The sequence below is a fragment of the Actinacidiphila acididurans genome, from assembly GCF_016918855.1.
Lineage (GTDB): Bacteria > Actinomycetota > Actinomycetes > Streptomycetales > Streptomycetaceae > Actinacidiphila > Actinacidiphila acididurans.
In genome coordinates this window covers 1-57,671 of the sequence record NZ_JADKYB010000014.1, presented here as the reverse complement: position 1 = coordinate 57,671, position 57,671 = coordinate 1, and the positions used below count along the sequence as shown (strand labels likewise).

45 protein-coding genes and 2 pseudogenes (1 of these 47 running past the window's edge) are annotated in these 57,671 nt (G+C 74.1%); 30 read left to right on the top strand and 17 right to left on the bottom strand.

Annotated features, from left to right (window positions below):
* Window positions 1-250, top strand: partial view of a hypothetical protein gene (locus tag ITX44_RS24755; RefSeq protein ID WP_205359751.1) — the end only. It extends 440 nt beyond the left edge of the window; 250 of the gene's 690 nt are visible here — the last part of the coding sequence; the start codon falls outside the window, past its left edge; it ends in the stop codon at window positions 248-250.
* Between the two features lie 3 nt (window positions 251-253).
* Here the strand turns inward: ITX44_RS24755 and ITX44_RS24750 are convergent, their stop codons facing one another.
* Both ITX44_RS24750 and ITX44_RS24745 read right to left on the bottom strand, forming a co-directional pair.
* Window positions 254-754 carry a hypothetical protein gene (locus ITX44_RS24750; protein WP_307795470.1) on the bottom strand — a complete coding sequence of 167 codons (501 nt, stop codon included), beginning with the start codon at window positions 752-754 and terminating at the stop codon, window positions 254-256.
* 71 nt (window positions 755-825) lie between these two features.
* Entirely contained in the window at window positions 826-1,422 is a 597-nt protein-coding gene (locus ITX44_RS24745) for a suppressor of fused domain protein (RefSeq protein ID WP_205359570.1), read from the bottom strand.
* A gap of 358 nt (window positions 1,423-1,780) precedes the next feature.
* Between ITX44_RS24745 and ITX44_RS24740 the strand changes: the two genes are divergently transcribed.
* Window positions 1,781-2,914, top strand: a complete 1,134-nt coding sequence (locus ITX44_RS24740) for a magnesium and cobalt transport protein CorA (protein WP_205359569.1) — start codon at window positions 1,781-1,783, stop codon at window positions 2,912-2,914.
* Window positions 2,915-2,940: 26 nt separating this feature from the next.
* Here ITX44_RS24740 and ITX44_RS24735 read toward each other — a convergent pair whose 3' ends face one another.
* Window positions 2,941-3,906: a DMT family transporter gene (locus ITX44_RS24735; protein WP_205359568.1), complete on the bottom strand. Its 966-nt coding sequence runs from the start codon at window positions 3,904-3,906 to the stop codon at window positions 2,941-2,943.
* A 430-nt stretch (window positions 3,907-4,336) separates the two neighbouring features.
* On the opposite strand from ITX44_RS24735, the gene ITX44_RS24730 reads away from it, so the two are divergent.
* From ITX44_RS24730 to ITX44_RS24720, 3 genes are all read left to right on the top strand, one after another.
* The gene (locus ITX44_RS24730; protein ID WP_205359567.1) at window positions 4,337-4,975 is read left to right on the top strand and encodes a DUF6758 family protein; all 639 of its coding nucleotides are present in this window, start codon (window positions 4,337-4,339) and stop codon (window positions 4,973-4,975) included.
* Between the two features lie 202 nt (window positions 4,976-5,177).
* Window positions 5,178-6,035, top strand: coding sequence for a PHP domain-containing protein (locus ITX44_RS24725; RefSeq protein WP_205359566.1), 858 nt, complete (start codon window positions 5,178-5,180; stop codon window positions 6,033-6,035).
* 227 nt (window positions 6,036-6,262) lie between these two features.
* A complete protein-coding gene (locus tag ITX44_RS24720) occupies window positions 6,263-6,871 on the top strand; it encodes a MarC family protein (protein ID WP_205359565.1) in 609 nt (202 codons plus the stop codon).
* Between the two features lie 115 nt (window positions 6,872-6,986).
* Here the strand turns inward: ITX44_RS24720 and ITX44_RS24715 are convergent, their stop codons facing one another.
* The 3 genes and pseudogenes from ITX44_RS24715 to ITX44_RS24705 all read right to left on the bottom strand — a co-directional run.
* Window positions 6,987-7,127: a DUF8834 family protein gene (locus tag ITX44_RS24715; RefSeq protein WP_205359564.1), complete on the bottom strand. Its 141-nt coding sequence runs from the start codon at window positions 7,125-7,127 to the stop codon at window positions 6,987-6,989.
* 95 nt (window positions 7,128-7,222) lie between these two features.
* Window positions 7,223-8,110, bottom strand: coding sequence for an alpha/beta fold hydrolase (locus tag ITX44_RS24710; RefSeq protein WP_205359563.1), 888 nt, complete (start codon window positions 8,108-8,110; stop codon window positions 7,223-7,225).
* Window positions 8,111-8,156: 46 nt separating this feature from the next.
* Window positions 8,157-10,398 (bottom strand): annotated as a pseudogene (locus tag ITX44_RS24705) (DEAD/DEAH box helicase); the annotation flags it as partial.
* Window positions 10,399-10,947: 549 nt separating this feature from the next.
* Here ITX44_RS24705 and ITX44_RS24700 point away from each other — a divergent pair.
* Window positions 10,948-11,739, top strand: coding sequence for a ferritin-like fold-containing protein (locus ITX44_RS24700; RefSeq protein ID WP_236061508.1), 792 nt, complete (start codon window positions 10,948-10,950; stop codon window positions 11,737-11,739).
* Between the two features lie 40 nt (window positions 11,740-11,779).
* On the opposite strand, the gene ITX44_RS24695 is transcribed toward ITX44_RS24700, so the two are convergent.
* The 5 genes from ITX44_RS24695 to ITX44_RS24675 all read right to left on the bottom strand — a co-directional run bounded on the left by ITX44_RS24695 (window position 11,780) and on the right by ITX44_RS24675 (window position 16,234).
* Complete coding sequence (locus ITX44_RS24695; protein ID WP_205359561.1) at window positions 11,780-13,918, bottom strand: SpoIIE family protein phosphatase; 2,139 nt, start codon at window positions 13,916-13,918, stop codon at window positions 11,780-11,782.
* A 181-nt stretch (window positions 13,919-14,099) separates the two neighbouring features.
* The gene (locus ITX44_RS24690) at window positions 14,100-14,378 is read right to left on the bottom strand and encodes a hypothetical protein (protein WP_205359560.1); all 279 of its coding nucleotides are present in this window, start codon (window positions 14,376-14,378) and stop codon (window positions 14,100-14,102) included.
* Window positions 14,379-14,635: 257 nt separating this feature from the next.
* Window positions 14,636-14,866: a DUF3107 domain-containing protein gene (locus ITX44_RS24685; protein WP_205359559.1), complete on the bottom strand. Its 231-nt coding sequence runs from the start codon at window positions 14,864-14,866 to the stop codon at window positions 14,636-14,638.
* Between the two features lie 223 nt (window positions 14,867-15,089).
* Window positions 15,090-15,731, bottom strand: coding sequence for a TetR/AcrR family transcriptional regulator (locus ITX44_RS24680; protein WP_205359558.1), 642 nt, complete (start codon window positions 15,729-15,731; stop codon window positions 15,090-15,092).
* A gap of 254 nt (window positions 15,732-15,985) precedes the next feature.
* Window positions 15,986-16,234, bottom strand: a complete 249-nt coding sequence (locus ITX44_RS24675; protein WP_205359557.1) for a hypothetical protein — start codon at window positions 16,232-16,234, stop codon at window positions 15,986-15,988.
* A gap of 117 nt (window positions 16,235-16,351) precedes the next feature.
* Between ITX44_RS24675 and ITX44_RS24670 the strand changes: the two genes are divergently transcribed.
* The 12 genes from ITX44_RS24670 (at window position 16,352) to moeZ (ending at window position 31,685) form a co-directional block, all read left to right on the top strand.
* Entirely contained in the window at window positions 16,352-17,359 is a 1,008-nt protein-coding gene (locus ITX44_RS24670; RefSeq protein ID WP_205359556.1) for an alpha/beta hydrolase, read from the top strand.
* Window positions 17,360-17,367: 8 nt separating this feature from the next.
* Complete coding sequence (locus ITX44_RS24665) at window positions 17,368-19,047, top strand: DUF3152 domain-containing protein (protein ID WP_307795469.1); 1,680 nt, start codon at window positions 17,368-17,370, stop codon at window positions 19,045-19,047.
* Between the two features lie 118 nt (window positions 19,048-19,165).
* Window positions 19,166-19,264 carry an Ms4533A family Cys-rich leader peptide gene (locus tag ITX44_RS43080; RefSeq protein WP_372440984.1) on the top strand — a complete coding sequence of 33 codons (99 nt, stop codon included), beginning with the start codon at window positions 19,166-19,168 and terminating at the stop codon, window positions 19,262-19,264.
* Between the two features lie 194 nt (window positions 19,265-19,458).
* Window positions 19,459-21,186, top strand: coding sequence for an ABC transporter substrate-binding protein (locus ITX44_RS24660; protein WP_205359555.1), 1,728 nt, complete (start codon window positions 19,459-19,461; stop codon window positions 21,184-21,186).
* 19 nt (window positions 21,187-21,205) lie between these two features.
* Window positions 21,206-22,342 carry an ABC transporter permease gene (locus tag ITX44_RS24655; protein WP_205359748.1) on the top strand — a complete coding sequence of 379 codons (1,137 nt, stop codon included), beginning with the start codon at window positions 21,206-21,208 and terminating at the stop codon, window positions 22,340-22,342.
* Window positions 22,339-23,328 carry an ABC transporter permease gene (locus ITX44_RS24650; protein WP_205359554.1) on the top strand — a complete coding sequence of 330 codons (990 nt, stop codon included), beginning with the start codon at window positions 22,339-22,341 and terminating at the stop codon, window positions 23,326-23,328. The genes ITX44_RS24655 and ITX44_RS24650 overlap by 4 nt, the downstream gene beginning before the upstream one ends.
* Window positions 23,325-25,115, top strand: coding sequence for an ABC transporter ATP-binding protein (locus ITX44_RS24645; protein WP_205359553.1), 1,791 nt, complete (start codon window positions 23,325-23,327; stop codon window positions 25,113-25,115). The genes ITX44_RS24650 and ITX44_RS24645 overlap by 4 nt, the downstream gene beginning before the upstream one ends.
* Window positions 25,116-25,482: 367 nt before the next feature.
* Entirely contained in the window at window positions 25,483-27,486 is a 2,004-nt protein-coding gene (locus ITX44_RS24640) for a DUF3492 domain-containing protein (RefSeq protein ID WP_205359552.1), read from the top strand.
* Window positions 27,487-27,518: 32 nt separating this feature from the next.
* The gene (locus ITX44_RS24635; RefSeq protein ID WP_205359551.1) at window positions 27,519-28,508 is read left to right on the top strand and encodes a hypothetical protein; all 990 of its coding nucleotides are present in this window, start codon (window positions 27,519-27,521) and stop codon (window positions 28,506-28,508) included.
* 163 nt (window positions 28,509-28,671) lie between these two features.
* Window positions 28,672-29,589: an NAD-dependent epimerase/dehydratase family protein gene (locus ITX44_RS24630; RefSeq protein WP_205359550.1), complete on the top strand. Its 918-nt coding sequence runs from the start codon at window positions 28,672-28,674 to the stop codon at window positions 29,587-29,589.
* Window positions 29,577-30,359, top strand: a complete 783-nt coding sequence (locus ITX44_RS24625; protein WP_205359549.1) for a spherulation-specific family 4 protein — start codon at window positions 29,577-29,579, stop codon at window positions 30,357-30,359. The genes ITX44_RS24630 and ITX44_RS24625 overlap by 13 nt, the downstream gene beginning before the upstream one ends.
* Before the next feature lie 147 nt (window positions 30,360-30,506).
* Entirely contained in the window at window positions 30,507-31,685 is a 1,179-nt protein-coding gene (gene moeZ, locus ITX44_RS24620) for an adenylyltransferase/sulfurtransferase MoeZ (RefSeq protein ID WP_205359548.1), read from the top strand.
* A gap of 70 nt (window positions 31,686-31,755) precedes the next feature.
* Here moeZ and ITX44_RS24615 read toward each other — a convergent pair whose 3' ends face one another.
* Together ITX44_RS24615 and ITX44_RS24610 are read right to left on the bottom strand one after the other, a co-directional pair.
* A complete protein-coding gene (locus ITX44_RS24615) occupies window positions 31,756-34,347 on the bottom strand; it encodes a beta propeller repeat protein (RefSeq protein ID WP_205359547.1) in 2,592 nt (863 codons plus the stop codon).
* A 191-nt stretch (window positions 34,348-34,538) separates the two neighbouring features.
* Entirely contained in the window at window positions 34,539-37,409 is a 2,871-nt protein-coding gene (locus tag ITX44_RS24610) for a flippase-like domain-containing protein (RefSeq protein WP_205359747.1), read from the bottom strand.
* Between the two features lie 311 nt (window positions 37,410-37,720).
* On the opposite strand from ITX44_RS24610, the pseudogene ITX44_RS42740 reads away from it, so the two are divergent.
* The 3 genes and pseudogenes from ITX44_RS42740 to ITX44_RS24595 form a co-directional block, all read left to right on the top strand.
* A pseudogene (locus tag ITX44_RS42740) lies at window positions 37,721-38,074 on the top strand (MGMT family protein); the annotation flags it as partial.
* A 304-nt stretch (window positions 38,075-38,378) separates the two neighbouring features.
* Window positions 38,379-41,708 carry an ATP-dependent helicase gene (locus ITX44_RS24600; protein ID WP_372440983.1) on the top strand — a complete coding sequence of 1,110 codons (3,330 nt, stop codon included), beginning with the start codon at window positions 38,379-38,381 and terminating at the stop codon, window positions 41,706-41,708.
* Between the two features lie 385 nt (window positions 41,709-42,093).
* On the top strand, window positions 42,094-45,480 hold the full coding sequence (locus ITX44_RS24595) for an ATP-dependent helicase (protein ID WP_205359545.1): 3,387 nt from the start codon (window positions 42,094-42,096) through the stop codon (window positions 45,478-45,480).
* A gap of 21 nt (window positions 45,481-45,501) precedes the next feature.
* On the opposite strand, the gene ITX44_RS24590 is transcribed toward ITX44_RS24595, so the two are convergent.
* Window positions 45,502-46,056, bottom strand: a complete 555-nt coding sequence (locus tag ITX44_RS24590; RefSeq protein WP_205359544.1) for a hypothetical protein — start codon at window positions 46,054-46,056, stop codon at window positions 45,502-45,504.
* A gap of 155 nt (window positions 46,057-46,211) precedes the next feature.
* Here ITX44_RS24590 and ITX44_RS24585 point away from each other — a divergent pair, with 155 nt between their 5' ends.
* Together ITX44_RS24585 and nudC are read left to right on the top strand one after the other, a co-directional pair.
* Window positions 46,212-47,633 (top strand): M20/M25/M40 family metallo-hydrolase, encoded by a 1,422-nt coding sequence (locus ITX44_RS24585; protein WP_205359543.1) that lies wholly within the window; start codon window positions 46,212-46,214, stop codon window positions 47,631-47,633.
* A gap of 148 nt (window positions 47,634-47,781) precedes the next feature.
* The gene (gene nudC, locus ITX44_RS24580; protein WP_205359542.1) at window positions 47,782-48,732 is read left to right on the top strand and encodes an NAD(+) diphosphatase; all 951 of its coding nucleotides are present in this window, start codon (window positions 47,782-47,784) and stop codon (window positions 48,730-48,732) included.
* Between the two features lie 124 nt (window positions 48,733-48,856).
* On the opposite strand, the gene ITX44_RS24575 is transcribed toward nudC, so the two are convergent.
* On the bottom strand, window positions 48,857-49,099 hold the full coding sequence (locus ITX44_RS24575; protein WP_205359541.1) for a mycoredoxin: 243 nt from the start codon (window positions 49,097-49,099) through the stop codon (window positions 48,857-48,859).
* Between the two features lie 197 nt (window positions 49,100-49,296).
* Here ITX44_RS24575 and ITX44_RS24570 point away from each other — a divergent pair, with 197 nt between their 5' ends.
* The 5 genes from ITX44_RS24570 (at window position 49,297) to ITX44_RS24550 (ending at window position 53,168) form a co-directional block, all read left to right on the top strand.
* Entirely contained in the window at window positions 49,297-51,519 is a 2,223-nt protein-coding gene (locus tag ITX44_RS24570) for an ATP-dependent DNA helicase UvrD2 (RefSeq protein ID WP_205359540.1), read from the top strand.
* 137 nt (window positions 51,520-51,656) lie between these two features.
* The gene (locus ITX44_RS24565; RefSeq protein ID WP_205359539.1) at window positions 51,657-51,995 is read left to right on the top strand and encodes a hypothetical protein; all 339 of its coding nucleotides are present in this window, start codon (window positions 51,657-51,659) and stop codon (window positions 51,993-51,995) included.
* 136 nt (window positions 51,996-52,131) lie between these two features.
* Window positions 52,132-52,533 carry a WhiB family transcriptional regulator gene (locus ITX44_RS24560; protein ID WP_205359538.1) on the top strand — a complete coding sequence of 134 codons (402 nt, stop codon included), beginning with the start codon at window positions 52,132-52,134 and terminating at the stop codon, window positions 52,531-52,533.
* The gene (locus ITX44_RS24555) at window positions 52,530-52,850 is read left to right on the top strand and encodes a putative WhiB-interacting protein (protein ID WP_205359537.1); all 321 of its coding nucleotides are present in this window, start codon (window positions 52,530-52,532) and stop codon (window positions 52,848-52,850) included. Before ITX44_RS24560 ends, ITX44_RS24555 begins: the two co-directional genes overlap by 4 nt.
* Before the next feature lie 132 nt (window positions 52,851-52,982).
* On the top strand, window positions 52,983-53,168 hold the full coding sequence (locus ITX44_RS24550; protein WP_205359536.1) for a hypothetical protein: 186 nt from the start codon (window positions 52,983-52,985) through the stop codon (window positions 53,166-53,168).
* A 72-nt stretch (window positions 53,169-53,240) separates the two neighbouring features.
* On the opposite strand, the gene ITX44_RS24545 is transcribed toward ITX44_RS24550, so the two are convergent.
* Both ITX44_RS24545 and ITX44_RS24540 read right to left on the bottom strand, forming a co-directional pair.
* Window positions 53,241-54,590, bottom strand: a complete 1,350-nt coding sequence (locus tag ITX44_RS24545; RefSeq protein ID WP_205359535.1) for an ABC1 kinase family protein — start codon at window positions 54,588-54,590, stop codon at window positions 53,241-53,243.
* A gap of 21 nt (window positions 54,591-54,611) precedes the next feature.
* On the bottom strand, window positions 54,612-55,928 hold the full coding sequence (locus tag ITX44_RS24540; RefSeq protein WP_443609512.1) for a TOMM precursor leader peptide-binding protein: 1,317 nt from the start codon (window positions 55,926-55,928) through the stop codon (window positions 54,612-54,614).
* A 302-nt stretch (window positions 55,929-56,230) separates the two neighbouring features.
* Here ITX44_RS24540 and ITX44_RS24535 point away from each other — a divergent pair, with 302 nt between their 5' ends.
* Together ITX44_RS24535 and ITX44_RS24530 are read left to right on the top strand one after the other, a co-directional pair.
* A complete protein-coding gene (locus tag ITX44_RS24535; RefSeq protein ID WP_372440982.1) occupies window positions 56,231-56,905 on the top strand; it encodes a M48 metallopeptidase family protein in 675 nt (224 codons plus the stop codon).
* A gap of 91 nt (window positions 56,906-56,996) precedes the next feature.
* Window positions 56,997-57,671: TerD family protein (locus ITX44_RS24530; RefSeq protein ID WP_205359533.1), on the top strand; the 675-nt coding region annotated here is incomplete at its 3' end.

Below are 57,671 nucleotides of genomic sequence, written 5' to 3'. Positions count from 1 at the left end.
GTTCGTGCTGAGCGGCTCGCTCACCCGCGGCGACCACCGCCAGGTGGCCGGCACCAAGACGATCGCCCTGAACGGCAGTGCCGGCGGCTCCCTGGACGTCTCCCTCAAGGGCGCCCCCTACCCGCTGCGCTACCAGCGCGCCGGTGGCGCCGGCACCCTCACCCTCTCCGACTGGGGCGACGACTTCTCCCTGGTCGCGCCCGGCAAGTCCGACGTGGTCGACTACGGCAAGTCGCTCGGCCAGAAGTAGCGGCTAGGCCCGTTTCCGGCGGCGGGCCAGCAGGCGCGGCAGCGCGGCCGGAACCTCGCCACGGGTGGTCGCCGGGGTCGCCACGGGCACGGCGGCCCCCGAACCCGCGGGCATCGTGCCCGGCGCCTCCAGCAGTTCGCCCTCCGGCACCACCCGGAACACCTCGCACTCCCGGGCCCACCGCTCCACCATGTGCTCGCCGTCGGGCGCGTTCAGCCGCCGCCCCTTCAGCTCCGCGACCGCCGCGTCCCATTTCTCGCTCCGGGGCGCCAGCAGCTCCGCTTTTCCGGTCCACGTCACCAGGCGGCCGCCCTTGTCCTTGGACCGTACGGTCACGGTCGCCGCCCCGCCGTCCACCAGCCCCGGCAACGGCTGTTCCCCGGGCCCCCCGACCACACACAGCCCGCCCCCGGCCCACCCATGCCAGAGGGCTCTGCCGTTCACCCACACCAGGCCGGACTTTTTCGTGGCCTCCTCGACCAAGGCGGCTTCTTCTGTCTTCACGCCCACCACCCTAGGCCCCGCCTGGCGGCGGCCCGGTTCGCCGGGAGCGCCCCTTGAGGTGCCGCCCTCCGTCAGGAGAGGGGCACCGCCCTCCGCAGAGGATCACGCAGATCCGTGGAGTGGGTGAGCCACCGCTCATGAAGGGCGGGGGCGCCGTGGACCCGTTTCCAGGCGGCCTCGGTGGGGGTCATCGGGAGGAGGGGGAGGAAGCGGACCGGGTCCAGGGGGTCGTCGAGGGGGAGATCGGGGACGAGGCCACCGTTCTCGGCGACGAGGACCGCGGAGAAGGGGGCGCGGGGCCACAGGGGCTCGCCGGTGTCGAGGGAGTTGCCCGGGGCGATGACAACCCCTTCGACCTGGGGGGAGGCGGCGAGGACGGCGAGCGGCCGGAGGACCTGGTCGGTGTCTGCGGCGCCGGCCCGCAGCGAGAGGATCAGCTCGGCGCGCGGCCCGCGGAGGGGATCGGGGGCGGTGTCCAGGGGGTCGGTCATGGGCCGGGCGGACATGCCGAGGGTGACGTAGCGCACGAGGGGCCGGCCGTCCGCGGAAGAAGCGAAGCGAAGCACTTCGATCCGCTCGGCGCCGAGGAAGGTGACGGCGGCCCGGGCGTCCGGCTCACCGAAGGATTCGCGCAGCTGAGCCTCGACCAGCGCCAGAACATCTGCCATACGGGGAGCATAGAACGCGTATCGAACGCGCAAAGGTCGACCGGGGGACTTCCGGCGCTTGGTAAGGTGGAGCGTTCGCGTACGCCGTCCCTTACGTGGGGACCGGCCGGAGGAGGTGGGGCTGACATGGATCCCAGTCGACCGTGCAGTACCAACAGCTCTTCCGTGCGCCGTCGCGTGCGCTGAGCCCTCGCGTTCCATACCCGGCTCCCCGGCCCTGAAACGCGCGAACTCACGACTTGTCCGCGGGCTGCGGCCCGCGCGGAAGAGCGCCCTGAACTGCCTGGTGATCACCTGAGTCCTGATCAGCATTTCAGTACGGCGCCCCGCCGTCGGCCAGTCCGTGAAGGAGCTTGCCATGTCGATGATCCGTGATCTGCGCGCTGTCGTCCGTCCCGCGCTGCGCAAGAACTCCGTGTCGTACGACTACGGTCCGGCCGCCCCCGTCACGAACTCCAGTGCGGTGGTGGACTGCGCGGTGTACCGCAACGGCGTGCGCTGCTCGGACACCATGGACGTGCGCGAGGCGCTGGCCATGGTCCGGGCCGGCCGCACCCCCGAGCAGTGCGACGGCAGCAACGGCTTCGTGTGGATCGGCCTGCACGAGCCGACCGAGCAGGAATTCGCCGGCATCGCCCAGGAGTTCAGCCTGCACCCGCTCGCCGTGGAGGACGCGATCCACGCCCACCAGCGGCCCAAGCTGGAGCGGTACGACAACTCGCTGTTCACCGTCTTCAAGACCATCAGGTACGTCGAGCACGCCGAACTCACCGCGACCAGCGAGGTGGTGGAGTCCGGCGAGGTGATGGTCTTCACCGGCCAGTACTTCGTGATCACCGTACGGCACGGCGGGCACGGCTCGCTGCGGGCACTGCGGCACCGGCTGGAGGACGACCCGGAGCTGCTGGCCAAGGGCCCCTCGGCGGTGCTGCACGCGATCGCCGACCAGGTGGTGGACGACTACCTCGCGGTCACCGAAGCGGTGCAGGACGACATCGACGAGGTCGAGATCGACGTCTTCTCGGCGGTGAACGGCAAGCCGTCGCGTGGCGGCGACGCCGGCCGGATCTACCAGCTCAAGCGCGAGGTGCTGGAGTTCAAGCGGGCCGTCTCCCCGCTGCTGCGCCCGATGCAGCTGCTCGGCGAGCGGCCGATGCGGCTGGTCGACCCGGAGATCCAGAAGTACTTCCGGGACGTGGCCGACCACGTGGCCCGGGTGCACGAGCAGGTCACCGGCTTCGACGACCTGCTCAACTCGATCCTCCAGGCCAACCTCGCGCAGGCCACGGTGGTGCAGAACGAGGACATGCGCAAGATCACCGCCTGGGCGGCGATCCTGGCCGTCCCCACCATGATCACCGGCGTGTACGGGATGAACTTCGACCACATGCCCGAGCTGCACTGGACCTTCGGCTATCCGGCGACCCTGGTCGGCATCCTGGCCATCTGCTACGCGATCCACCGCGGCTTCCGCCGCAACGGCTGGCTGTAGGTCCCGGGAACCCCCCCGGGCAGCGCCTAGGAAGCCTTGCGCCGGTCGGCGAGCACCACCAGGGCGAGACCGGCCAGGATCACCGCCAGCGCCGGATAGGCGGCGACCGGCGGCCGCTGGCCCAGCCACACCGCGGCCACCAGCGCGGCGCCCGGCGTCTCCAGCAGGATCGCGGTCGACGTGGTGGACGGGCCCAGCCCCCGGACCACCCGGTTGATCAGGGAGTGGCCGAGCAGTTGCGCGGCCACGGTCAGCGCGGCGATCTTCAGCCACGTCCTGCCGTCCCAGCCGCCCAGCGCCGACCCGGACACCAGGCAGACGGCCAGCAGCGCGACCGCCGTCGTGCCGTAACAGACGTACGTATACGCGGTGGTGCTCGCGGTCCTGCGCACCTCGGCGCCCAGCAGCACGTAACCGGCCGCCGCCATGCCCGCCCCGAGCGCGAGCGCGTCACCGGCCAGCGCCCGGGTGTCCGTGGACAGGTCGATGCCGGTGAGCAGCACCACGCCGACCACGGCCAGCGCCGTGCCCGCCCACACCATGCCCGGCGGACGGTGCCCGCGCGCCCGCAGGATCAGCGTGGTCCAGATCGGCGTCGTCGTCACCAGCGCGGTCGACGTCGCCACCGACGTCATGTTCAGGCTGGGCAGCCACAGCCCGAAATGCAGCGCCAGCACCAGCCCGGCCAGCACGGACATCGCCAGCGCCCGGCGCCCTATGCTGCGCAGCTCGCTCCGGTGCCGCCACAGCGCGACCGGGGTCAGCACGCCCACGGCCATGGCGTTGCGCCAGAACGCGATCGCCAACGCGGGGGCGGCCGTCGACGCGATCAGGGGTGCCGACAGCGACACCCCTGAGACGGCTATCGCCAGCAGTACGAGGTCCAGCGAACGTCCTGCGGTTGCCGTCTGCCCGTGCGGCTGCCCCCCTTGCCGTGCGGGGCCGGCCCCGCCGCTCGTGCCTGCGGCTGCAGTTCGCTGGGGGGCGGTCACGGATCTCCTCGGGCTCTTCACCGCAACGGCTTGCGGGTACGCCGCTCAGCGTAAGGCCCGTGTGTAGGGCAAGCACCTGTCGAGGGTCGAGCCCGGGGTACCCAGGGGCGCGGGGAACTGCGCGAGCAACCGGCCACCGGCCGGTGGTCCGGATGCGACAGCAACTGCCCCTTTGGGCCGGTGGCGACCCGCGCCACGGAGGTGGGCTGGTCGCGCAGTTCCCCGCGCCCCTTCGGGGCACTCCCGGCGAACCGCCCGCCGACAGGTGAGCCCCGCGGCGCAGCCGCGGCCCCGGGTACCCCCGGCGAGCCCCCCGCCGCCAGGCGGGCCCCGACCGGAGGGGTATCCCGGCGAACCCCGTCCGGGTCGGCAGACCCGGACGGGTGATCGTCCTTGACGTGGGCACAGCCCTGGAGGACCGTGGATCGGTATGAGGGGCGAACCCAGTTGCCCGAAGTGCGGTCGCAGGGTCAGGGCGCCCGGCCTCTTCTCCGACTCCTGGCAGTGCGAGGCGCATGGGCCGGTGCACCCGTTGCAGCCCGTGGTACCGCCCAGCGTGGAGGCCCTCGGCGTCGTGGTGAACCACGCCAAGGTGCCCGTGTGGATGCCGTGGCCGCTGCCGGTGGGCTGGCTGTATTCCGGGGTGGCCGCGGCAGGCGACGACCGGACCGGCGGCCGGGCCACCGCGGTGGCCTGCTCGGGACCGGGGCCGCTCGGCGGGCCCGGCGAGCTCATCCTGGTCGCCGAGGAGCTGGGCGTGGGGCTCGGCGCCCGGTTCGCGGGGATCGAGGGACTCGACCCGGGCTCGGCCATGTCCGTCGACAAGCCCCCGGCCGCCAAGGTGCTCGCGGCGGGCCGGCCCACCCCGCTCTGGCACGTGGACGGCTCCCCCGGGGACCGGGTGGTCTTCGCCGGTGAGGCGCTCGGCATGTGGCTGTGGGCCGTCGTGTGGCCCGAGGAGACCGGGCTGCTCATGTACGACGAACTGGTCCTGACCGACCTGCGCGACGCGGGCCTGGAGGCCGATCTCGTCCCCTGCGGCGCCCTCTCCCCGCGCCTGCTCGGCTGACGCCTTCCGGGCCGGGATCCCGGCACCCCGGCGATCGCCGGTCCGTACCTACTCGCGAGACCGAACCGTAAGGCACTCGGGTGACCGTACCTGTGAATCACAGGTACGACGGGACGCTATCCTTGTCTTCGTCCCCCTTCTGTGGTTGCCCTGTCCATGACGGGCCGCCCGTGGCCGCGAGTGTCCCGAGGAGTCCGAGTCCGTGCGCATCGACCTGCACACCCACTCCACGGCCTCCGACGGTACGGACAGCCCCGCGGACGTGGTGCGCGCCGCCGCCGCGGCCGGGCTGGACGTGATCGCGCTCACCGACCACGACACCGTGGCCGGGCACGCGGAGGCGGCCGGCGCCCTGGCCGGGCTGGACCGGCCGTTCACGCTGGTCACCGGGGCCGAGCTGTCCTGCCGGGTGGGCGGGATCAGCATGCACATGCTGGCGTACCTGTTCGACCCCGCCGAGCCCGAGCTGTACCGCGAACGCGAGCTCGTCCGCGACGACCGGGTGCCGCGGGCACAGGCCATGGTCGGCAAGCTCCAGGCCCTCGGCGTGCCCGTGACCTGGGAGCAGGTGCAGCGGATCGCGGGCGACGGCTCGGTCGGCCGCCCGCACATCGCCACCGCGATGGTGGACCTCGGTGTGGTGCCCACCGTCTCCGACGCCTTCACCGCCGAATGGCTCGCCAACGACGGACGCGCGTACGCCCCCAAGCACGAACTCGACCCCTTCGACGCGATCCGGCTGGTCAAGGCGGCCGGCGGGGTCACCGTCTTCGCCCACCCCGGCGCCCACAAGCGCGGCGAGACCGTGCCCGATCCGGTGATCGCGGAACTGGCCGCGGCCGGCCTCGACGGGCTGGAGGTGGACCACGTCGACCACGACGAGCCCACCCGGGCCCGGCTGCGCGGCCTGGCCGCCGACCTCGGCCTGCTGACCACCGGGTCCTCCGACTACCACGGCTCCCGCAAGCCCGTCCCGCTCGGCGCGTGCACCACCGACCCTGAGGTCTACCGGGAGATCGCCCGGCGCGCGACCGGCGCCCAGCCCATCACCCAGGTCTAGCCGCACTCGCGCCCCTCGCCGGCCCGGAACGCCGTCCGCCGGCCCCGGGAACGCCCACGCGCCCGGTGCCGCCGTCCCACGGCCGTACGCAGGCACGTCCGCGCGCGGCCGGCCGTCCGCCGCACGACACGCGGCGACCCGCCCGTACACACCTCACGGATGACACCTCCCGGGCACCCACCCGGCACACGGACATCCGCACGCACAGAAAGCCGTGTCCCCCTGCCATGTTCGACCTCACCCTGTTCGGGTCCGTCTTCTTCACGCTGTTCGTGATCATGGACCCGCCCGGGATCACGCCGATCTTCCTCGCGCTGACCTCCGGGCGGGCGGCGAAGGTGCAGCGCCGGATGGCGTGGCAGGCCGCGGGCGTGGCGTTCGGCGTGATCACCGTGTTCGGCGTGTGCGGCCAGCAGATCCTGGACTACCTGCACGTCTCGGTGCCGGCGCTGCGCGTGGCCGGCGGGCTGCTGTTGCTGCTGATCGCGCTCGACCTGCTGACCGGCAAGGCCGACGAGCCCACCCAGACCAAGGACGTCAACGTCGCCCTGGTGCCGCTGGGCATGCCGCTGCTGGCCGGACCGGGGGCGATCGTGACGGTGATCCTCGCGGTGCAGCACGCGAACGGCTTCGGCGCGCAGGCGGCGGTGTGGCTGGCCATCCTCGCCATGCACGCGGTCCTGTGGCTGACCATGCGCTACTCGCTGGCGATCATCCGGGTGATCAAGGAGGGCGGGGTGGTCCTGGTGACCCGCCTGTCCGGCATGCTGCTGTCGGCCATCGCCGTGCAGTCGGTGGCGAACGGGATCTTCGGCTTCGTGCACGGGCAGGGGTGACGCCACGATCGGCCGCCGTAGCCGCCCCGGAACGCCAAAGCGCCCCGTACCTCGGTGTACGGGGCGCTGTCGCGTACGGGCGCGGCGGGCCGTGGGCCCGACGTGCTTGCGGGTGTTACTCGGCGGGACGGATGTAGATGCGCTGCCCGAGGGCAGCGGCCTGCTGGACGATCTTGCTGACGGCAGAGGCATCCACGACGGTGCTGTCCACGGCATTGCCGTTCTGGTCGTCGAGCCGCACGATCTCGAAACGCACTGGGTTTCTCCCTTCGTCGCGCGTTACATGTGTCGTCAACGAACACCCCCTTCGAACTATTCCCTACCCTAAAGAAAATTGTGCGCGCGCATCTACTAGCGGGAAAGGGACTGGTCACCCGACCAGAAGGCGATCAGCGCGGCGGCGGTCTCGGCCGGCCGCTCCGCGTTGGGGGAGTGCCCGGCTCCCTTGATCACCACGCGCGGCGCACCGAGCCGCTCGGCCATCTCGTCCAGCAGCGGCACCGGCCAGGCGTAGTCCTCCTCGCCGGACAGTACGAGGGTGCGCAGCGGCACCGCGGCAAGTTCTGCCACCCGGTCGGGCTCGGTCATCAGTTGCCGGGCCGTGGCGATCAACTGCTCGGGAACGGTCGTCACCCAGCGCCGGTGCAGGAATTCGGTCAGCCAGGCGGGCTCGCCGTCCCGCCCCTCACCGTCCATCGAGCGCATCACCTGCCACGCCGTCTCCATGTCGGTCGTGGGCAGGAAGTCCACCAGGAGCTGGGTCCGCTGCTGCTGGTCCGCGGAGATCGCGGCCGGGCCCGAGCTCATCAGGGTGAGCGAGGTGTACGGCGCCGGGCCGTCGGCCAGCACCGAGGCCCGTACGACATGGCCGCCCAGCGAGTGCCCCAGCAGGTGCAGCGGCGTGTCCGGGCCGGACGCCGCCACGAGCGCCGCCGCCTGCGCCGTCACGTCGGCGCCCAGCTCTCCTTGCGCGTACGCCTGCTCCGACCGCGGACCGCCGGACTCGTGCTGCCCGCGGCCGTCCACCGCGACGACCCGGAACCCGGCGCCCGACAGCGGCGCCAGCAGGTCCAGGAAGTCCTCCTTGCTCCCGGTGAACCCGGGGATCAGCAAGGCGGTGCCCCGGGCGGGAGCCGTCCCGTCCGGTGCGGCGTCCAGCACCGCGAAGGAGCCGCGAGACGTCTCCAGCCGACGGGCCGTCACGTTCTCCGGCAATTCCAGGGCAGTGGGTCGACTCATGGCGGAAGACTACGTGTTCCTTATGTCCGACAGGTTGCCTCCCGGTATTTCCGCGCGGGCCCGTGGCCTGCGCCGTCGTGCACGAAAGCGGAGCCGTGCGCACGGCGGCACGAATTGCCGGTTCCCGGTCGCGGAATTGCCGCCTGCGGGGTTCGGCCCCGGATACGGCGTCGCGGCAGGCGACAGCATGTGCGGGGCTCGCCCTCCGCCAGGAGAGGGCGAGCCCTCGACGTACAAGACGGGCGTCAGGCCGTCGGGGTTTCCTCCGGGGCGACCGCGGCCTTGCGGGTGCGGCGGCGCGGGGCCTTGGGAGCCTCGCTCTCCTCGGCGGGCGCCGCCGCCGGGGCCGGGACCTCGGCCGTCGCCGCCGCCTTGCGCGTGGTGCGGCGGCGCGGGGTCTTCGGGGCCTCCTCCGCGGCAGCCGGGGCCGGGTCGGCCGGAGCGGCCGGTGCCGGCACCTCGGCGGCGACCGCGGCGGCCTTGCGGGTCCGGCGACGCGGAGCCTTGGGGGCCTCGGTCTCCTCGGCGGGCGGGGCCGCGGGGGCCGGGACCTCCGGAGCGATCGCCGCGGCCTTGCGGGTGCGGCGGCGCGGGGTCTTCGGCGCGGACTCGTCCGTCACCGGCTCGAGCACGGGAGCCGGCGCGGCCGCCACGACGGGCTCGGCGACCACGGCGACCGCCGCGGCTTCGGTGCCCGCCGCGCCCGACGCGCCCGCCCGGGTACGGCGACGGCGCCGCGGGGTCCTGGGCGCTGCCTCCTGCTCCTGCGGGGCGGAGGGGGCCAGGGCGTCCTCGACGGCCGGCGCAGGCGCCTGCGCGCCCGTGGTGAGGGTCCCGACGGCGGCCTGTGCGGCCGTCTCCGCCGCGGAGGCGGGTTCCCCGGCCCGGGTGCGGCGGCGGCGCCGCGGAGTGCGGGCCGGCCGCTCCGTACGGGGCGCGTCGCCGTCACGGGAGTCGCGGCCCCCGCGGCCGCGCGGCCCGCGGCTTCCGTGACCACCGGTCTCGCCGAGGTCCTCGACCTCCTCCGCCTCGAGCCCGGCCCGGGTGCGCTCGGCGCGCGGCAGGATCCCCTTGGTGCCCTCGGGGATGCCCAGCAGCTCGAACAGGTGCGGGGAGGTGGAGTACGTCTCCTCGGGGTCGTTGAACGGCAGGTCCAGCGCCTTGTTGATCAGCTGCCAGCGCGGGATGTCGTCCCAGTCCACGAGGGTGATCGCGGTGCCGGAGGCGCCGGCCCGGCCGGTGCGGCCGATCCGGTGCAGATAGGTCTTCTCGTCCTCGGGCGTCTGGTAGTTGATCACATGGGTGACGCCCTCGACGTCGATGCCGCGGGCCGCGACGTCGGTGCACACCAGCACGTCCACCTTGCCGTTGCGGAACGCGCGCAGCGCCTGCTCGCGCGCGCCCTGGCCGAGGTCGCCGTGCACCGCGCCGGAGGCGAATCCGCGCTTGGCGAGCTGCTCGGCCACGTCCGCCGCGGTCCGCTTGGTGCGGCAGAAGATCATCGCCAGGCCGCGGTCCGACGCCTGGAGCACGCGCGCGACCAGCTCGGGCTTGTCGAGGGAGTGGGCGCGGAAGATGTGCTGGGTGATGTTGGCCACCGTCGCGCCCTCGTCGTCCGGCGCGGTGGCGCGGATGTGCGTGGGCTGCGACATGTAGCGGCGGGCCAGGCCGATGACGGCGCCCGGCATGGTGGCGGAGAACAGCATGGTCTGCCGCTTGGCCGGCAGCATGGCGATGATCTTCTCGACATCGGGCAGGAAGCCCAGGTCGAGCATCTCGTCGGCCTCGTCGAGCACCAGGGCGCGCACGTGCTTGAGGCTGAGCTTCTTCTGCCCGGCCAGGTCCAGCAGGCGCCCGGGGGTGCCGACGACCACGTCGACGCCCTTCTTCAGCGCGTCCACCTGTGGTTCGTACGCCCGGCCGCCGTAGATCGCGAGCACCCGTACGTTGCGCACCTTGCCGGCGGTCAGCAGGTCGTTGGTGACCTGCTGGCACAGCTCGCGGGTGGGGACGACGACCAGCGCCTGGGGGCTGTCGGCGAGCGCTTCGGGCGCCGCGCGGCCGGCCTCGACGTCGGCGGCGACGGTGACCCGCTCCAGCAGCGGCAGCCCGAAGCCCAGGGTCTTGCCGGTGCCGGTCTTGGCCTGTCCGATGACGTCGTTGCCGGCGAGGGCGACGGGGAGCGTCATCTCCTGGATGGGGAACGGAGTGGTGATGCCGACGGCCTCGAGGGCCTCGGCGGTCTCGGGGAGGATCCCGAGGCTGCGGAAAGTGGTCGTGGTCAGGATGTTGCCTCTTCTGTGAGACGCGGCACTGTCCGGCGAGGGGGGTCGAGCGGCCGGGGCGCCTGGCTGAGGCGCCGGTCACTGACCGCGCGTGGGTTGTCGTAGCAGCCGGGGCGGCTGCGCGCGCGGGACCGCTGCCCTCGCTGATGCCGCGAGTGGGCCCTTCCCGTTCGGCGGGGAAGGCGGTCGGTTCGGAGCCGATCGGGCCACCGACCGGGCATCCAGGTACTGCACACGTCGCCCGTCACACGGACAATGGGTACGTACGCCGTGCACGTACAGCCACCAGCCGGCGACGGGTGCAATACCACTCTACCCCGGAAACGCGTAGCTGCACCCTTGCAAATGTTTCGTTCGGGACTGCATGTGTCGCGGACCGTGTCGCGCGGTGTGTCGCCGCAGGCGTTGCGGGCCGCGTCGCCGGCCGTTTCACCAGCGGCTTCGGGGGCTGCCTCTGGTGCCGCGCCGGCGGCTGTGCCGGTCGCCGCGGCGAGGGGCTTCGAGGCCGCCTGCGCGACGGTCCGGACGGCGGCCTTCGCTATTGTGCGCAGCATGGAGACGCCTGAAACGCCCGACCCGACGTCCGTGCCGGAATCCGCCGGGGACCGCGCCCCGAAGCCCGGCAAGGCGGCCGACGAAGCGCCCGTCACCGGGATCGCCGCACAGGACTGGGCCACGGCGTCCGCGGACCCGCACTACCGGGCGGCCGTCGTGGACCTGCTGGGCGCCCTGGCGTACGGCGAACTGGCCGCCTTCGAGCGGCTGGCCGAGGACGCCAAGCTCGCGCCGACCCTGGAGGACAAGGCGGAACTCGCCGCCATGGCCGCGGCCGAGTTCCACCACTTCGAGCGGCTGCGCGACCGGCTGGCGGAGATCGGCGAGGCGCCCAACAAGGCGATGCTGCCCTTCAAGGCGGCCCTGGACGACTTCCACCGCCAGACCGCGCCCTCGGACTGGTTGGAGGGTCTGGTCAAGGCGTATGTGGGCGACTCCATTGCGTCGGACTTCTACCGCGAGGTGGCGGCCCGGCTCGACACCGACACCCGCACCCTGGTGCTGGCCGTGCTGGACGACACCGGGCACGCCAGTTTCGCGGTGGAGAAGGTACGGGCCGCGATCGCCGCCGAGCCGCGGGTCGGCGGCCGGCTCGCGCTGTGGGCCCGGCGGCTGATGGGCGAAGCGCTGTCCCAGGCCCAGCGGGTGGTGGCCGACCGGGACGCGCTGTCCACGATGCTGGTCGGCGGGGTCGCCGACGGATTCGACCTGGCCGAGGTCGGCCGGATGTTCTCCCGGATCACCGAGGCGCACACCAAGCGCATGGCCGCGCTGGGTCTGGCCGCGTAACCGCGTCGGCCGGCGGTGGGGGCCGCGTCGGCGCGGCCGGTCACGGCCGCAGCAGGAGCAGCGCGGTGTCGTCGGTGCGTTCGCCGTGCGGCTGGGCGCGGGCGATCATTTCCTCGGCGAGCCGGTCCAGCGGCCCGCCGGCCCGGTCCAGCACCCGGGTCAGCACGGCGACCACCGCGTCGTCGTCCCGGCCGCCGGCCTCGACCAGGCCGTCGGTGTAGAGGGTGAGCACCGCGCCCGGCGGCAGCGGCACCGCCGTCGTCGGGTACGTGGCCGCCGGGTCGATGCCCAGCAGGATCCCCGGCGGCACCGCCAGCACCCCGGCCCGGCCGTCCGGCGCCCGCAGCAAAGGCGGCCGGTGCCCGGCCGAGGCCAGCAGCGCCCGGTGCCGGGCCAGGTCCACGTGGACGTACAGACAGCTGGTGAGCAGCTCGGCGCCCAGGTCGGTGAGCAGCCGGTTGGTGCGGGCCAGGATCTCGCCCGGCGGGGCGCCCGCGGCGGCGTACGCGTGCACGGTGGTGCGTACCTGCCCCATGTGCGCCGCGGCCGTCACGCTGTGGCCCTGCACGTCGCCGATCACCGCCGCGACCTCGGTGGGGCCGATCCGGATCAGGTCGTAGAAGTCGCCGCCGATGTCCATGCCGTGGCTGGCCGGCAGGTAGCGGGCGGCCACCTCCAGGCCCGGCACGACGGGGAGCCGGTGCGGCAGCAGTCCGGCCTGCAGGCCGTGGGCCAGGCGCGCCTGCGCGTCGTACAGCCGGGCCCGCTCCAGCGCCTGGCCGACCAGGTTGCCGATCGAGGCGAGCACCGCTCGTTCCTCACGGGTGAAGCGGTGCGGGCGGGCGAAACCGAGCACACAGGTGCCGGTGTGCCGCCCGGAGACGACCAGCGGCAGGAACGCCCAGGCCGCCGTGGACGGCGACCAGTCGATGCTGTCCGGGCACGAGCGGCACAGCTCCTCGCGGGAGGCGTAGAAGGCCGGGACGCGGGCGGCCGGACCGAGCACCTCGGGCACGCCGTCGGTCAGCACCGTGCCGTCCACCCGGTCGATGAAGTCCGCGTCGAAACCGCTGTGCCCGATCACCCGGGCCCGGCCCGCGTCCGGTGCGAGCAGGGCCAGGTCCTGGGCGCCGAAGGCGCCGAGGAACCGGTCCGTGGCCAGTTCCACCACGTCCCGCAGCCGCACCGTCTCACCCAGCGAAGCGGCCAGGTACAGCAGGTGATGGGCGGTGCCCAGCCGCTGGCCGGAACCGGTGGACGCCGGCCGGCCCGGGACGGAGCGCCGGGTCCGCGCCGGGGTGATCCGTACGCTCACCCCCGAGGAGTCCGGGTACAGCTCGAACAGCAGTGGCCGGTCCGGCGGGCGCACCGCGGTGAACGACGTCGGCTGCTGGCTGAACAGGGCCTCCCGGAACTGGTACTCGAACAGTGGGTTGTCCAGCCACGGGACGGTCTCCCACAGCAGCCGGCCGGTCAGCTCGGTGGCGTCCGGGCCGAGCAGGCCGGCCGCGGTCCGGTCGGCGAAGGTGACCCTGCCGTCGGCGTCCAGGGCGTAGTCGCCCTCCGGCAGCCGCTCCAGAAAGGCGGACGCCGGGGGTTCGGCGGGGGCCTGATCCGCGGGGCCGCCCGGGTCGATCCGGCGGGGCTCGGCCGAGGGCTCCAGCCGGGTCCCGCCCGCTTGTGCCTGCGCGAGCACCCAGGCGATGGTCGCGCACGCGGCCTCGATGCGCTTGCGCTCGGCGGCGCCCAGCCGCGCCGGGCGCGAGGGTGGCCACAACAGGACCAGCGCGCCCCGGGGCGGCGCGCCGGGCGCCTCGGTGAGCGGGGCGACGGCCATGGCGAAGCGGTGCGGGAAGACCAGCGCGGCCTTGGGGTACTCGCGGGACAGGGCGCGGTCGGTGCCGAGCCACACCAGGCGCCGGTCGCGTACCGCGTCGATCACCGGGTCGCCGGAGGGTTCCGTCGCGCCGGGCGGCGGCAGCTTCAGCCGGGCCACCGGCTCCGCGAACCGGGGGGACACCCCGCTGCCGGCCTCCAGGCACAGCACCTCGCCGCCCGGCTCCAGCAGGTACAGCGCGCCGGAGTGGGCGCCGGTCCGCCGGACGGCATCGAGCACCAGGGCATCGAGTGCCGCGCGTACGGTCTCGCCGGTCGCCGTACCGGCCGTGTTGCCTCGCATCTGGCGACCACCCGCCGACGAAGTGGTGGCTGTTTGCTTCCGCTTCCGGTGTTGTGTCCGGAATGCCCCGCTTCATCAGCATTACAGTGCGGGGCGGCCGGTTCAAGGCGAGGCTTCCGGGGACGGCCTTCGATGCCGGGCCCCTGAGATGCCGTGGCCGGGGGAGCGGCCTGCGAGGACGTTACGCCGCCGAGCGCATCCTCGCGTGGCGGCCCTTGCGCGGCGGGCGGGCCAGCACGCTGGTGAGGGCCACCGCGGTGAGGAAGGCGGCGAGCAGGGTGTACGGCGCGTGGCCGCCGCCGAGGACCGTGTACGTCACCAGGCCGCCGAGCAGGCCGGCCGCAGGGCCGGTGGCCAGCAGCAGCGCGGTGAACGGGAAGCGCAGCGGGAACAGACGGGCGGCGGCGCTGGCGGCGAGCAGGCCGAGCGCGGCGAAAGCGATCGCTTCCCACACGAGCATCGTCGTCCCTCCGGATTGTCGGCGCCTACCGGTCGGTCAGGTCCTACCCACCGGTACTACCCACCCTGTGAGGGGGACAAAACGGAGTGCGGGCCGGGCGGGGCGCCGGCGGTCCGGCACGGCCGGGACACAGCGGAGGGAGCCGGCACGAAGCGGGGGCGGCAGCCGGGTACGGGCCGCCGCCCCCGCGGGGACGTGCGTGGAACCGGAAGGCCGGTCCCGGTGCCGCCGGGCAGGCGGCGGACGCGCTTCTCGCGTCAGAGCGCGGCGCCGAAACCGACCCGGCGCACCGCCGGCTCGCCGATCTCGACGTAGGCGAGGCGGTCGGCCGGGATCAGCACCTTGCGGCCGTGCTCGTCCTCCAGGGTCAGCAGCTTGGCCGTCCCACTGAGCGCGTCGGCGACGGCCTTCTCCACCTCGGCCGCCGACTGGTTGCTTTCCAGGCTGATCTCGCGCGGCGCGTGCTGGACGCCGATCTTGACCTCCACGGCTTTGGATACCTCCGAGTCTCTGCGGGGTGCGCGGGTCGAGCGATTCGCGCCGTACGCAGCACAGCGTAGCCCCGCCGGTCCGGCAGCAATCCGTGGAAGGGAAACGCCGTGAGCGAACACGCCGCCGCACACCGTGGGCCCCGCGCGCCCCCGTACGGCCGCCACCGTGGCCGTCGCCCCGGGCGCGCCCCGGCGGGATCAGCGAGCGCTCAGCGGGCGCTCAGTGGTGTCCCTCGGCCCCGTGCAGCGGGAAGCCGGCGATGCCGCGCCAGGCCAGGGAGGTCAGCAGGTGCAGCGCGGTGTCCCGGGACACCTGGCTGTCGCTGGCCAGCCAGTTCCGGGCCACGATCTGCGAGAGCCCGCCCAGGCCCACCGCCAGCAGCATCGCCTGGTCGCGCGGCAGCCCGGTGTCCTCGGCGATCACCTCGCTGATCGCCTCCGCGCACTGGAGCGAGACCTTGTCCACCCGCTCGCGCACGGCCGGCTCGTTGGTCAGGTCCGACTCGAAGACCAGCCGGAACGCGCCGCCCTCGTCCTCGACGTAGGCGAAGTACGCGTCCATCGTCGCCTCGACGCGCTTCTTGTTGTCGGTGGTGGACGCCAGCGCGCCGCGCACGGACTGCAGCAGCGCCTCGCAGTGCTGGTCCAGCAGTGCCAGGTACAGCTCCAGCTTCCCGGGGAAGTGCTGGTAGAGCACCGGCTTGCTGACGCCGGCCCGTTCGGCGATGTCGTCCATGGCAGCGGCGTGGTAGCCCTGCGCGACGAAAACCTCCTGGGCCGCGCCGAGCAGTTGCTCCCGTCGGGCCCGGCGGGGCAGGCGGGTGCCGCGCGGCCGTGCCTGGGTCTGCTCGATGGCTGTCACGCCGCCTCCCAAATCGTGGTCGAGGATTCTCGACAGAGGTCGATGAGTGTCGGGGTTGTCGGGGGTCTCGGGGTGTCGGGGTCACGTGAGGACGTCGGGGACGTCGGTGAACGTCCGGGAACACTGTCGGAACGCTGCCGGAACCCCTCCGGTCACGCCGAATGGCGCAACGAGGTGTGCCGCGGTGGCCATCGTACGTTTGGGTAACGTCACCGCGCGCCGCGCGAGCGGACATTCTCACTTCCTGGGACCCCTCAGCGGTAGTCCTCCTCGTCCAGGTCCACCACCCGCCGCTGCTCGGCGGAGTCCGCCGGGTCCGCCTCCTCGACCCGGTCGCCGGGCCGCTGGGTGATCGGCTCGTCGCGCTGCTGGAGCAGATCGATGTGCTGCTCGGCGGCGTCGGCCTCGGGTGCCTCCAGATCCAGATCGGCGTTGTCCGAGGTCTGCGCTGCGTCGTCGAACTCGTCCGCTTCCCGCTCGAAGCTCGCGATGTCGTCGGACATGGCGCCTCCTTTTCTGCCGTGACCTACGATCCTCCTTCTGCCTCCCCTGCGCTCCTTCTGACCGGTTGTGGCCGCAACCACACAAGCACCCGCGTGATCGTCTCGTAACATCGGAGCATGCGCTCGACCGAGACAGCCGAAGCGGCCGCCGTGGCCGCGACCGTGCCCCCCGCCGGACCGGTGCTCGCGGACGGCGAATCGGCCCGGACCGTGCGACTGGCGGGGCTCAGCCTGGTGGTGCGCTCCCGCGCGTTGCCGGCCGGCGCCGAGCCCGCGCTGTACGTGCACGGACTCGGCGGTTCCTCGCAGAACTGGTCGGCCCTGATGGACAAACTGGCCGGAATCGTCGACAGCGAGGCGCTGGACCTGCCGGGATTCGGCCATTCACCGCCGCCCGACGACGGCAACTACTCCCTGGCCGGACACGCCCGCGCGGTGGTGCGGCTGCTCGACGCCGAGCGCCGCGGCCCGGTGCACCTGTTCGGCAATTCGATGGGCGGCGCGGTCGCCGTCAAGGTGGCCGCGGCCCGGCCGGACCTGGTGCGCACCCTCACCCTGGTCTCGCCCGCGATGCCCGAGGTGCCGCCGCAGCGCACCGCCTGGCCCACCGGCCTCGCCTCGGTGCCCGGCCTGCCCCGGCTCTACATGCGCGCGACCCGCGACTGGCCGGTCGAGCGCCGGGCCGCCGAGCTCTTCGCGCTCTGCTACGGCGACCCGTCGGTGATCGACGAGCGGACTCGCGCCGAGGCCGCGGCGGAGTACCAGCGGCGGCTGGAGCTGCCGTACTTCTGGGACGCCATGATCCGCTCCACCCGCGGGATCGTGAACGCGTACACCCTCAGTGGGCAGCACGCGCTGTGGCGGCAGGCCGAGCGGGTGCTCGCGCCGACCCTGCTGGTCTACGGCGGACGGGACAAGCTGGTGTCGATCAAGACCGCCCGCCGGGCCGGCCACGCCTTCCGCGACTCGCGGCTGCTGACCATTCCGGACAGCGGGCACGTGGCGATGATGGAACACCCGGAACTGGTGGCCCGGGCCTTCCGCGCCCTGCTGGACGAACGGGCCGGTGTACCGGGACGTACGGAGCCCGGCACCGGCCCGTCGGCCGCGGTGGCCGGGAGCTGAGCGCGGGAGTGGGCAGGCACAGCGCGAACGACGACGGCCCCGACGGCCTGGGCGACCTGGACGGCTTTGCGGGCCTGAACGGCTTGGGCGGCCTGGGCGGACTGAACGGCCTGAACGGCCTGAACGACTTCGACGGCCGCGACGAACCCGGCGGATCGAGGCCGGCGCCCCCGATACCGACATCACCCATGGCGGCCCCCGGCACCGGACGCAGGCGCCGCGATCCCGGCGGTCCGCTGGCCCGCCCCCTGACCGGCCGCGTCACCGGCCCCGAGCCCTTCGCGGACCCGTTCGCCGAGCCCTTTCCGGCGCCTTCCGTGCGCCCACTCCCGCTCGCGGACCCGTACCCGGACGACCCGTCCGACACCGGCGGCTTCGCGGCGGTCCGCCCGGCCGCCGGGCACCCCGAGCACCGCGAGCACACCGCCTGGGGGCGGCCGGGCGGCTGGACGGCCTCCGGCGGGCGCGGGCGGCGGTCCGCGCCGGACCCGGTCGAGTCCTGGGCCGAGGACTGGGCGGCGTACGACACCGGCCCGGCGCTACGGCCCCCCGCGCTCGGCGGTCCGGCCGGTTCGGCCGCCGGACGCGTGATTCCGGCCACCGCGGGCGGCGGAGCGTTGCGGGCCCAGGGCGGCGTGCCCCGGCCCCGGCAGGAGTTCCTGGACGCCTTCGACGCGCCCGCGCGGAGCGACGTACGACCGGGGCAGGACGATCCGGCGGCCGGACGTACGGATCCGGCGGGTGCGGACATCACACCGGACGCAACGAACAAGAAGGACAAAGCGGGCAAGGCGGGTAAGCCGGCCAGGACTTCCGGCGGGCCCGAGGCGGCCGAAGCCGCGCCCGACGGTGCCAAGGGCGGCGGAAAGGCCCGCGCCCTCGGCGGAGTCGCGGCCGCCGCGGTGGTCACCGTGCTCGCCGTGGTCGCCGCCGGACAACTCGCCGAAGGTGAGAAGAAGCACAGCCGGCCGGACGGGAAGGACCCCGCGACCAGGTCCACCCCGGAGGGGGCGACCGGTACGGCGACCTCCGCGGCGACCGGTGCCGTGCCCCGGGCCGCCGCCCCCGCGGTGACCGCGACGGCCGCCCCCGGATACGACGCGCTCATGGCCCGCCAGTACCCGCTGGACCCACGGCTGAGCCTGTCCGGCGCCTTCGTGACGGTGCCCGGCCACCAGGCCGCCCCCGGCCGCGGCAAGGTGATGCGGGTGCGGGTCGACGTGGAGCGGGGCCTGCCGCTGGACCCCGGCCTGTTCGCCGACGCGGTCTACAAGACCCTGAACGACCCGCGCAGTTGGGGCCACGGCGGCACCATGACCTTCGAGCGGGTGTCAACCGGCCCCGCGGACATCGTGATCACCCTCGCCAGTCCCGGCACCACCGCCAAGTGGTGCGCGAAATCCGGGCTGGACACGGTGGCTGAAAACGTGTCATGCGACTCGGCGTCGACTCCGCGCACCATGATCAACGCCTACCGGTGGGCGCAGGGCGCCGCCACCTACGGCCCCGCGCGGATGCACGCCTACCGCCAGATGCTCATCAACCACGAGGTCGGCCATCGCCTCGGGCACGGTCACGTGGGCTGCCCGGCGCCCGGCGCGCCGGCCCCGGTGATGATGCAGCAGACCAAGTTCCTGTCGCTGGACGGCGGTCCCACCTGCCGCCCCAACCCGTGGCCGTTTCCGTAACTCGTCCCGCTTGTCCCACGGTTCCCGTACCACATCCGCACCATCTCCATAAGCCACACTTGGAGATGTCATTGATGTGCCTTTGACATCCGGGCGGACCGCGCTGCACGCTTGCGGCATGTCCTACCGACCCGCACCGCCGCCGTGCCGCGCCGCCATCGAGCTGGCGCTCATCGGTGTTGCCGCGCACAGCGTGGCCGACGTGCACTGTCGCTGACAACGATTTCCGGCGCCCCCGCGTCGAGGTACACCGCGCGTCCGTACGCGTGCCGTCCCTCCGCCCAGGGCGCCCTTCCGGCGGGCCCGTCCGCCATCCCCCGCCGCGGGCGCGTGCGTGTGCGCCCACCCAGCGACGCAACGCTGCCCGCGCATTTTCCGAAGTGGCCGAAAAGCGGCCCGAAAGGTTCACCCATGCCTCACCTGCCTCTTGTATCGCACCGGACCTCGACCAGGATCGGAGTGATCGTCGTCGGTCTGGCCCTTGCCGGAGGGACCGCCGCCTGCGGACCCAAGAGCGGTGGCGGCGCCAAGGCGGCCGACGCGAGCCCGCACCGGGGCGGCACCCTCTACGTCCTGAACAACCAGGCGCAGGAGGACTTCGACCCGGCCCGCCTCTACACCTCCGGCGGCGGCAACGTGCCCTCGCTCGTCTACCGCACCCTGACCACCCGCAACCGGGCCGACGGCGCGGCCGGCTCCAAGGTCGTCCCCGACCTGGCCACCGACACCGGCGAGCCGAGCCAGAACGCGACCGTGTGGACGTACCACCTCAAGGACGGCCTGACCTACGAGGACGGCACGCCCATCACCACCGCCGACATCAAGTACGACATCGAGCGCTCCTTCGCCCCCGAACTGTCCGGCGGCGCCCCCTACCTGCGCGACTGGCTGGTCGGCGCGGCCGGCTACCAGGGCCCGTACAAGGACCCCAAGGGCCTGTCCGCGATCCAGACGCCGGACGCGAAGACCATCGTCTTCCACCTGAACAAGCCCGAGGGCGAGTTCCCGCTGCTGGCCACGCAGACCTCGTTCGCACCCGTGCCCAAGGCCAAGGACACCGGCGTCAACTACGCCGAGCACCCGGTCTCCTCCGGCCCGTACCGGGTCGTCAAGAACGAGAACAACGGCGAGCACCTGGTGCTGGTCCGCAACCCGCACTGGTCGGCGGCCACCGACAGCCAGCGCAAGGCGTACCCCGACACCATTGACGTGCAGTCCGGGCTCGACCAGGCGGTCATCGACCAGCGGCTGTCGGCAGGTGTCGGCAAGGACGCGGACGCCGTCACCACCGACACCAACCTCGGCCCGGCGGAGCTGGCGAAGATCACCGGCGACAAGAACCTGGCCTCGCGGGTCGGCACCGGCCACTTCGGCTACACCGACTACATCGCCTTCAATCCGAAGGTGAAGCCGTTCGACAACATCAAGGTGCGCGAGGCCATCGCCTACGCCGTCAACCGCACCACTGTCATCAACGCCCAGGGCGGCTCCTCGCTCAACGAGCCGGCCACCACCTTCCTGCCCCCGCAGGCGTCCTTCGGCTACACGCCCTACGACCCGTTCCCGGCCGGGGCGACCGGCAACCCGGCCAAGGCCAAGGAGCTGCTGAAGGAGGCCGGCTACCCGAACGGCCTGACCGTCAGCCTCACCCACGACGTCACCAAGGGCGACGAACAGGGCCCCGAGGTCGCCACCGCCATCCAGGAGGCGCTCAAGCTCGCCGGCATCACCGTCAAGCTCGACGGCCAGGAGCACAACGCCTTCAGCGACAAGGTGCACGACCTGAAGACCGAGCCCGGCTTCTTCCTGGCCGGCTGGGGCGCCGACTGGCCGTCCGGCGGCCCCTTCCTCGGCCCGATCTTCGACGGCCGGCAGATCGTCAGCGGCGGCTCCAACTTCAACAACGCGCAGCTCGACGACCCGGCCGTGAACAACGAGATCGACGCCATCAACAAGATCACCGACCTGAAGGCCGCCGCCGTCCGCTGGGGCGCCCTGGACAAGAAGATCGGCGAGCAGGCGCTGACCGTGCCGCTCTACCACCCGGTCTACAAGCGGCTGTTCGGCAAGAACATCCGCAACGTGGTGATCAGCGACTGGACCGGCGTGCTGGACATCTCCCAGGTCGCGGTGAAGTGACGCCGTGACACTCGACGCAATGGCGGCCGTCGAGGCCGGGACCGGTGCCACCGCGCCGGTCCCGGCCTCGGGGGCCCGGCAGATCTGGCGACGGCTGCGCACCCGGCGCGCGGCAATGGCCGGCGGCGCCGTCGTCCTCCTGCTCGCCCTGGCCGCGGTGGGCGCACCCCTGCTCGCCGCGATCGAGGGCCAGGACACCACCACCTACCACGCGAACCTGGTGGACTCCGCGGCCGGCGGAGTGCCCCTCGGGCACCTCGGCGGCATCAGCGGCAGCCACTGGCTGGGCGTCGAACCCGGCACCGGGCGCGACCTGTTCGCCCGCCTCGTCTACGGCGCCCGCGTCTCGCTGGGCATCGCGCTCGCCGCCACCGCGCTCCAGGTGGTCATCGGGGTGGCCCTCGGGCTCGCCGCGGGCCTGGGCACCCGCTGGGTGGACTCGCTGCTCAGCCGGATCACCGACGTGTTCGTGGTGATGCCCGCGCTCATCCTCGCCATCGCGCTGCTCGCGGTGGTGCCCGGCGGCTTCCCGCGCCCGGTGCTGCTCGCCCTCGTGCTCGGCCTGCTCGCCTGGGGCGGCTTCGCCAAGATCGTCCGCGCCCAGGTGCTCACCCTGAAGTCCCTGGACTACGTGGCCGCCTCCCGGCTGGCCGGCTCCTCGCCGTGGCGCACCGCCCGCCGCGAGATGCTGCCCGCCCTGGTCGCGCCCGTGCTCACCTACGCGGCGGTGACCCTCCCCACCAACATCGTCTCCGAGGCCGGCCTGTCCTTCCTCGGCATCGGCGTGGTCCCGCCCACCCCTTCCTGGGGCCAGATGCTCTCCAGCGCGACCACCTGGTACCAGGCCGACACCTCCTACGTCGTGATACCGGCCCTCATGGTCTTCGTCACCGTGCTCGCCTTCACGGTGCTCGCCGAGGGCATCAGGACCGCGCTCGACCCGCGCGCGGCGGCCCGGCTGCGGGTGGGCACGAAGGCGGGGTCCCGGGCGGGAGCCGCCGCCATGGACGCGGAAAAGGAATCGGGCGCCATGGGCGCGCGAAAGGCGTCGGACGCCGTGCCGGGCACGCGGGCGCGTACCGATGCACGTACCGATTCGGGTCCCGACACCCGCAGCGATTCCCGCCACCAGGACGCGGGCGGTGAGGGCGCGTGACCCGCTTCCTGCTGCGCCGCTCCGTGCAGGCCCTGTTCGTCCTGCTGGCGCTGGCCGCCGTGCTCTACGCGGTCTTCTACCTGGCGCCCGGCGACCCGGCCCGGCTGGCCTGCGGCCCCAAGTGCTCGGTCGCGCAGGTCCAGCAGGTCCGCACCCAGATGGGCCTGGACGATCCGGTGTACGCGCAGTTCTGGCACTTCCTGCGCGGCATCGTGGCCGGCCACACGTACAGCACCGGCACCGGCGCGCTGCACTGCCCGGCGCCGTGCCTGGGCCAGTCCTACCGGACCGGCGAACTCGTCACGTCCATCGTCGGCGAGAAGCTGCCGGCCACCGCCTCGCTCGCGCTGGGCGCCATGGTGCTGTGGCTGATCATCGGCGTCGGCACCGGCCTGGTCTCGGCGCTGCGCCGCGGCGGCATCGTCGAACGGCTGCTCACCGCGTTCACCCTGGTGGGCGTGGCGACCCCGGTGTTCATCACCGGCATCCTGCTGCTCCTGGTGTTCTGCGCCTGGCTGCAGTGGCTGCCGTACCCGTCGTACGTCCCGCTGACCGACGACCCCCAGCAGTGGGCCTGGAACCTGCTGCTGCCCTGGCTGGCGCTCGCGCTGGTCGAGGCCGCCAAATACGCCCGGCTGACCCGCTCCTCGCTGCTGGAGACCCTGGCCGAGGACCACATCCGGACCTTCCGCGCGTACGGCGTCGGCGAGCGGGCCATCGTCCGCCGGCACGCCCTGCGCGGCGCGCTCGCCCCGGTGATCGCGCTGTCCGCGCTCGACCTCGGCACCATCTTCGGCGGCGCGCTGCTCACCGAGACCCTGTTCGGCATCCCCGGCCTCGGCCAGCAGCTCGTGCAGTCCGTCCAGCTCAAGGATCTTCCCGTGATCGTCGGAATCGTGCTCGTGATGGGCCTCGCGGTGGTGGTCGCCAACGCGCTGGCCGACGTCCTCTACGCCCTCGCCGACCGGCGGGTGGTGCTGCGATGACCACCGCGAGCACGGCGGCCACGGCGCCGGACCCGACCGCCGAGCCGCTGGTCCGGGTCGCCGGCCTGCGGGTCGAATTCCCCACCGCCGGGGGCCTGGTACGGGCCGTGGACGGGCTGGACTTCACCCTGGCCGCGGGTGGCGCGCTCGGCCTGGTCGGCGAGTCCGGCTCCGGCAAGAGCGCGACCGCCTACGCACTGCTCGACCTGCACCGGGGGACCGGCGCGCGGGTCACCGGCTCGGTCCGGGTGGCCGGCACCGACGTGCTGGCCGCCCCCGACGCCGAACTGCGCCGCCTGCGCGGCGGGGTGGCGGCCATGGTCTTCCAGGACCCGCTGTCCTCCCTCGACCCCTACCAGGCCATCGGCGACCAGATCGCCGAGGTGTACCGGGTGCACCACCGCGCCTCCCGCGCCGCCGCCCGCGCCCGGGCGGTCGCCGTCCTGGACCGGGTCGGCATCCCCGACGCGGCCCGCCGGTCCCGGTCCCGGCCGCACGAGTTCAGCGGCGGCATGCGGCAGCGGGCCCTCATCGCCATGGCGCTGGCCTGCGAGCCGCGCCTGCTCGTCGCCGACGAGCCGACCACCGCCCTCGACGTCACCGTCCAGGCCCAGATCCTCGACCTGCTGCACGAGTTGCGCGCCGAGACCGGGATGGGGCTGCTGCTGGTCACCCACGACCTGGGCGTCGTGGCCGGCAGCGTGGACGAGGTGCTGGTACTCGAAGGCGGCCGCGCGGTCGAGCACGGCCCGGTCGCCGAGCTGCTGAACGCGCCCGCCCAGCCGTACACCAGGGCGCTGCTCGCGGCGGTGCCGAGGCTGGGGGTGCCGGTGCCGGTGGCGGCAGTCGTGGCGGTCACCGAGCCGGCCGAGGGGCCGGTCACCGTACGGGAGCCCGCGCGCGCCACGGCGGACGACGACGGCGACAAGGGCGACGACAACGGCGATGACGGCGAACCACTGCTGCGCGCGGTGGACCTGCGGCGGGAGTTCGGACGCGGGCGGACCGCGTTCACGGCCGTGGACGGGGTGTCGCTGACCGTACGGCCCGGGGAGACGCTGGGCGTCGTGGGGGAGAGCGGCAGCGGCAAGACGACGCTCGGCCGCATGCTGGTGCGGCTGCTGGACCCCACGGCCGGCACGATCCACTACGGCGGCCGGGACATCGCCCGGCTCGGCGAACGCGCCCTGCGGCCGCTGCGGCGCGAACTGCAGATGGTCTTCCAGGACCCGGTCTCCTCGCTCAACCCGCGGCGCAGCATCGGTGAGTCGATCGCCGACCCGCTGCGGGCGGCCGGCGGGATGACGGACGCGCGGATCGTCGCCCGGGTCCGGGAACTGCTGGACCGGGTCGGGCTCGACCCCGACTGGTACCACCGCTACCCGCACGAGTTCAGCGGCGGCCAGCGGCAGCGGGTCGGCATCGCCCGTGCGCTCGCCCCCGAGCCGCGGCTGATCGTCTGCGACGAGCCGGTCTCGGCGCTGGACGTCACCACCCAGGCCCAGGTCGTCGCCCTGCTCGCCGAACTCCAGCGGGACCTCGGCCTCGCCCTGGTCTTCATCGCCCACGACCTCGCCGTCGTGCGCCAGGTCAGCGACCGCGTGGCGGTGATGCGGGCCGGCCGCGTCGTGGAGGAAGGCCCGGTGTCCCAGGTCTACGACGCCCCGCGCGACCCCTACACCAAGGGCCTGCTCGCCGCCGTCCCCGTACTGGACCCGGTGGAGTCCGCCACCCGCCGCACGGCCCGCCGCGCGATACGGGCCCTGGGGGCGGCCGACCCGTCCTGACCCGAGTCACGCTTTCGGGTGGTGCCGACCCGACCGGGGGCGGCCACGGTACGCCCACTGTCCGGGCCTGACCTGCGGTGCGTGCGGGCCGGGCCCGGGCCGGGTACGGGTGGGTCGCGCCCGGCCGGACGCAGTGGCCGTCAGCTCGTCAACGCCGTGGCGCGGCGGAAGTTACGAGATTTCACCCCTTCCGGTGGCACCGCGGACAACCGTCCATCGCGCCACCGCCGTACGGGCATACGGTCGTCGCGTCCCGGGACTCCGGCGGAGCCGCACGGCATCCGCCCGCCGCCGTCCGGCGCCCGGGGGCAGGCCCGCGGGGACGGCTCCGCGGGAAGGACCCGGCACGGCGAAGGGAGGCGCAAAGGTGCGCGTCGCACTGCTCACCGAGGGTGGTTATCCATTCGCGCGCGGTGAAGGCACCGCGTGGTGCGACCGGCTCGTACGCGGCCTGGACCACCACGACTTCGACGTGTACGCGCTGATCCGGTCGTCCGGGACGGAGGCCGGGGGCCGCGTGGACCTGCCGCCGCAGGTGCGGCGGGTGCGGGCGGAACGCCTCTGGGGGGAGCCGCCGGCCGCCGCCCTGACGCCGATCCGAGGCGGCGGCCGGGCGGCCCGGCGCGCCCGCCGGGCGGAATTCCTCTGGCACTACGGCGAATTCGCCGCCGCACTGGCCGGCGGCGCCGCCCTCCCCCCGGCGCCGCGGGCCGAACGCTTCGCCGCGGGCCTGTACGGCCTGGCCCGGGTCGCGGCCGAGGGGGGCGGCCTGCCCGAGCTCTTACGCGGCCCGGACGCGGTCGCCGTCCTTGAGTCCGCGTGCCGCGCCCCAGGGGTCCGGCCCCTGGTCGCCGACATTGTCGTCACCGAACTCCTGACCGTTGCCGGCACCCTGGAACGCCAGCTGCGGCCTCTGTCCGCCCCCTGGTACGGCCCGGCCGACCTGGCCGCGGCCGACCTGTGCCACGCGCTCTCCGGCGGCCCCGCGACCCTCCCCGGGCTGCTGGCCAAACGGTTCTCCGGCACCCCCCTGATCGTCACCGAATACGCCGTCCGCGCCCGCGAAGCCCTGCTCGCCCTCCGCACGGCCCAACTCCCCCCGTCCGCCCGCGCCCTGCTCGGCGCCTACCACCGCCTCCTCGCCGCCGAGTCCTACCGCCAAGCCGCCCTCATCACCTCCGGCTCCACCCACGTCACCCGCTGGCAACTCCGCTGCGGCGCGCGCCCCGAGCGCATCCGCACGATCCACCCGGGCTTCGACCCGGGACGGTTCGCGGGGATGGGAGGAGCGCAGGCCGGCGGGGCTGAGGCCCGGCGAGTCGGTGTCGCGGGGGCCGGCGACGTGGAGGCCGGCGCTGTCGCGCCGAGCGCCTCGGAGGCGGGTGCCGTGGCGACCGGTACCGCGCTGGTGCGGGCCGCAGGGGCCAGCGCTTCTTCGGAAGCCGGTGTTGCCGGCGTCGGTGCGGCGAATGCGAACGCGTCCGAAGCCCGTGCCGCCAGAAGCGGCGTCGCGGCAGTCGGCGGCACACCGGTCCGGGCCGCCAGGGCGAGCGCTCCGGAAGCGGGTGCCACGGGGGCCGACACGGCGACGGCCGACGCAGCGGCCCGGGGTGCGGGCATGCTCGCCGACTCCGCCGGGCGCCCCGTGCTGGTGTGGGTCGGGCGGCCGGATCCGGGCAAGGATCTGGCCGCGCTGCTGCACGCCTTCCTGATGGTGCGGGCGCGGCGGCCGGGGGTGCGGCTGCGGGTCTGCCACCTGCGTACGGGGGATCCGCGGGCGGTTGCGTATCTCGGGCACTGCCGCGCCCTCGCGGACCGGCTCTTCCCGGCAGAGGAGGCGGGCGGATCGGTCGGCTTCGAGGAGATCGGGTCGCCCGGGGGGCCGGACCTCGCGGGCGCCTACGCGGGCGGGGACGTGGTGGTCCTGTCCAGCGGTGCGGAGGGCTTTCCGCTCACCCTGGTCGAGGCGATGTTCTGCGGGCGGCCCACGGTCGCCACGGACGTGGGCGCGGTCCGCGAGGTCGTCGGCGCGACCGGCCTGGTCGTACCGCCGCGCGACCCCCGTGCCCTGGCCGACGCGGTCCTCGCCCTGCTCGCGGCCCCCGACCGGGCCGCCCGGCTCGGTGCGGCGGCCCGCGAACGCGCCCTGGCCCTCTTCACGGTCGAGAGCTGGGTCGCCGCCTTCCGTGAGGGCTACGCGGCGGTGGCCGCCCGGCAGCCCCTGCCGAGCCGCATCGCGCCCCTTCCTCCGACCCGGCGGCCGCCGTCGTTGCCCGCGACGGGCGAGCGGGGACGGACCCGGACCCGCACCGCGGAGAGGGCACGTCCGCCGGCGGCCGGCGCACTCACCGCCGGAGGCGCGCGGCCATGAGGTCGGTGGGGCGGGCCGGAGGCGAATCGGTTTTGCCCGAGGGGCAAGGGGCGCCGGCGCTGCGGCGGCAGGCGGCCGGGGACCCCGTACGGCAGATGATGCGGGCGCACGGCGAGCTGCTGGCCGGGGCGGTGGACGAGTGGGAGATCGCCGCCGGGCTGGAGGCGCGGGGGGTCACGGACGGCGACGCGCGGCGGCTGCGGCAGCCGGACGTGTTCGGGCTCGCCGCGGAGCTGCTGGCGCGGGCACCCAGGACCGTGGCGCGGCTGGACGGGGGGCCGAACCGTACCGAACGGGCCCTGCTGCCCCGGCGCACCGGACTGCGCCACGCGCTGCCCGGGGCCGCCGCCGCGGTGTTCCCGGCGCTGCGCAGCCCGGTCCTCGGGGCCGGCCTCGCCGTGTTCGTCGCCGTCACGGCCTGGGCCGCCCTGCGCAAGGGGCCGCTGGCCGTCCCCCGCGGCGGCGGCGCCCCCTGGGCGTACGCACTGCTCGCGTACGCCCTCTACGGTCCGCAGGCGGTGACCGCCCTGTCCGGCCGGGGACCCTTCGACCCGGCTGCCCAGGTGCCGTCCTTCGCCGCGCTCACCCTCGGCCTGGTCCCGGCGGCCTGCTGGGCGCACTGGCTGGCCGTGCGGTCCCGCGCCCAGCTCGCCCCCAGCCACAGCCTCGCCGACTACGCCGACGCGGTACGCCCCCGCCTCGCCGTCGCCCTCGCCGGGCACGCCGCCGCCCTGGCGGCCCTGCTCGCCCTACTCACCCCCGGCGGACCGCTCGCCGGGCCTGCCGCGCTCGGCCTGCTCCTGTTCGCCGCCCGCCTGCTGTCCGGCCACGGCGAGCCGCTCCCCGCCCTGGCCGCCCTGCGCGGCGCGGCCCTCGCCGAGACCTGCACCCTCGCGGTCGCCCCGCTCGGCCTTCCTCTGCCCGGCACCGCCCCCGAGGCCCTGGCCTGCGGCGCCGCGTTCCTCTTCCTCCTTCCCCCCACCTTCCGCGCACTGTCCCGGCCCGCCCCCCACCACCCCTGACCCACCCGACCCCGTCCCCGACCCCGAGGAGCCCACCGATGTCCGCATCGTGTCCTCTGCATCCCCTCCGTCCCCGCCATTCGTTCGGCCCTTCCCGTCCCCCTCATCCCGCCGCACCGGCACCTGCGGAAAACCCGGCCCACCGCATCCCGGGAGGGCGGCCGTGAGGGTGCTGCTGCTCGGGGCCGACGGATTCCTGGGGCGGCACGTGGCGGAACGGCTGCTGGCCGATCCCGCGGTGCAGCTCACCGCGCTGGGGCGCAGCGATGACGCCGACGTACGGTTCGATCTGGCCGACGGCGCGCCGGGAGTGCTCGCCCGCTTCCTGGACGCGGTGCACCCGGGAGTGGTGATCAACTGCGCGGGCAGCACGCGGGGCAACGCCCGCGAACTGATCCGGCAGAACACCGTGGCGGTGGCCACCGTGTGCGAGGCACTGCGCCGCAGCGCGGTGGCGGCGCGGCTGGTGCAGATCGGCTGCGGCTCGGAGTACGGCCCGTCGCCGGCCGGCGCGTCCACCGGCGAGGACGCGATGCCGCGGCCGGGCGGCCCGTACGGCGTGAGCAAGCTCGCCGGCACCGAGATAGTGCTCGGCTCCGGGCTGGACGCGGTGGTGCTGCGGGTGTTCAGCCCGGTCGGCCCGGGCACGCCGACCGGCGCCCCGCTGGGCCGGATCGCCGAGGCCCTGCGCCGGGCGATGCAGAACGGCGAGCCCGAGCTGAAGCTCGGCGGCCTGACCGCGCAGCGCGACTTCGTGGACGTGCGCGACGTGGCCCGCGCGGTGCACGCCGCCTCGCTGTCGGCCGCGCAGGGCGTGGTGAACATCGGCAGCGGCCGGGCCATCCGGCTGCGCGACATGGCCGCCGCCCTGGCCCACGTGGCCGGCTACGAAGGGGTGCTGCACGAGCTGGACGAGCCGCCGGGCGGCGTACCGGGCGCGCATCCCCCGTACCCCGACGGCTGCGGGCTGTGGCAGCAGGCCGACATCCGTACCGCCCGCGACCGCCTGGGCTGGCGCCCGCGGATCGCCCTGGAGGAGTCGCTGGCCGACGTGTGGATGGAGGCGGCATGCCGCGTCTGACCCCGGGGCCCGGCCTCGTCCGCGCGCGCCGGGCGCCGCTGCGGCCGCGGACCGGTCTGGGCGTGCCCGCCTTCGCCCACCCGCTGGTCGCGCCCGCGGAGTGGGCCGAGCCGGCCCGCCCGGGCACCCCCGTGCACTGGGCGGCCTTCGACGTCTCCGCGGGTCCGGGCGCGCGCCCGGACCCGCTGTACGGCGAGGCGCTGGCCCGTATCCGTGACGCCCGCGCCCATGAGAACGGCGTCCCACTCCTCGGACTGCTGGACGCCGTCCACGGCACCCGGCGGTTCGGCGACCTGGTGCTGGACGCCTCGCGCTACCGGGAGTGGTACCGGGTGGACGGCTTCTACCTGCACCGCGCCCCGATCGGGCGGGACGAGCTGCCCGAGTGCCGCCGCCTGGTCGCCACCTTGCGGGCGCTGCTGGACGGCGGCGGCACCGTCGTCCTGGCGCCGGGCACCCACCCGTATCCGGCCTACGCCGAGCCCGCCGACCAACTGGTCACCTTCGTCGGCCCCTGGGCGCGTTACCGCTGGTCGGAGGCGCCGCCGTGGACCGCGCAGCTCCCGCCGAACCGATTCGCCCACCTGGTGCACGGCGTGCCCCGCCCGCACCTGGACACCGCCCTGCGGATCGCCCGCTGGCAGGGCGCGGCCACCGTTTTTCTCACCGACCGCGACGACCGGTACGGCGCCGACCCCTGGGCCGGCCTGCCGCGCTACTGGCACCAGCTGGTGCGAAAGGTGCGAAATCAGCCGCCGCCCAGCATGTGACCGTAAAGCGTCTCGGTCCGCGGACCCCGGTCTTGGAATGAAGACGGGCGTGGCAGTGTTGAGCGACAAGCAAGTGTGGGCACGTACAGCTCGTACCGAACTGCACGGACTGCCAGATGACCGACCAACCGTATTGCTGAGGTCCCCGTGTCGCTGCCACCCCTGGTCGAGCCGGCCGCCGAGCTCACCGTCGACGAGGTCCGCCGGTATTCGCGTCACCTGATCATCCCCGATGTGGGGATGGACGGGCAGAAGCGGCTGAAGAACGCCAAGGTGCTGTGTGTGGGCGCCGGCGGTCTGGGCTCGCCGGCTCTGATGTACCTGGCCGCGGCGGGCGTGGGCACGCTGGGCATCGTGGAGTTCGACGAAGTGGACGAGTCGAACCTCCAGCGCCAGATCATCCACCGCCAGAGCTCCATCGGCCGCTCCAAGGCGGAGTCCGCCCGGGACACCGTCAAGGAGATCAACCCGTACGTGAACGTGGTGCTCCACGAGGAGCGGCTCGACTCCGACAACGTGATGGAGCTGTTCGCGCAGTACGACCTGATCGTCGACGGCACGGACAACTTCGCCACCCGCTACCTGGTCAACGACGCCGCCGTGCTGCTGAACAAGCCGTACGTGTGGGGTTCGATCTACCGCTTCGACGGCCAGGCGTCGGTGTTCTGGGCCGAGTACGGCCCCTGCTACCGCTGCCTGTACCCGGAGCCCCCGCCGCCGGGCATGGTCCCCTCCTGCGCCGAGGGCGGCGTCCTCGGCGTGCTGTGCGGCTCCATCGGCGCCACCCAGGTCACCGAGGCGATCAAGATCCTCACCGGTGTGGGTGAGCCGCTGGTCGGCCGGCTGATGATCTACGACGCCCTGGAGCAGCAGACCCGCACGGTCAAGGTCCGCAAGGACCCCGAGTGCGCGGTGTGCGGCAAGAACCCGACGGTCAACGAGCTCATCGACTACGAGGCGTTCTGCGGCGTGGTCTCCGAGGAGGCCCAGGAGGCCGCGGCCGGCTCCACGATCACGCCGCAGCAGCTCAAGGCGTGGATCGACGGCGGCGAGAACATCGAGATCATCGATGTCCGGGAGCAGAACGAGTACGAGATCGTCAACATCCCCGGTGCCAAGCTGATCCCGAAGAACGAGTTCATCATGGGCACCGCGCTGGAGCACCTGCCGCACGAGAAGCGCATCGTGCTGCACTGCAAGACCGGTGTCCGCAGCGCCGAGGTGCTGGCCATCGTGAAGTCCGCGGGCTTCGCCGACGCCGTCCACGTCGGCGGCGGCGTGATCGGCTGGGTCAACACGGTCGAGCCGGAGAAGCCGGTCTACTGACCCCTCGAGTACCGCACGTGTAAGGGGCGGCACCCTATGGGTGCCGCCCCTTACTCACTGATGACTGCCGCTACAGGCGGATCGACCAGATGCCGCGGCCGTGGGTGGCGGCGTACACCTTGCCGTCGGGGCCGGACTTGAGCTGGAGGACGGCGACCGCCGGGAGGTTGCCGACCCGCTCCCAGCCGGTGTGGTGCGGGGCGCGGTAGACCACGCCGAGGTCGGTGGCCAGGGCCAGGCCGCCGCCGGGCAGGGCCAGCAGCGCGTCGGTCGGGACGTCGGGCAGGTTCGCCGAGATGTCCTTCCAGGTCGCGCCGGAGTCGGTGGACTCGAAGACGTGGCCGATGCCCGCGCCCGGGCCCTCGGTCCAGTGCCGGGAGAAGCCGTTCACGGCCAGGTAGACGTGCGCGGAGTTCGCCGGGTCGATGGCGAGGCCGGACAGGTACCGGTTGGGCACGGTGCCGTCGACCGGCAGGTCGAGCTGGTGCCAGCCGGTGCCGTCGGCGTTGCCGACCGCGATGCCGCGGGTGAAGCCCTGGTTGTTGCACGGGCCGCACCAGGCCGCGTAGACCTTGCCGCCCTGCGCGGCGACCGCGGTGGCGGTGTGCCCCGCGCCCAGGTCGAAGGCGTTGGTCCACTCGTCGGAGCTGCGGATGGCGTAGCCGTGGGTCTGCACCCACACGTGCCGGCCGCCCGCGATCCAGGTGTTGCCGTCCTGGGTGTCGACGGTCAGCGGCGCGGTGAACCGGGCCTCGCTGGTCGCGTTGTCCGGGGGCGCCACGTCGTAGGAGGTGATCTTGGACGGGTCGGTCACCCAGGAGCCGTCGTTGACCGCGCAGTTCTGGGTGACGTTCACCGCCAGGTACACGTACTCCTGGGCGATGTTGCAGCCGTTGGCCGGGTCGGTGAGGGTGTCGCCGCCGTCGCCGCCGAAGTTCGAGCCCATCACGGTGTCGCCGGCGCGCAGGATGGACTGGCCGTTGTCCTGCAGACCGCCGTTGACCGCGACCCCGCGGCCGGCCGGGTCCTTGCCGATGCCGACCGAGTAGTACTGCAGGGTGTCGATGGTGCCGTCGTTGGTCGACGCCCAGTCGGTGGCGTGGCCGGACGCGTCCTGCGTGCCGTTGACCGGGCGCTTGTAGACGCCGCCGTCGTCGCCGACGTACACGTACGGCTTGCCGTGGAAGGTGCCGATCGCCGCCGCGTGCTGGTCGGCGTGCGTGGTCTGGTTGCAGTCACCCGTCTGCTTGCTCGGGTCGATGCTCCAGCAGGGGAAGTTGAAGTTCCAGTACGGGCCCACGGCCGACCACTTGGCGCCCGCGTCCTTGGTCTCGAAGACCTCTTCCAGGCCCGCGTAGACGTGGTTCGCGTTCGTCGGGTCCACCTGGAGGAACTCGTTGTACCAGGCCTGCACGCCCGGCATGTAGCCCGGGTCGGTGAGCGCCGAGCCGGACTTGACCAGCGTGTTCACGTCGGCGATCTTGTTCCACGCGCCGAACGGGTCACCGTTGCGCGAGACGTAGATGCCGTCCAGGTTGCTGTCCGGGTTGGTGTTGAGCGCGTTCGGCGACTGGACGATGGCGTAGTAGCGCGAGCCGTCCTTGGCCGCGGCGAAGGTCACGTTGCCGACCGTGCCGGCGTCGGTGGGCATCGCGCCGAGCGAGGTGACCTTGGTCCAGGTGCCGTTGACCTTGTGGTAGAAGCCGTTGTAGTCGTCACCACTGCGCCAGCCGATGGCCAGCATGACGTTCGACGGGTTCTTCGGGTCGATCGCCACGTCGTTGGCGATGTTCTTGTACGGCGCGTTCGGGTCGTTCGCCAGCGGGCCGCCCGGCAGGTAGTCCGGGTTCGGCGCGAACTCCAGCTTCCACGGCCCGCTCAGGTCGGTGGTGGAGTGGCTCCACACGCCGTGCGTGGTGGACGCCCAGACCTTGTTGCCGCCGAAGCGCAGGGTGTGGATCGACGTCGAGTCCAGCTCGCTGCCGCCGACCCGGCTGTACTTGCTGAATGTCCCGGTGTGCGGGTTCGTCAGCACGTAGACGCCGCTGCCGAGGTACGCGTCCGCGTTCGTGGTGGCCTCGCCGGTGCCCAGCCACAGCCGGCCGCGGCCGTCCAGCGCGAGGGCGCCGGTGGCCTGCGTCGGGAGCTGGTCGCTGATGGGCTGCCAGTGGCCGCCGCCGGTGGCCGAGCGCCACACGCCGCCGCCCGCGCTGCCCTCGTACACGTAGCCGTCGTCGTCGGCGGCGAGCGCCGAGGTGCGCCCGGTGACCAGGCCGGCGCCGCCGGAGGAGTTCGAGCTGTAGTCGCGGTACCGCGGGTCGTCGGAGTTGTACGGCAGGCCGGTCACGTGGTTCCACTGGCCGCCGGTGCCGGGAAGGGCGTTGAGCTGGTCCCAGGCGGCCGCGAAGGCGCCGGGGGCGATGGTGCCGGGGGAGGTGCGGGCCTCGGCGAACTGGTCCGCTCCCTCGGCGATCTCGTCCGCCTCCTCGGCGCCGTCACCACCGTCACCACCGCCGTCCGCCGCGGTGGCCATGGCGGAGACGGCGCGGGGGTGGGCCGCGGGGTGTCCGGGCGCGGCCCCCGCCGGGATGGCGAACAGCGCGGACAGCGCAGTGATGGCCGAGATCGTCAGCCAACGTCTTTTACGGGTTGTTGCGTTCACGGATTCTCCCTGAACGAGCTGGAATTGAGCCGTTCAGAGCGAACCCGATCACGAACGAAGGATCAAGAGGCGCGGCCGATCACAGATTTGGTTGAAATTTTGGCAAGTACCTGCCACAGACCGGTTCAAGATACGGCAAAGCGTGCGCATCCGGGCGGTGGCCGGCCGGGAACCGGCGGGCCGGGTTCCGCTTACAGCTCGCCCTTCCTGGTCAGGTGGGTGAAGGACAGCCAGCCGGGCAGCACCGGGAGCCAGAAGGTCAGCAGCCGGAAGAACAGCACCGCCGGGGTCGCCACCTCCTTGGGCAGCCCGGCCGCGATCAGGCCACCGGTCAGCGCCAGCTCCACCGCGCCGACCCCGCCCGGGGTGGGCGCCGCCGACCCCAGCGCGTTGCCCGCGAGGAAGACGACGGCGACGGCCGCGTAGCTCAGGTTGCCGCCGAACGCCCGCACGCAGCCGTCCAGGCAGATCACGAAGGTCACGGTCAGCATCAGCGTGCCGCCGATGCCGCTGATCAGCTTCACCGGCCGCTGGAGCACGTCCAGCATCCGCGGCACCACGCCCGCGAACAGCGCCCGTACCCGGGTCGAGACGAACTTGCGCAGCGCCGGCACCGCGGTGACCACCAGCACCAGCACGCCCACGGTCAGCAGTCCGGCCATGACGGTACGGGACGGAGACAGTGACGGCGTCTTCTCGGTGCCGGTGATGTAGCCGAACGTCATCAGCAGCATCACGTGCGCGCCCAGGCCCACGAGCTGCGAGGCGCCCACACTGGCCACCGCCAGCCCCGGCCGCACCCCCGCCTTCTGCAGGTAGCGGGTGTTCAGCGCCACACCGCCGACCGCGGCCGGCGCCACCAGCTTCACGAACGAACCGGCGAGCTGCGCCAGCACCGTGCGCGGCAGCGACAGCTTCTCCGGCACGAAACCGGACAGCGCGAAGGCCGCCGCCACATAACTGGCCGCCGAGCCGAGCACCGCGATCACCGCCCAGCGCCAGTCGGCGTTGGCGATGGCGCTGCCGATCGGCACCGAGCTGAGCTGGGACAACAGGAAATACGCGGCAAAGGCGCCGGCGATCACCGTGACCAGGGTGCGCATCCGGATCCGCTCGAGGCGCACCGGTTCCACCGGCGCCTGAGGGCGAACCCGCAGCACCTCCTGCCGGATCCGGGAGAGCAGGTCGTCCTCGCGCGCCTCCTCCAGCGCGTCGTCTATCGCGCGCTTCTCCGCCTTGTCCTCGGCCTTGCGCTCGGCCTTCGACACCGGTCCGGCCGGCGCCGGCACCGTGACGGCCGGGCCGCGTGCCGCGTGCCGGGCGTCCTCGGCCCGCTTGCGCTCCCGGGCCTCCTTCTCCGCCTCGGACGCGGCCAGCACCGCCTCCCGCTCGCGCTGCGCGCGCTCCCGGGCGAGCTGCTTGAGCTGCCCGCGGGTGTCCCGGCTCAGCGCGATCGGCTGGAGCAGCGGCAGCGAGGCGGCGACCGCGTCGGGGCCGAGGACGGCGACCGCCGCGGCCACCGACCGCTCCGGGCCCACCCGCAGCGACAGCGTGGTCAGCAACTGCGCCACGTCCATCCGCAGCAGGATGTCGCCGGCCGCGATCTCACCGCCGCGCAGGTCGGTCAGGAAGACCCGGCCGGACCGGTCCACCAGCAGCGACTCGCCGACCAGCCGCCGGTGCGCGATCCGCCGCGACTGCAGCGCGCGCACCTGCGTCCACGCCTGGCGCATCAGCTCGTCGCTGATCTCCTCGTCCGCCAGCGCGTCCAGCCGGCGCCCGCCGATGTGCTCGTAGACCAGCATCACCGCGTCCGGGCCCAGCTCGGAGGTGGCGATCAGCTTGGGCGCGTTGGCACCGGCGGCGATGGCCGCGTACGCGAGCAGTGCCTCCTGCTCCAGCGCCTGGCGCAGCGAGACCAGGCTGCGCCGCTGGGTGATCCCGCCGACCAGTGCCAGCCGGCGCCAGGCGCGGTAGAAGAAGCCCTGCGCCTGCTGCTCGCGGTCCACCACGGTCACGTCGAGCGGCGGACCGTCCTCCAGCGTCACCAGATACGCCCGGCCCCGGTCCGCGTCCGCGCCGGCCGACGACTCCTCCTCCACCCGGCGCGCGCTCATCGGCGCGAAGCCCACCCGGCGCAGCCCGGCCAGGAGCTGGCGGCCGGTCGGCCGGACGTTCGGCGAGCCGACCGCGTACACCGTGCCGTAGGCGACCGTCCAGCCGATGAGCACGGTCAGCGCGATCGAGAAGGGGGTGGTGTAGCCGCCGACCAGCACCGCGAAGGCGTCCAGCAGCAGCACGAACCACAGCGCGACCCGCCAGCGCGGTCTGCTGGCCATGCCGACCGCGGTCACGTACGCGATCACGGGCGCCAGATAGCCGTGCACGGGGTCGGTGATGCCGTGGCCGGAGGGCGCGTTCTGGGTGAGCGCGTCCCGGATCGGGCCGGGCGCGGAATTCGTCACCCACAAGTCGGTGGCCAGGGCGGTGCCGTGCGCCAGGACGGCGGCCAGCACGCCGTCGGCGACGCGCAGGCCGTCCCGCTTGGCGAGCCGCTCCACCGCGAAGGCGACCGGCACGATCAGCACGCCGATGCTCGCGGCCAGCCCGGCGAAGGACGCCAGCGCGTTGGGCGCGTGGTTCGCGCCCTTGGCGATGTCCGTCTCCAGGCCGGTGGTGGTCGCGTGCGCCACTCCCGCCACGGCCAGCACCACGCCGATGCCGAGCAGGCCGAGCAGGAAACGGACCAGGTCGGCGGGCCGGTGCACCCGGGCGGCGAGGATCGGCTCGTCCACGAAGACGGCGTCGCGGCCGGGGCCGCGGCCCCCGCCCCCGGGTGCTGCGTTGGGCGTGCCGGAGCCGCCGGAATCTCCGGCGTCCTTGGCGGCGGCTTTCCCGGTGTCCTCCCGGTCCGCGGCGTTTTCCGCGTCCTTTGCGGCGGCTTCGTCCGGGGCCCTGCCCGTCTCTTTGGCGGCGGGTTCATGGCGCCCGGCGCCTCCTCCCCGCCGGCCGTCGCCCTGCGGGCCGGGGCCGTCCGGATCGTCGGGGTCGCGGTGGTTCATGCCCGGGCGCTCCGGGGCGGGGTGCTGGTGGGGGCCGTGGTCGGCGCGGTCGCTGCCGTCCGGCCGGTCGGTCCGGTCCGGCCGGCCGGGGTCGGACGGGGCGTCCTCACGGTGACCGTTCCGGCGTTCGGGGTCCGGGTTTCCGGGCAGCCCGCCGAGAGCGCCGGTGGCCTCGTTGGCCTCCTGCGCGCCCGTGTGGTCGCCTGCCGTCTCTTCTTGATCGCGTATCACCAGTCACCGCCCGGACGATGGTGGCATGAGCGGTGTGCGGATGGGACCGTAACCCCCCGTTGTCGGTGGCGTGGGGCAGGATTGGCCGGGTGAACGAGGAGTACGGCACCGACGCGCCCCCCGAGTACGCCGAACGGGTGCTGGACGCGGTGGACCTCATCCCACCCGGACGGGTCATGACGTACGGCGACGTCGCCGAATGGGTGGGCGAGGGCGGCCCGCGCCAGGTCGGGCGCGTGCTGTCCCTGTACGGCGGCGGCGTCCCGTGGTGGCGCGTCGTGCGCGCCGACGGAGTGCTGCTGCCCGGCCACGAGTTGCGCGCCCTGGACGAGTACCGCGCCGAGGGCACCCCGCTGCGGCAGACCGGCCCCGCCGCCGAGGGCCACCTGCCGCGCCTCGACATGCGCCGCGCCCGCTGGGACGGCCGCACCCGGGACGCCCCGCAGGACCCGGACCCGCCCGAGCCGCCGGACGCCGAGGACGGCCCGCGGGATTCCCGCGCACAAGGCGCCCGTAAGGCCGCCTCCGGCCGTGCCGCCGCGTCGGCACGCAAAACCACGTCCGGCCGAAACGCGCACGCCAAGGGCGCGGGCAGCGCCCGCGGAGGTGACGGCTACGGCGCCGGGTGACCGCCGGTGTCCCATGTCATCCAGCTTCCGCCATACGCGGGCCGGCCAGAGCACCGGCAGCCCGTTCGGAGCAGTACATCCCACGAACCTCACGAAACCGGCTGACCACGTGAATCCTTCCCCCACCCCTTCGGCATTCCCGGCCACGGCCGCCGGAACCGGCGCGGTCGGCGGATACCGGCTGGTGCGCACCCCGGTCCGGCCCGCGGCCCTTCCTGTGCTGGACGCGGCACAGCGCGCGGTGGTTGAGCACGGGGAAGGACCACTGCTGGTGCTCGCCGGGCCGGGCACGGGGAAGACCACCACACTCGTCGAGGCGGTGCTGGCCCGGCTCGCGGCAGGCACCCCGGCCGACCGGATCCTGGTGCTCAGCTACGGCCGGCGCGCCGCGCTCACCCTGCGCGACCGGCTGACCGAGCGGGCCGCGGGCGCGTACCGGGTGCCGTACGCCACCACCTTCCACTCCCTCGCCTACGGGCTGCTGCGCGCCGGGCAGCCGGCCGAGCGCTACGCCGAGCCGGTACGGCTGCTGTCCGGACCCGAGCAGGACCTGGTGGTACGCGAGCTGCTGGCCGGGCAGCGGACCCTCGCCGACGCCGGGCGGGCGCACATCCGCTGGCCCGACGACCTGCGGGCGGCGCTGACCACCCGCGGCTTCGCGGACGAGGTCCGCGCGGTGCTCGCCCGCACCCGGGAGCTGGGCCTCGGGCCGGTCGCGCTGCGCGACTTCGCCGCCCGCGCCGGCCGGCCCGACTGGCGGGCCGCCGCGGCCTTCCTCGCCGAATACCTCGACGTCTCCGACCTGCACGGGGTCATCGACTACGCCGAGCTGATCCAGCGGGCCGCGCGCCCGGCGCAGGAGGCGGCCGACCGCTACGACGCGGTGTTCGTCGACGAGTACCAGGACACCGACCCCGGCCAGGTCCGCCTGCTGCGGGCGCTCGCCGGCCAGGGCCGCACGCTGACCGTCTTCGGCGACCCCGACCAGGCGATCTACACCTTCCGCGGCGCTGACGTGAACGGCATCCTCGACTTCCCCGAGAGCTTCCCCCGCCGCGACGGCGCCCCCGCGCCCGTCGTGGTGCTCCCCGGCGCCCGCCGGGCCGGCGCCGGACTGCTGGCCGCGTCCCGCCGGCTCACCGACCGCATGCCGCTGCCCCGGCTGCCCGCCGCCGCTGCCCGCGCGCACCGCGGCCCGGTCGCCCACCGCGACGGCGGCACCCTCGCGGTGCGCACCTACCCCACCCCCGGCGCCGAGGTCGACTCCATCGCCGACGTGCTGCGCCGCGCCCACCTGGAGGACGGCTTCGCCTGGTCCGACATGGCGGTCGTGGTCCGCGCGAACTCCGCCCTGGCCCCACTGCGCCGCGCCCTCACCGCCGCCGGCGTCCCCGTCGACCTCCCCCCGGGCGACATCCCCCTGCACGCCGAACCCGCCGTGACCCCCCTGCTGCTCGCCCTTCGCCTGGCCGCGGAGTCGCTGCTGCCGCACGAGGACCCGGCGCCGGACGGCGAGCCGGCTGCGGACGAGGCGGGGCAGACCCCGCGGACCGCCGGCGACGGGCCGCCGCGGGTCGGGGTCGAGGAAGCCATCGCGCTGCTCGGGTCGCCGCTGGGCGGAATGGACGCCTCGGACCTGCGGCGGCTGGGGCGGGCGCTGCGGGAGGAGGAACGGGCCGCGGGGGAGGGGATGCCGCGCAGCTCCGACGTACTGATCGCGGAGGCGCTGGGGCAGCCCGAGCGGCTGGTGGCGCACGACCCGTCGTACGCGCGCGGCGCGCAGCGGCTGGGGCGGCTGCTGCGGGGCGCCCGGCGGGTGCTGGCATCGGGCGGCACCGCCGAGGACGCGCTGTGGCTGCTGTGGACCGGCTCGCCCTGGTCGGCGCGGCTGGAGCGGGCCGCGGCCCGCGGCGGAGCGGCCGGGCGGGCCGCCGACCGGGACCTGGACGCGGTGTGCGCGCTGTTCGAGACCGCGGCCCGCGCCGAGGAACGCAGCGGCGGGCGCGGCGCCCTCAACCTCATCGAGGAGCTGTCCGGCTTCGACATCGCCGCCGACACGACGAGCGGCCGGCCGGCCGTACGCCCCGACGCCGTACGCCTGACCACCGCGCACCGGGCCAAGGGCCGGGAATGGCGGCTGGTCGTGGTGGCGGGCGTCCAGGAGGGCGTGTGGCCCGACCTGCGCCGCCGCGGCACCCTGCTGGAGGCGGACCGGATCGGCCGGGACGGCCTGGCCCCGCCGCTCACCGCGGGCGCCCTCCTCGCCGAGGAACGCCGGCTGTTCTACGTGGCCGTCACCCGGGCGAGCGAACGCCTCCTGGTCACCGCCGTACGGCAGGCCGCCGAGGACGGCGACCAGCCCTCCCGCTTCCTGGCCGAACTCGGCGTCAAACCGGTCGACGTGCTGCAACGCCCGCGCCGCCCGCTCGCGGTCTCCGCGCTGGTGGCCGAACTGCGGGCGACCACCGTGGACCCGAACGCCTCACCCGCGCTGCGCGAAGCGGCCGCCCGGCGGCTGGCCACGCTCGCCGCCCTCAACGACGACGGCCACGCGCTGGTCCCGGCCGCCCACCCGGACCGCTGGTGGGGCCTGTACGAGCCGACCCGCTCCGGGACGCCGCTGCGCGACCGCGAGGAGCCCGTCGTGCTGTCCGGCAGCGCCCTGGACCAGCTCGTCAACACCTGCTCCCTCCAGTGGTTCCTCGGCCGCGAGGTGAAGGCCGAGCCGCCGGCCACCGCCGCCCAGGGCTTCGGCAACGTCGTGCACGTCCTGGCCGACGAGGTCGGCTCCGGCCGTGCCCCCGCCGACCTGGACGTCCTGATGTCCCGGCTGGACAAGGTGTGGGACTCCCTGGCCCACGACGCCCCCTGGAAGTCCCGCCAGGAGAAGGACGGCGCCCGCGCGGCCCTGGACCGCTTCCTGCGCTGGCACGTCATGGAACGCGGCCGCCAACCCGTCGGCACCGAGCACGAATTCGACGTCACCCTCAGCGTCGGCGACGCCCAGGTACGCATTCGCGGCACCATGGACCGCGTCGAGACCGACGCCTCCGGCCAGGCCTACGTGGTCGACTTCAAGACCGGCCGCGCCAAACCCACCGGCGCCGAGGTCGCCCACCACCCCCAGCTCGCCGTCTACCAGCTCGCCGTCCGCGAAGGCGCCGTCGACCCCCTCTTCGGCGGCGAACGCCCCCCCACCGGCGGCGCCGAACTCGTCCACCTCCGCCTCGGCGCCCCCACCCGCGACGGCGGCGACACCCTCCCCGCCACCCAGCACCAACCCCCCCTCACCGGCGAATGGGCCGGCGACCTCCTCGCCCAAGCCGCCGGCCGCGTCCTCGACGAACGCTTCACCCCCCACTCCGGCCAACACTGCGCCCACTGCGCCTTCCGCTCCTCCTGCACGGGCCACGCAGAGGGCCGCCAGGTAGTGGAATAGCGGGAGCTGAGCGCCCCGCAGGGGCGCGGGTCCAAAGGCGTGCGGGTCCCCCCGGGCACCCAAGGGGCGCGGGGCTGTAGTTGATATGCGGCTGGCGCCGCGCGAGCGCGCGCAACCACCGACGACAGGTGGTCCGGAGACGACAGTAAGTGCCCCTTTGGGCCGGTGCGGGTCCCCCCGGGCGCCCAAGGGGCGCGGGGAACTGCGCGAGCAACCCACCACCGACAGGTGATCCGGAGACGTCAGCAACCACCCCTCCGGGCCGCTAACGACCCGCACCCGGAATCCGGCCCGGTCGCGCCCAACCCCAACCCCCCCAAGCCCAACCCTCCCCAACCCCCTCCCATCGGCAAGACCTGTCAGCGCCGCCGGATAGCCTCCCTAGGTGGAATCCCGCATCACCCGGCCCGAGCAACTCAAAGAGCTGCTGGGCATCCCCTTCACCCCCGAGCAGCTCGCGTGCATCACCGCGCCGCTCGCGCCGGGCGTGATCGTGGCGGGCGCGGGATCGGGCAAGACCACGGTGATGGCCGCGCGAGTGGTGTGGCTCGTCGGCACCGGACAAGTCGAATCGCACCAGGTGCTCGGCCTGACCTTCACCAACAAGGCGGCCGGGGAACTGTCCGAGCGGGTGCGGGCCGCGCTCGCCAAGGCCGGGATCGCCGACCGCACCGACCCGGGCACGGGCACGGGCACAGGCATGGGCACGGGCCCGGAGGGCGATCAGCCGCCCGGCGACCCGCAGATCGCCACGTACCACGCCTTCGCCGGGCAGTTGCTCACCGACCACGGGATGCGGATCGGCCTGGAGCCCACCGCTCGGCTGCTCGCCGACGCCACCCGTTACCAGCTCGCCGCCGCGGTGCTGCGCGGCGCGCCCGGCCCGTACCCGTCGCTGACCCGCGGCCTGCCCACCCTGGTCGGCGACCTGCTGGCGCTGGCCGGTGAACTCGACGAGCACCTGGTGACGGCCGAGCGGCTGAGCGCGTACGACACCAGGCTCGCCGCCGACCTGGCGTCGATCGACCCGGCCCGGCGCGGCAACGCCTGGGTCCGGGACGTCCACCAGGCGGTCGCGGCCCGCCGCGAACTGGCCGACCTCGCCGGGCGTTACCGCGACGAGAAGCGTCGCCGGGACCTGCTGGACTTCGGCGACCAGATCGCGCTGTCGGCCGCGCTCGCCCAGCGCCGGCCCGAGGTCGGGGAGATCCTGCGCGACCAGTACCGGGTGGTGCTGCTGGACGAGTACCAGGACACCTCGGTGGCCCAGCGGCTGCTGCTGGCCGGGCTGTTCGGCGGCGGCACCGGCCACCCGGTGACCGCGGTCGGCGACCCCTGCCAGGCCATCTACGGCTGGCGCGGCGCGTCGGTGGCCAACCTGGACGACTTCCCGCGGCACTTCGCGCACGCCGACGGCCGGCCCGCCGACCGTTACGCGCTCAGCGAGAACCGCCGCTCCGGCGGCCGGCTGCTGGAGTTGGCCAACACGCTCGCCGCCGAACTGCGGGCCCGTCACGAGGGCGTCGAGGCGCTGCGCCCGGCCCCCGGCGCCGAGCGCGACGGCCTGGTCCGCTGCGCCCTGCTGCCCACCCAGGACGCGGAGACGGCGTGGCTCGCCGACTCCATCGCGCACCTGGTGCGCACCGGCACCCAGCCGGGCGGGATCGCCGTCCTGTGCCGTACGGCCAGCCGGTTCGCCGGCATTCACGCCGCCCTGGTGGCGCGCGAGGTGCCGGTGGAGGTGGTGGGGCTGTCCGGACTGCTGCACCTGCCCGAGGTCGCCGACCTGGTCGCCACCTGCGAGGTGCTGCACGACCCGACCGCCAACGCGGCCCTGGTGCGGCTGCTCACCGGCCCTCGCTGGCGGATCGGCCCGCGCGACCTGGCGCTGCTCGGCCGTCGCGCCCGCGCCCTGGTCCGGATCCGTACCGGGGAGACCGCGGACCCGCTGGCCGCCGCGGTGGAGGGCACCGACCCGGCCGAGGCGATCTCGCTGGCCGACGCCATGGAGACGTTTCTGGACGCCGAGCCGGTCGACACCCTGCCCTTCTCACCCGAGGCCCGGGTCCGTTTCGCCCGCTTCGCCGCCGAACTGCGCGATCTGCGCCGCTCCCTGGCCGACCCGCTGATGGACGTCCTGCACCGGGTGCTGGCCGTCACCGGCCTGGACGTGGAACTGTCCGCCTCCCCGCAGGCGCTGGCCGCCCGCCGCCGGGAGACGCTGCGCTCCTTCCTGGACACCGCGGCCGGCTTCGCCGCCCTGGACGGCGAGGCCACGCTGCTGGCCTTCCTCGGCTTCCTGCGCACCGCGGCGCAGTACGAGAAAGGGCTCGACAGCTCGCTGCCCGGCGGCGAGAACACCGTCAAGGTGCTCACCGCCCACAAGTCCAAGGGCCTGGAGTGGGACGTGGTGGTGGTGCCCGGCCTGGTCGACAAGGGCTTCCCGAGCACCAGGGGGCGCGAGCTGTGGCCGCTCAACGCCAAGGTGCTGCCGCACGGCATGCGCGGCGACTCCGGCACCCTGCCCGACGTGCCGGAATGGACCCGGGCCGGCCTGGAGGGCTTCCGCGAGGCGATGAAGGAGCACCAGCGTGTCGAGGAACTGCGCCTGGGATACGTCACCTTCACCCGGCCGCGCTCTTTGCTGCTCGGCTCCGGCTACTGGTGGGGCCCCACCCAGAAGACCCCGTACGGCCCCTCCGCGTTCCTCGACGCACTGCGCGCCCATTGCGAGGCCGGCGACGGCGAGATCGAGATCTGGGCGGAGGAACCGGCCGAGGACGCGGTCAACCCCGGCCTGGCGAACACCGTCGAGCAGCCCTGGCCGCTGCCCCTGGACCCCGAGGCCCTGGAACGCCGCCGCGCGGCGGCCCGCACGGTGCTCGCCTACCTGGGCGAGAGCGGGCGTACGGTGCCGGGTCCGCGGCAGGCGCCGGGCGCCGCGGGCGTACGACCGGACGACGGGCCGCCCGCCGAGGACGTACCTCCGGAACCCTGGGACGAGGCGCCGTACGAGCCGTACGAGGGGGACCCGTACGACGAAGCCCCGTACCCCGATGACGACCCCGACGCCGGCGGCCCCGACCCGGACGGGCTGGAGCCCGAGGAGGCGCGGCTCGTCGCGTCCTGGGACCGGGACCTGGAGGCGCTGGCGGGGGAGCTGCGGCGCGGGCGGGCCGGGGTGCGCGAGGTGCCGCTGCCGATGACGCTGACCGTGGGCCAGGTGGTGCGGCTGGCCGCGGACCCGGACGGGCTGGCCCGGGAACTGGCGCGGCCGCTGCCCGGGCCCCCCGCGCGGGCGGCGCGCCGTGGCACCCGGTTCCACGCCTGGGTGGAGTCCCGGCTCGACGCCCGCCCGCTGTTCGCCCCCGAGGAGCTGCCCGGCATCGAGCCGGACGACACGATCGCCGACGAGGCCGACCTGACTGCCCTCAAGGACGCCTTCCTGCGCGGCCCGTACGCCGAGCGGACCCCGTACCGGGTCGAGGCGCCGGTGCAGCTCGCGCTGGCCGGGCGGATCGTGCGCGGGCGGATCGACGCGGTGTACCGGGACGGCGACACGTACGAGATCGTCGACTGGAAGACCGGGCACGACCCCGCCGACGCCGACCCGCTCCAGCTCGCGGTCTACCGGCTGGCCTGGGCCGAGCAGGAGGGGGTGCCGCTGGACCGGGTGACCGCGGCCTTCCTGCACGTGCGCACCGGCACGGTCGTACGGCCGCAGGGACTGTGGGACCGGGCCGCGCTGGAGCGGCTGCTGGGCGGAGAGTGAGGTCGGAGCCGGGGAGCGTGCTCAGGGCGGGCCGAGCGCCAGGCCCGGCGGCGGGTTGACGGCGAAGTTCAGCGCGACCACCTGGTCGAGCAGGGCGAGCTGCGCGGCGAAGCCCTCCGCCGTGGGCACCCGGCGCGGCGCGATCTCCTTGCGCAGGGTGAGCCGGGCGAGCCCGGCCTCGTACCGGACCTGCGGGAAGGCGCCGGCGGCGTCCAGCAGCTCCATCACGCCCGCGCCCAGCAGCCGCGCCTCCAGCTCCGGATCCGACACCACTGTGCGCCAGTGGCGGGCGCCGAGGCCGGAGCCGTCGCGCCCGTAGCTGACGCCCCAGTCCGCGGCGCCGGGCACCGCGGACGCGATCAGGTCGAACATGTGCGTCTCCAGCGCGGCGGACTCCGGTGAGCCGGAGCCGAACAGCGCGTCGCCGCGGACGTACGCCGCCCGCAGCGGCCGGCCCCGGTGGCTGCCCTCGACGGCGCGCCGCCCGGGGCCGTCCGCCACTGTGTGCCCCTCGACCAGCGGCAGCAGCGGTGCGAACAGCCGCTCCTCGCGGCGTCTGTGGACGATCCGGAACATCTCGGCTCCCAGTGCCCGGGCCGGACCCGGCCCGCCTCCGTGCGACACCTGGCGGTCCGCGCCGCCAAGCTGTCGCACAGACTGCACCGAAACCGCCGCGGGCGGGTACCGGTACGGCACAGTGGCCGCCGCCAGGCGGTACTAGGCTGATCGCCATGCGCACCACCCCGGACGACGTCGTCCTGTCCCACGTCGCCGAGCACCGCGACGCCTTCCTGGCCCGGCTCGGCGAGTGGCTGCGGATCCCGTCGGTGTCCGCCGACCCCGACCGCGCGCCCGACGTGCGGCGCAGCGCGGAATGGCTGGTGGCGGCGCTGAAGGACACCGGCTTCCCGGTGGCCGAGATCTGGCCCACGGCCGGCGGGCCCGCGGTGTTCGCGGAATGGCCGAGCGGGGAGCCGGACGCGCCGACCGTGCTGGTCTACGGGCACCACGACGTGCAGCCCGCGGCGAAAGCGGACGGCTGGTCCACCGAGCCGTTCGAGCCGGTGGAGCAAGACGGCCGGCTGTACGGGCGGGGCGCCGCCGACGACAAGGGCCAGGTCTTCCTGCACACCCTGGGCCTGCGCGCGCACTTGGCGGCGACCGGCCGCACGGCGCCCGCGGTGAACGTGAAACTGCTGGTCGAGGGCGAGGAGGAGTCCGGGTCGCCGCACTTCGGCGAGCTGATCCGGGCCCATGCCGACCGCCTGGCCTGCGACACCGTGATCGTCTCCGACACCGGGATGTGGGCGCAGGACACGCCGACCGTGTGCACCGGCATGCGCGGCCTGCTGGACGGCCAGATCGACCTGTACGGGCCGGCCCAGGACATTCACTCCGGCTCCTTCGGCGGCGCGGTGCCCAACCCCGCGACCGAGGCGGCCCGGCTGGCCGCCGCCCTGCACGACGAGGACCGCCGGGTGACGATCCCCGGTTTCTACGACGGTGTGGTGGAACTCACGCCGCGCGAGCGCGCCCTGTTCGCCGAGCTGCCCTTCGACGAGGCCGCCTGGCTGGGCACCGCCAAGTCCGCGGCCACCCTGGGCGAGCGCGGCCACACCACGCTGGAGCGGATCTGGGCCCGGCCCACCGCCGAGATCAACGGCATCCACAGCGGCTACGGCGGCCCCGGCGGCAAGACCATCGTGCCCGCCTCCGCCGTGATCAAGTTCTCCTTCCGGCTGGTGGCGGGCCAGGACCCGGCGCGAATACGGCAATTGGTCACCGACTGGACGGCGGGCCGGCTGCCGGCCGGGATCCGGCACGAGATCCGCTTCTTCGGCGCCGGCACCCGGCCGTGCCTGACTCCGCTGGACCACCCGGCGCTGCGGTCCCTGGTCCGGGCGATGGGCCGCGCGTTCGGCCAGGAGATCAGGTACACCAGGGAGGGCGGCTCCGGACCGGCGGCCGACCTGCAGGACGTCCTCGGTGTTCCCGTTCTTTTCCTGGGAATTTCCGTGCCGTCCGACGGTTGGCATTCGGTGGACGAGAAGGTGGAGCTGGGTCTGCTCCTCAAGGGTGTGGCGACCGCCGCTTTCCTGTGGGGCGAGCTCGCCGAGGACTGGCGGGCGCAGCCGTGGCCGGCGGGCCGGTGACCTCGAGCGCGGGGCCGGCTGCCGCCGGGGCGACCGACCGGACCCAGCGGTCCGACCGAACCGGGCGGGCCGGGAGAACCCGGCGGGCCGGCGACCGGCACCCGACCGCCCGCACGAACGACGTACGACGACGGGGAGCAGGAGCACCTTGACCGGACTCGACACCACATCCAAGCCGCTGGCCCTGACCTGCGAAGGCGTGGACAGGGCCGCGCACCACCGGCAGGACGAGGCATGGCTGGCGGCGGCCTGGAGCCACCCGACCACCCGGGTCTTCGTCGTATCCGGCGGCCAGGTGCTGGTCGAGGACACCCCCGACGGCGGCACCGAACTGGTGATGACCCCGGCCTTCGAGGCGCCCGAGACCGAGCAGCACCGGTACTTCCTGGGCATCGACCCGGAGGGGGTGCGCTACTTCGCGCTCCAGAAGGACACGCTGCCCGGGCGGATGGACGACATCGCCCGGCCGGCCGGGCTGCGGGAGGTCGGCGGGCTGCTCTCGCCGCTCCAGGCCGGGCTCATGGTGCACGCGGTGGCGCTGGAGAACTGGCAGCGCATGCACCGCTTCTGCTCCCGCTGCGGCGAGCGCACCGTCATCGCTGCCGCGGGCCACATCCGCCGCTGCCCGGCGTGCGGCGCCGAGCACTACCCGCGCACCGACCCCGCGGTGATCATGCTGGTCACCGACGAGAAGGACCGGGCGCTGCTGGGCCGCCAGGTGCACTGGCCGGAGGGGCGCTTCTCCACCCTGGCCGGCTTCGTCGAGCCGGGCGAGTCACTGGAGCACGCGGTGCGCCGCGAGGTCCAGGAGGAGGTCGGCGTCACGGTCGGCGACGTGCAGTACGTGGCCAGCCAGCCGTGGCCGTTCCCGTCCAGCCTGATGCTGGGCTTCAACGCCCAGGCGGTCTCCTCGGACATCGTGGTGGACGGCGAGGAGATCCACGAGGCCCGCTGGTTCTCCCGGGACGAGCTGCGGGCGGCCTTCGCCTCCGGCGAGGTGCTGCCGCCCTTCGGCATCTCCATCGCGGCCCGGCTGATCGAGATGTGGTTCGGCGAGCCGCTGCCCCGGCAGGGCGGCACCCCGCGGCCGGCGGCCTGAGCCGCTGCGAGCTGTGTCGCTGCGCGGCCGAGGGCGCCGGGCGGGGTGCGGCACCGGCCGGGCGGCCGCGTCGGGCGAGTCCGGGGCGGTGTCGGCAGGTGCTGAGCGATGGCGCTGAGCGATGTCAGGCGGCGAGCTTCTGCTTGACCTGGGCCACCGAGGGGTTGGTCAGCGTGCTGCCGTCGGCGAAGAGGACGGTGGGCACGGTGCGGTTGCCCTCGTTGGCCTTCTCGACGAACAGCGCGGAGGTCTCGTCCTCCTCGATGTTGACCTCGTCGTAGGCGATGCCCTCCCGGTCGAGCTGCGCCTTCAGGCGGCGGCAGTAGCCGCACCAGCTCGTGCTGTACATCGTCAAGGTGCCCGACATCGGTGTCACTCCTCGTGGCTCGTGGTCCCCGCCGACCGTACGGGGGGAAATGCCGCCAAGAGAACACCTGGCCCGGGTCGGGCATTCCTGGGGCTTGCGCATCGGCCTGTGGACAACCTCGTCCTCGACCTCGTCCTCGACCCCGTCCTGTGGACAACCCCGTCGGCGGGGCGGGCGGACCTGGCAGAGTGGGCCGGGTGACAGCGACAACCTCTGACTCCCTCTTCCCCGCGGTCCCCGACTCCGCGGACGCGGTGCTCGACGGCCTCGACCCGGAGCAGCGTGCCGTCGCCACCGCCCTGGCCGGCCCGGTGTGCGTGCTGGCCGGCGCGGGCACCGGCAAGACCCGGGCGATCACCCACCGGATCGCCTACGGGGTGCGCGCGGGCGTCCTGCAGCCCCGCAGTGTGCTCGCGGTGACCTTCACCGCGCGGGCGGCCGGCGAGATGCGCGGCCGGCTGCGGCAGCTCGGCGCGGACGGGGTGCAGGCCCGCACCTTCCACTCGGCGGCGCTGCGCCAGCTCCAGTACTTCTGGCCGCGGGCGGTCGGCGGCGCGATGCCGCGGCTGCTGGAGCGCAAGGTGCAGCTGGTCGCGGAGGCCGGCGCGCGCAGCCGGATCCGGCTGGACCGCAGCGAGTTGCGGGACGTCACCGGCGAGATCGAGTGGTGCAAGGTCACCCAGACCGCCCCGGAGGACTACGCGGTGGCCGCCGCCAAGACCGGCCGCGAGACCCCCCGCGACCCGGCCGAGGTGACCCGCATCTACACCACGTACGAACAGCTCAAGCAGGACCGCGGGGTGATCGACTTCGAGGACGTGCTGCTGCTCACGGTGGGCGTGCTGGAGGAGCGGCCGGAGGTGGCCGAGACCGTGCGCTCCCAGTACCAGCACTTCGTGGTGGACGAGTACCAGGACGTCAGCCCGCTCCAGCAGCGGCTGCTCGACCTGTGGCTCGGCGGGCGGGACACCCTGTGCGTGGTCGGCGACGCCTCGCAGACCATCTACTCCTTCACCGGGGCCACCCCCGACTTCCTGCTCGGCTTCCGGCTGCGGCACCCGGACGCCACCGTGGTCAAGCTGATCCGCGACTACCGGTCCAGCCCGCAGGTGGTCGCGCTGGCCAACGGGCTGCTCGGGCAGGCCCGCGGCCAGGCCGCCGCGCACCGGCTGGAGCTGGTCTCGCAGCGCGACCAGGGCCCCGACCCGGTGTTCACCGAGTACTCCGACGAGCCCGCCGAGGCCGAGGGCGCCGCCCGCCGGATCAAGGAACTGATCGCCTCCGGGGTGCGGCCCAGCGAGATCGCGGTCCTCTACCGCATCAACGCCCAGTCGGAGGTGTACGAGCAGGCGCTCGCCGACGCCGGGGTGCCGTACCAGCTGCGCGGCGCCGAGCGGTTCTTCGAGCGGCCCGAGGTGCGTGAGGCGGGGCTGCTGCTGCGCGGCGCGGCCCGGGCCGGCGCCGCGCCGGACGAGGAGCCGCTGCCGATCCCCGAGCAGGTCCGGCAGGTGCTCAGCTCGCGCGGCTGGGCCTCCGAGCCGCCGGCCGGGTCGGGCGCGGTGCGCGACCGCTGGGAGTCGCTGGCGGCGCTGGTGCGGCTGTCGGAGGACTTCGCGGCGGCCCGGCCGCAGGCGGACCTCGGCGATTTCGTGGCCGAGCTGGACGAGCGGGCCAACGCCCAGCACGCCCCGACCGTGGAGGGCGTCACCCTGGCGTCGCTGCACGCGGCCAAGGGCCTGGAGTGGGACGCGGTGTTCCTGGTGGGCCTGACCGAGGGCACCCTGCCGATCACCTACGCCCGCACCGACGAGCAGGTCGAGGAGGAGCGCCGGCTGCTGTACGTGGGGGTGACCCGGGCCCGGTTCCACCTCGGGCTGTCCTGGGCGCTGTCCCGTTCCCCGGGTGGGCGCGGCGGTCGGCGGCCCTCGAGGTTCCTGGACGGGCTGCGGCCGGGGTCGGCGGCCCGCGGGGCGCGGCGGACCGGGGAGGCCGGCGCGGGGGCCGAGCGGGGCGCGGGGTCCGGGCGCCGGCGGCGCGGGCCGGTGCTGTGCCGGGTGTGCGGGCGGACCCTGTCCGACCCGGGCGAGATCAAGCTGATGCGGTGCGAGGACTGCCCCTCCGACCTGGACGAGGGCCTGTACGAGCGGCTGCGCGCCTGGCGCACCGACCAGGCACGGGCGCTGGGCCAGCCCGCCTACTGCGTGTTCACCGACAAGACACTGCTCGCGATCGCCGAGGTACGGCCGTCCGGCGAGCGGGAGCTGGCGGGCATTCCCGGGGTCGGCGCGCGCAAGCTCGACAAGTTCGGCGCGGACGTGCTCGCCCTGGTCTCCGGGGCGGAACCGAATGCTCCGGATTTCGTCCCGGAACAGGCCGGTGACCTGCTCGAAGAATCTTCTGCAGAAGAACCCGAAAAATAGTTTGCGCCGCCCGTCGAAGTCCCCATAGCCTTCCTGAGCACGGACGGGGACGGCTCTTCCAAAGCCCCACCCGCACGTGATGTACTAGGCAAGTCCGGTCCAACGCCCTTACGAGACGCCGAGAGGAGGCGAGCCCAATGATCAGCCTGACGACCGTCAAAATGTCCGATCGTTCGGTGATCGCCGCCTCGCCGCTCGGCATGTCTCTGCGTGGCACCGGTCTGTCCGCTGCCTCCCTGCTGGTCATGCCGAGCCGGGAGCGCAGCATCCGACCGACCCAGGCGCCCGCGGTAGCGGCTGCGGCCAAGGCGATTCCCGCCTATGGCTTCGCGGCGGCGGCCAACGGCGCCGGAGCCGCCGAATTCGCCCTGACCGGCGCCGCCCCTGGCAGCGGACTTGCCAATGGACAGCAGAAGACGACGCAGCACGGCAAGTGGGCCTTCCGCGGGCTCGAACCCTGGAGTGATCCAGCCTGACACCGAATCAGGTCGGCGCCTCAGGGCCGCGGAATCCCAGACCGGGATCCGCGGCCCTTCTGTTTCTCCCCGTCGAGACAACCGAAAACCGCCCGGCCCACCCCGGCCGGACCACACACAGAGGAACGAACCAACCGTGCCCATCGCCCAGCACGCAACGTCCGGACCCACGCCCGACCTGACCCGCCCGCCCGCACCCACCGACGACAAGCCCCCTCTCGGCGCCGCCCGGGACCACTGCCTTCCGGAGACCACCTTGCTGCCCCTCACCGAGCTCGACGACGAGATCGAGCGACTCGGCGTGGCCGTACCCTGCCGCACCTACGACCCCGAGGTCTTCTTCGCGGAGTCCCCGGCGGACGTGGAGTACGCCAAGTCGCTCTGCCAGACCTGCCCGGTCCGCGAGGCCTGCCTGGCCGGCGCCAAGGACCGCCGTGAGCCCTGGGGTGTCTGGGGCGGCGAGCTGTTCATCCAGGGCGTCGTGGTGCCCCGCAAGCGGCCGCGTGGTCGCCCGCGCAAGAACGCTGTCGTGGCATGAACGCCCGAAGGACCACGGCCCCCGGCACCATCGACCGCCCGCTGACGCACGATCCCAAGAATCAGGCCCCGATGACCCCCTCCCTCGCCGACCTCATCGCCCGTACTTCCGACGCCCCGGCGTCGCACCAGAACAGGAACCTGGAAATGCAACTCATGCCAGAAGCCCTGGCACGTGCCCAAATGCAACAGCGCCTGGCCGAAGCGGAACAGGAACGCAGGTCGATCCGCCTGCTGACCGCCCGCCGGCTCCAGCGGCGGGCCGAACGGGCCTCGATGCGGGCCCGCCGCGCGCTGGCCATGGCCGTGATGCAGTAATCGCGGCCAGGCCCGGCCAACCACCGCCGCGACAGCGGTGACCAGCGACGATCCCCCGGGACCGGTCCACGCGGACCGGTCCCGCGGTGCGTCCCGGCGGGAACCTCGCGAAAGCGGAGGTATCGTCGCCCAGTGGATCAGAAGCACCCTCAGACCGCCGCAGCGACCACCTGCGAACGGTGCGGGACCACACGCCAGGACCTGCCGCTGACGTGGACCTGCTCCGTGGAGAACGGCCGCCGCGTCTACTTCTGCGACCATTGCGCCCGCGAGCACCTGCGCAGCATCGAGGGCCGGCTGGACTCCGCCTGGTGGTAGCGCCGCCGGCCGCACCGACGCACCGGAACCGGGGGCCCTGCCTGCGGGGTTGCCGCGGGCGCCGGCCCGCGGTCAGGCGGAGCGCTCGGTGCCCTCCGCGTCGAACCCGGGCAGCCACTCCAGCAGCTCGTCGCGCAGCCGCACGGTGGCGCCGAGCTGGCACAGCACCCCGAAGGTGCTCAGCGTGACCCGGTGGATCAGCAGATAGGCCGGCGGCAGGTTCAACTGCCGGCCCAACTGGTGCGCGGGCGAGCGCGGGTCGGCGATCCGGGCCGCCTGCGCCCGCATCCACGCCCGGTCGAAGGGGAACTCCTCCCGCGCGGCCGGCTCGATGATCGGCTGCAGGTAGTCCAGCACGGCGTCCGCGTCGAGCTGGATCGACGGCTTGACGAACCCCTCCTCGCGCAGCATCGCGTAGACCTGCTCCGCCTCGCCGTCCAGGGCCAGCCGCAGCGCCGTGCCGATCGGCAGCGGCAGGCCCTCCGGCAGCCGGTCCACGGTGCCGAAGTCCAGCACGCCCAGCCGCCAGCCCTCCGCCGGGCCGTCGTCCACCAGCAGCCGGAAGTTCCCCGGGTGCGGGTCGGCGTGCAGCAGCCCGGTGCGAGCCGGGCCGGCGAACAGGAAATGGGACAGCAACTGCCCGGCCCGGTCCCGCATCCGCTGGTCGCCCCCGGAGATCACCTCCGACAGCGGCACCCCGTCCAGCCACTCGGTGACCAGCACCTGGTCGGCCTGGTGCACCACATCGGGCACCACCACGTCCGGGTCCCCGGCGAACTCCCGCGCGTGCGCGTGCTGCGCCTCGGCCTCCAGCGCGTAGTCCAGCTCCTCCGCCACCCGCGCGCGCAGCTCGGCCAGCAGCGGCTTGACGTCCATCCCCGGCACCAGCGGGCCGAACAGCCGTGCTACTCGGCCCAGTTGGCTCAGGTCGGACAGCAGCGCGTCGCCCGCTCCCGGGTACTGCACCTTCACCGCGACCTGCCGCCCGTCGTGCCACACCGCGCGGTGCACCTGCCCGATGGACGCCGCCGCGGCCGGGGTGTCCTCGAAGCTGGTGAACAGCGAGCGCCAGTCCTTGCCCAGCCGCTCGGCCAGCACCCGGTGCACCGAGCGGGCCGGCATCGGCGGGGCCGCCTCCTGGAGCTTGGTGAGCGCGGCCCGGTAGGGACTGGCGACGTCCTCGGGGAGGGCGGACTCGAAGACCGACAGGGCCTGCCCGAACTTCATGGCGCCGCCCTTGAGCTCGCCCAGGACGCGGAAGAGCTGCTGGGCGGTACGCTCCTGCAACTCCACGGCGACCTCGTCGGCCGGCCTGCCGCCCAGGCGCTTGCCGAGCCCCACCGTGGCCCGCCCGGCGAATCCCAGTGGAAGCGCCGCCAGTTTCGCGGTGCGGGTCACAGCCTTGCGCGGAAGATCAGACATGCGCCCCTCATTTCCCCTCGGTCACATGGCCATTGTGCCCCTCCCCACTGACGTCCCGGCGAAGTGCGGGCCACATGCGGGCGGCGGATCACCTTTCTCCCCGTCCGCGCGAGCAGCGGTTTCCGCCTCCACCGGCTCCCACGCCGCCCATGCCCCCGGCGGCACCGGCGCCCCGCGCGCCACTGCCGGCCGCCCGGCACGCTCCCGGGAATGCTGCCCAGGGAGCTGCCCGGAATGCTCCCCGGCCACGCCCCCTGCTCCGCCCGACCTGGCCCCGCAGCCGCAGTCCGGGTGCGGGGCCAGGGCCCGGACCCGCGGGGCCAGGCCGGCCAGTGGCAGCTCGGTGCGGCTGCCCGGGCCGGGGGCCGGGCGCCCGTCCAGGAAGGCCAGCACCTGGGCGGCGGCCAGTCCGGCCAGGGCGGTGGCAAGGGCGAGGTCGCAGGCCGGGACCGCGGGCTGGCGCCCGGACCTGAGCTGGGCCAGCATCCGGGGCCAGGCCGGATCGTCGTCGGCGAGTCGCAGCGACAGGCACTCCCCGCAGGCGGTGCGGCCCGGCAGCACCAGCGGCCCCACCACGCCCAGGCCCTCCAGCACTCCCGTATAGAGGTGAGGAACGCCCGCCGCCACCAGCTGGCGCGCCTCCGCCGGGTCCGGCGCGTACGCGGCCAGGCCGTCCCGGGGCGCCAGCACGGTGACCACCGCCCCGGCCGGCGCGCCGCCCGGGGGAGCGGCGGGCCGCCGCGGGTCGGGGGCCGCCCGGCGCACCGCACCCCGCCCGGCCGCGTCCCGCCGGTCCCCGACGTGCTCGGCCGGGATGCCGCCCGGCGCGGTGTCCCACGGCTCCACCCGGCCGCCGTCCACCAGATCGACCGCGCCCACCCCGGCCCCGGACAGCACCGCGGCGAGCTGCGCCCCCACCCGCCCCGCGCCGTGCACCCGCACCCGGGCCGCGCGCCGGTGCCGTATCCGCGCCGCGGCCGCGCCCGGCGCCGGGTGCAGCACCGACAGCGCGGCCAGGTCGGGCCGCAGCCGATCCAGAGCCGCCGTGCGGTGCCCGACCGCCGCCGACAGCGAGCCGTGCGCCGCCGCGTCCTCCAGCACCCCGCCGTCGGCGAGCAGGCCGAGCAGCCGCCGCACCCGGTCCGGACCCAGGCCCAGCCCCGCCGCCTCTCGCACCAGGGCCGGCCCGTCCCTGGTGCCGTCCAGCAGGTCCAGGAAACCGGCCGTCGCCCCGTCCACCGGCTCCAGCACCACCGCCCGCCGCGGATCCACCCCGAACTGCACGCTCTCCCGTCCCCGCCAGCTCCGCCGCAGCGCGCTCTTCAGCATCGGCCGCACCGCACCCACCTCCCTGTCTCCGCGCCCGCCCATCGCACGCGCCTCGCCCGCCGGGCCGCCCGACACGGCCCGTCACCACCGATCCCGTACGCATCTCGTACGAATCCGCGCGACGCCCCCGCCGCGCTGCTCACTGTCCGTGACCGGCCCTTGCAGATTGCCAGCAAACGGGCCCCGGCCCGGCGAGTTATCCACAGGCTGTGGGGAATAGTCGTTCAATATGCGTAAGAAGCGAGGTGATTCCCGTGGCAAGCGGCCCGGGGGCGGGACTTCCCGCGGGGACAGCGGGTAACGTCATGGCCGTGTCCGCCGATCCTGCGCATCATCCGGCCGGCCGCCCCGATCGTGAGCGCACGGTGAGCGGGACGGCCGGCTCGCACCGGGTGGAGGTCCGACGCAGCGCCCGCCGGCGCCGTACGGTCTCCGCGTACCGCGAGGGCGACCGCACCGTCGTCCTGATCCCGGCGCGGATGTCCGCCGCGGAGGAGCAGCGCTGGGTGGCGGTGATGCTCGACAAGCTCGCCGCGCAGGAGAGCCGTCGGATGCCCGGCGACGCGGAGCTGGCCGCGCGCGCCGAGCGGCTGTCCGAGCAGTATCTGCACGGCCGCGCCGTTCCGGACACCGTGCGCTGGGTCACCAACCAGAACTCCCGCTGGGGCTCGTGCACCCCCGCCGAGGGCAGCATCCGCCTCTCGCACCGCCTCCAGGGCATGCCCGAGTACGTCATCGACTACGTGCTGCTGCACGAACTCGCCCACCTGCTCGTGCCCGGCCACGGCCCCAGCTTCTGGAAACTGCTGGAGGGCTACCCGCGCACCGAGCGGGCCCGCGGCTTCCTCGAAGGAGTCGTCGCCGCCGAACGGCTGCCCCACAACAACGGCGACAGCGGGCACCTCGGCGACGGGAACCACGCGGGCCACGGGACCCGTGAGGAACAAGGGGAGCCCGCGCCTGCCGAGCCGACCCGCGACGCGTAGGGGCGCCCACAACAATGGCCGCTGCAAGCGTGACCGGTTAGCCTGACGCAACGCACCAGCAGCACACAGCGGATGGGGGAACGGTCGCACCATGGCCAGGGAATTCCAGCGTGGCCACAAGGCCAGAATCAGCGATCTGACGGCCGGGACGGATCTGTACGTCGGCGTGCAGATCGCGGCTCCCGGCCTGACGTTCGACATCAGTTGCTTCGGCCTGGACGCCGGTGAACAGCTCTCCGACGACCGCTACTTCATCTTCTTCAACCAGCCGAAGTCCCCCGAGGAGTCGATCCAGCTCCTGGGCTCCCAGGCCGGCGACACCGAGTCCTTCCGCGTCACCCTCGACGCCATTCCCGCGTCCGTCCACAAGTTGACGTTCACCGCCACGATCGACGGCGACGGGCAGATGTCCCGGATCGGCCCCGGCTGGATCCGGCTGGTCGCCGGCGGCGAGGAAGTGGCGCGGTACGCGTTCAGCGGTGCGGAATTCAGCACCGAGCGGGCGGTGATGCTCGCCGACATCTACCGCAAGGACGTATGGCGGTTCGCCGCGGTCGGGCAGGGCTTCGACGGCGGACTGGCCGCGCTGCTGCGGAACTTCGGCGGCGAGGTCGCCGAGGACGAGCCGGCCGCCGCCCCGCCGCAGCAGGCCGCCCCCGGCTTCGCGCCCCCGCCCGCCGCGCCGCAGCCCCCCGCCCCGGCCCCCTCTTTCGCCCCGCCGCCGGCTCCCGCCCCTTCCTTCGGTGCACCGCCCCCGGCACCCGCC

Excerpts from the sequence above, each read along its gene's own strand:
- ITX44_RS24745 (WP_205359570.1), bottom strand. The coding sequence starts at position 1,422 with ATGGCAGATGTTCTGGCGCTGGTCGAGGCTCAGCTGCGCGAATCCTTC.
- ITX44_RS24740 (WP_205359569.1), top strand. The coding sequence starts at position 1,781 with ATGTCGATGATCCGTGATCTGCGCGCTGTCGTCCGTCCCGCGCTGCGC.
- ITX44_RS24730 (WP_205359567.1), top strand. The coding sequence starts at position 4,337 with ATGAGGGGCGAACCCAGTTGCCCGAAGTGCGGTCGCAGGGTCAGGGCG.
- ITX44_RS24720 (WP_205359565.1), top strand. The coding sequence starts at position 6,263 with ATGTTCGACCTCACCCTGTTCGGGTCCGTCTTCTTCACGCTGTTCGTG.
- ITX44_RS24710 (WP_205359563.1), bottom strand. The coding sequence starts at position 8,110 with ATGAGTCGACCCACTGCCCTGGAATTGCCGGAGAACGTGACGGCCCGT.
- ITX44_RS24700 (WP_236061508.1), top strand. The coding sequence starts at position 10,948 with ATGGAGACGCCTGAAACGCCCGACCCGACGTCCGTGCCGGAATCCGCC.
- ITX44_RS24695 (WP_205359561.1), bottom strand. The coding sequence starts at position 13,918 with ATGCGAGGCAACACGGCCGGTACGGCGACCGGCGAGACCGTACGCGCG.
- ITX44_RS24690 (WP_205359560.1), bottom strand. The coding sequence starts at position 14,378 with ATGCTCGTGTGGGAAGCGATCGCTTTCGCCGCGCTCGGCCTGCTCGCC.
- ITX44_RS24675 (WP_205359557.1), bottom strand. The coding sequence starts at position 16,234 with ATGTCCGACGACATCGCGAGCTTCGAGCGGGAAGCGGACGAGTTCGAC.
- ITX44_RS24670 (WP_205359556.1), top strand. The coding sequence starts at position 16,352 with ATGCGCTCGACCGAGACAGCCGAAGCGGCCGCCGTGGCCGCGACCGTG.
- ITX44_RS43080 (WP_372440984.1), top strand. The coding sequence starts at position 19,166 with ATGTCCTACCGACCCGCACCGCCGCCGTGCCGCGCCGCCATCGAGCTG.
- ITX44_RS24660 (WP_205359555.1), top strand. The coding sequence starts at position 19,459 with ATGCCTCACCTGCCTCTTGTATCGCACCGGACCTCGACCAGGATCGGA.
- ITX44_RS24655 (WP_205359748.1), top strand. The coding sequence starts at position 21,206 with ATGGCGGCCGTCGAGGCCGGGACCGGTGCCACCGCGCCGGTCCCGGCC.
- ITX44_RS24645 (WP_205359553.1), top strand. The coding sequence starts at position 23,325 with ATGACCACCGCGAGCACGGCGGCCACGGCGCCGGACCCGACCGCCGAG.
- ITX44_RS24625 (WP_205359549.1), top strand. The coding sequence starts at position 29,577 with ATGCCGCGTCTGACCCCGGGGCCCGGCCTCGTCCGCGCGCGCCGGGCG.
- ITX44_RS24610 (WP_205359747.1), bottom strand. The coding sequence starts at position 37,409 with ATGAACCACCGCGACCCCGACGATCCGGACGGCCCCGGCCCGCAGGGC.
- ITX44_RS24590 (WP_205359544.1), bottom strand. The coding sequence starts at position 46,056 with ATGTTCCGGATCGTCCACAGACGCCGCGAGGAGCGGCTGTTCGCACCG.
- ITX44_RS24585 (WP_205359543.1), top strand. The coding sequence starts at position 46,212 with ATGCGCACCACCCCGGACGACGTCGTCCTGTCCCACGTCGCCGAGCAC.
- ITX44_RS24575 (WP_205359541.1), bottom strand. The coding sequence starts at position 49,099 with ATGTCGGGCACCTTGACGATGTACAGCACGAGCTGGTGCGGCTACTGC.
- ITX44_RS24565 (WP_205359539.1), top strand. The coding sequence starts at position 51,657 with ATGATCAGCCTGACGACCGTCAAAATGTCCGATCGTTCGGTGATCGCC.
- ITX44_RS24555 (WP_205359537.1), top strand. The coding sequence starts at position 52,530 with ATGAACGCCCGAAGGACCACGGCCCCCGGCACCATCGACCGCCCGCTG.
- ITX44_RS24545 (WP_205359535.1), bottom strand. The coding sequence starts at position 54,590 with ATGTCTGATCTTCCGCGCAAGGCTGTGACCCGCACCGCGAAACTGGCG.